The 48603-nt window shown below is 61.3% G+C and carries 44 protein-coding genes and 1 pseudogene; 26 read left to right on the forward strand and 19 right to left on the reverse strand.

Annotated elements, in window-relative coordinates; genetic code table 11:
* Window positions 1-124 precede the first annotated feature (124 nt).
* Complete coding sequence (locus N7568_RS21620) at window positions 125-847, reverse strand: NUDIX hydrolase (protein ID WP_439899001.1); 723 nt, start codon at window positions 845-847, stop codon at window positions 125-127.
* Between the two features lie 106 nt (window positions 848-953).
* On the opposite strand from N7568_RS21620, the gene N7568_RS21625 reads away from it, so the two are divergent.
* The 4 genes from N7568_RS21625 to N7568_RS21640 all read left to right on the forward strand — a co-directional run bounded on the left by N7568_RS21625 (window position 954) and on the right by N7568_RS21640 (window position 4779).
* Entirely contained in the window at window positions 954-1973 is a 1020-nt protein-coding gene (locus N7568_RS21625) for an SPFH domain-containing protein (protein ID WP_261611810.1), read from the forward strand.
* A gap of 9 nt (window positions 1974-1982) precedes the next feature.
* Window positions 1983-2885: a hypothetical protein gene (locus tag N7568_RS21630; RefSeq protein ID WP_261611811.1), complete on the forward strand. Its 903-nt coding sequence runs from the start codon at window positions 1983-1985 to the stop codon at window positions 2883-2885.
* A 125-nt stretch (window positions 2886-3010) separates the two neighbouring features.
* Window positions 3011-3973: a hypothetical protein gene (locus N7568_RS21635; RefSeq protein ID WP_261611812.1), complete on the forward strand. Its 963-nt coding sequence runs from the start codon at window positions 3011-3013 to the stop codon at window positions 3971-3973.
* A gap of 83 nt (window positions 3974-4056) precedes the next feature.
* On the forward strand, window positions 4057-4779 hold the full coding sequence (locus N7568_RS21640; protein WP_261611813.1) for a hypothetical protein: 723 nt from the start codon (window positions 4057-4059) through the stop codon (window positions 4777-4779).
* Window positions 4780-4849: 70 nt separating this feature from the next.
* On the opposite strand, the gene N7568_RS21645 is transcribed toward N7568_RS21640, so the two are convergent.
* On the reverse strand, window positions 4850-5167 hold the full coding sequence (locus N7568_RS21645) for a hypothetical protein (protein ID WP_261611814.1): 318 nt from the start codon (window positions 5165-5167) through the stop codon (window positions 4850-4852).
* 213 nt (window positions 5168-5380) lie between these two features.
* Window positions 5381-6142, reverse strand: a complete 762-nt coding sequence (locus N7568_RS21650) for a tyrosine-protein phosphatase (RefSeq protein ID WP_261611815.1) — start codon at window positions 6140-6142, stop codon at window positions 5381-5383.
* A 192-nt stretch (window positions 6143-6334) separates the two neighbouring features.
* On the opposite strand from N7568_RS21650, the gene ggt reads away from it, so the two are divergent.
* Entirely contained in the window at window positions 6335-8170 is a 1836-nt protein-coding gene (ggt, locus tag N7568_RS21655; RefSeq protein WP_261611816.1) for a gamma-glutamyltransferase, read from the forward strand.
* An 8-nt stretch (window positions 8171-8178) separates the two neighbouring features.
* On the opposite strand, the gene N7568_RS21660 is transcribed toward ggt, so the two are convergent.
* A complete protein-coding gene (locus N7568_RS21660) occupies window positions 8179-8781 on the reverse strand; it encodes an NUDIX hydrolase (protein WP_261611817.1) in 603 nt (200 codons plus the stop codon).
* A gap of 723 nt (window positions 8782-9504) precedes the next feature.
* On the opposite strand from N7568_RS21660, the gene N7568_RS21665 reads away from it, so the two are divergent.
* The 3 genes from N7568_RS21665 to N7568_RS21675 all read left to right on the forward strand — a co-directional run bounded on the left by N7568_RS21665 (window position 9505) and on the right by N7568_RS21675 (window position 12110).
* Window positions 9505-10422, forward strand: coding sequence for an ABC transporter ATP-binding protein (locus tag N7568_RS21665; protein ID WP_261611818.1), 918 nt, complete (start codon window positions 9505-9507; stop codon window positions 10420-10422).
* Window positions 10422-11621, forward strand: a complete 1200-nt coding sequence (locus N7568_RS21670; protein ID WP_261611819.1) for an ABC transporter permease — start codon at window positions 10422-10424, stop codon at window positions 11619-11621. The genes N7568_RS21665 and N7568_RS21670 overlap by 1 nt, the downstream gene beginning before the upstream one ends.
* 87 nt (window positions 11622-11708) lie before the next feature.
* A complete protein-coding gene (locus tag N7568_RS21675) occupies window positions 11709-12110 on the forward strand; it encodes a hypothetical protein (protein ID WP_261611820.1) in 402 nt (133 codons plus the stop codon).
* Between the two features lie 245 nt (window positions 12111-12355).
* On the opposite strand, the gene N7568_RS21680 is transcribed toward N7568_RS21675, so the two are convergent.
* Genes N7568_RS21680 through N7568_RS21690 form a run of 3 tightly spaced genes read right to left on the reverse strand, consistent with a single transcriptional unit; the run spans window position 12356 to window position 16049 of the window.
* On the reverse strand, window positions 12356-13678 hold the full coding sequence (locus N7568_RS21680) for an MFS transporter (protein WP_261611821.1): 1323 nt from the start codon (window positions 13676-13678) through the stop codon (window positions 12356-12358).
* The gene (locus N7568_RS21685; protein WP_261611822.1) at window positions 13675-15267 is read right to left on the reverse strand and encodes an acyl-CoA synthetase; all 1593 of its coding nucleotides are present in this window, start codon (window positions 15265-15267) and stop codon (window positions 13675-13677) included. The genes N7568_RS21680 and N7568_RS21685 overlap by 4 nt, the downstream gene beginning before the upstream one ends.
* A gap of 17 nt (window positions 15268-15284) precedes the next feature.
* Window positions 15285-16049 carry an enoyl-CoA hydratase/isomerase family protein gene (locus N7568_RS21690; protein ID WP_253464488.1) on the reverse strand — a complete coding sequence of 255 codons (765 nt, stop codon included), beginning with the start codon at window positions 16047-16049 and terminating at the stop codon, window positions 15285-15287.
* Window positions 16050-16165: 116 nt separating this feature from the next.
* Here N7568_RS21690 and N7568_RS21695 point away from each other — a divergent pair, with 116 nt between their 5' ends.
* From N7568_RS21695 to N7568_RS21705, 3 genes are all read left to right on the forward strand, one after another.
* Window positions 16166-17059: a LysR family transcriptional regulator gene (locus N7568_RS21695; protein WP_261611823.1), complete on the forward strand. Its 894-nt coding sequence runs from the start codon at window positions 16166-16168 to the stop codon at window positions 17057-17059.
* A gap of 94 nt (window positions 17060-17153) precedes the next feature.
* A complete protein-coding gene (locus tag N7568_RS21700) occupies window positions 17154-17537 on the forward strand; it encodes a DUF1304 domain-containing protein (protein WP_261611824.1) in 384 nt (127 codons plus the stop codon).
* 195 nt (window positions 17538-17732) lie between these two features.
* Complete coding sequence (locus N7568_RS21705) at window positions 17733-18425, forward strand: HAD family hydrolase (protein ID WP_261611825.1); 693 nt, start codon at window positions 17733-17735, stop codon at window positions 18423-18425.
* 727 nt (window positions 18426-19152) lie between these two features.
* On the opposite strand, the gene N7568_RS21710 is transcribed toward N7568_RS21705, so the two are convergent.
* From N7568_RS21710 to N7568_RS21760, 11 genes are all read right to left on the reverse strand, one after another.
* Window positions 19153-19569: a hypothetical protein gene (locus N7568_RS21710; RefSeq protein WP_261611826.1), complete on the reverse strand. Its 417-nt coding sequence runs from the start codon at window positions 19567-19569 to the stop codon at window positions 19153-19155.
* Between the two features lie 95 nt (window positions 19570-19664).
* Complete coding sequence (locus N7568_RS21715; protein ID WP_261611827.1) at window positions 19665-20078, reverse strand: hypothetical protein; 414 nt, start codon at window positions 20076-20078, stop codon at window positions 19665-19667.
* Between the two features lie 79 nt (window positions 20079-20157).
* Window positions 20158-21351 carry a Gfo/Idh/MocA family protein gene (locus N7568_RS21720; RefSeq protein WP_261611828.1) on the reverse strand — a complete coding sequence of 398 codons (1194 nt, stop codon included), beginning with the start codon at window positions 21349-21351 and terminating at the stop codon, window positions 20158-20160.
* A 4-nt stretch (window positions 21352-21355) separates the two neighbouring features.
* A complete protein-coding gene (locus N7568_RS21725; protein ID WP_261611829.1) occupies window positions 21356-22105 on the reverse strand; it encodes a ThuA domain-containing protein in 750 nt (249 codons plus the stop codon).
* Between the two features lies 1 nt (window position 22106).
* Window positions 22107-23210: a Gfo/Idh/MocA family protein gene (locus tag N7568_RS21730; RefSeq protein WP_261611830.1), complete on the reverse strand. Its 1104-nt coding sequence runs from the start codon at window positions 23208-23210 to the stop codon at window positions 22107-22109.
* A gap of 41 nt (window positions 23211-23251) precedes the next feature.
* Window positions 23252-24151, reverse strand: a complete 900-nt coding sequence (locus N7568_RS21735) for a carbohydrate ABC transporter permease (protein WP_261611831.1) — start codon at window positions 24149-24151, stop codon at window positions 23252-23254.
* Window positions 24148-25104, reverse strand: a complete 957-nt coding sequence (locus N7568_RS21740) for a carbohydrate ABC transporter permease (protein ID WP_261611832.1) — start codon at window positions 25102-25104, stop codon at window positions 24148-24150. Before N7568_RS21740 ends, N7568_RS21735 begins: the two co-directional genes overlap by 4 nt.
* A 2-nt stretch (window positions 25105-25106) precedes the next feature.
* The gene (locus N7568_RS21745) at window positions 25107-26426 is read right to left on the reverse strand and encodes an ABC transporter substrate-binding protein (RefSeq protein ID WP_261611833.1); all 1320 of its coding nucleotides are present in this window, start codon (window positions 26424-26426) and stop codon (window positions 25107-25109) included.
* A 199-nt stretch (window positions 26427-26625) separates the two neighbouring features.
* Window positions 26626-27621, reverse strand: a complete 996-nt coding sequence (locus N7568_RS21750; protein WP_261611834.1) for a LacI family DNA-binding transcriptional regulator — start codon at window positions 27619-27621, stop codon at window positions 26626-26628.
* A gap of 318 nt (window positions 27622-27939) precedes the next feature.
* Window positions 27940-28797: a hypothetical protein gene (locus tag N7568_RS21755; protein ID WP_261611835.1), complete on the reverse strand. Its 858-nt coding sequence runs from the start codon at window positions 28795-28797 to the stop codon at window positions 27940-27942.
* Window positions 28784-30175 (reverse strand): ATP-binding protein, encoded by a 1392-nt coding sequence (locus tag N7568_RS21760; RefSeq protein ID WP_261611836.1) that lies wholly within the window; start codon window positions 30173-30175, stop codon window positions 28784-28786. Before N7568_RS21760 ends, N7568_RS21755 begins: the two co-directional genes overlap by 14 nt.
* A 577-nt stretch (window positions 30176-30752) precedes the next feature.
* Here N7568_RS21760 and N7568_RS21765 point away from each other — a divergent pair.
* The gene (locus N7568_RS21765; protein WP_261611837.1) at window positions 30753-32195 is read left to right on the forward strand and encodes a DUF4263 domain-containing protein; all 1443 of its coding nucleotides are present in this window, start codon (window positions 30753-30755) and stop codon (window positions 32193-32195) included.
* Between the two features lie 179 nt (window positions 32196-32374).
* On the opposite strand, the gene N7568_RS21770 is transcribed toward N7568_RS21765, so the two are convergent.
* Window positions 32375-34456: a KAP family P-loop NTPase fold protein gene (locus tag N7568_RS21770; protein WP_261611838.1), complete on the reverse strand. Its 2082-nt coding sequence runs from the start codon at window positions 34454-34456 to the stop codon at window positions 32375-32377.
* 390 nt (window positions 34457-34846) lie between these two features.
* Here N7568_RS21770 and N7568_RS21775 point away from each other — a divergent pair, with 390 nt between their 5' ends.
* The 14 genes and pseudogenes from N7568_RS21775 to N7568_RS21840 all read left to right on the forward strand — a co-directional run bounded on the left by N7568_RS21775 (window position 34847) and on the right by N7568_RS21840 (window position 48532).
* On the forward strand, window positions 34847-35650 hold the full coding sequence (locus N7568_RS21775; RefSeq protein ID WP_105692055.1) for a hydroxypyruvate isomerase family protein: 804 nt from the start codon (window positions 34847-34849) through the stop codon (window positions 35648-35650).
* 29 nt (window positions 35651-35679) lie between these two features.
* Window positions 35680-36576, forward strand: a pseudogene (locus N7568_RS21780) (2-hydroxy-3-oxopropionate reductase); the annotation flags it as partial.
* A gap of 124 nt (window positions 36577-36700) precedes the next feature.
* On the forward strand, window positions 36701-38476 hold the full coding sequence (gene gcl, locus N7568_RS21785; protein ID WP_261611839.1) for a glyoxylate carboligase: 1776 nt from the start codon (window positions 36701-36703) through the stop codon (window positions 38474-38476).
* A gap of 28 nt (window positions 38477-38504) precedes the next feature.
* Window positions 38505-39674: a glycerate kinase gene (locus N7568_RS21790; protein WP_261611840.1), complete on the forward strand. Its 1170-nt coding sequence runs from the start codon at window positions 38505-38507 to the stop codon at window positions 39672-39674.
* Window positions 39667-41016, forward strand: a complete 1350-nt coding sequence (gene allB / locus N7568_RS21795) for an allantoinase AllB (RefSeq protein WP_261611841.1) — start codon at window positions 39667-39669, stop codon at window positions 41014-41016. The genes N7568_RS21790 and allB overlap by 8 nt, the downstream gene beginning before the upstream one ends.
* Before the next feature lie 10 nt (window positions 41017-41026).
* Window positions 41027-41797: a winged helix-turn-helix domain-containing protein gene (locus N7568_RS21800; protein ID WP_261611842.1), complete on the forward strand. Its 771-nt coding sequence runs from the start codon at window positions 41027-41029 to the stop codon at window positions 41795-41797.
* A 94-nt stretch (window positions 41798-41891) separates the two neighbouring features.
* Window positions 41892-42359 (forward strand): thioredoxin-dependent thiol peroxidase, encoded by a 468-nt coding sequence (bcp, locus tag N7568_RS21805; protein ID WP_261611843.1) that lies wholly within the window; start codon window positions 41892-41894, stop codon window positions 42357-42359.
* Between the two features lie 146 nt (window positions 42360-42505).
* Complete coding sequence (locus tag N7568_RS21810) at window positions 42506-43624, forward strand: PP2C family protein-serine/threonine phosphatase (RefSeq protein ID WP_261611844.1); 1119 nt, start codon at window positions 42506-42508, stop codon at window positions 43622-43624.
* An 18-nt stretch (window positions 43625-43642) separates the two neighbouring features.
* Window positions 43643-45634, forward strand: coding sequence for a glycosyltransferase family 2 protein (locus N7568_RS21815; RefSeq protein ID WP_261611845.1), 1992 nt, complete (start codon window positions 43643-43645; stop codon window positions 45632-45634).
* Window positions 45624-45956 carry an STAS domain-containing protein gene (locus N7568_RS21820; RefSeq protein ID WP_261611846.1) on the forward strand — a complete coding sequence of 111 codons (333 nt, stop codon included), beginning with the start codon at window positions 45624-45626 and terminating at the stop codon, window positions 45954-45956. Before N7568_RS21815 ends, N7568_RS21820 begins: the two co-directional genes overlap by 11 nt.
* Window positions 45949-46368 (forward strand): ATP-binding protein, encoded by a 420-nt coding sequence (locus N7568_RS21825; protein WP_261611847.1) that lies wholly within the window; start codon window positions 45949-45951, stop codon window positions 46366-46368. Before N7568_RS21820 ends, N7568_RS21825 begins: the two co-directional genes overlap by 8 nt.
* A 231-nt stretch (window positions 46369-46599) precedes the next feature.
* Entirely contained in the window at window positions 46600-47157 is a 558-nt protein-coding gene (locus N7568_RS21830; RefSeq protein WP_261611848.1) for a hypothetical protein, read from the forward strand.
* A complete protein-coding gene (locus N7568_RS21835; protein ID WP_261611849.1) occupies window positions 47157-48245 on the forward strand; it encodes a C2 family cysteine protease in 1089 nt (362 codons plus the stop codon). The genes N7568_RS21830 and N7568_RS21835 overlap by 1 nt, the downstream gene beginning before the upstream one ends.
* Window positions 48246-48253: 8 nt before the next feature.
* Window positions 48254-48532, forward strand: coding sequence for a hypothetical protein (locus N7568_RS21840; protein ID WP_261611850.1), 279 nt, complete (start codon window positions 48254-48256; stop codon window positions 48530-48532).
* The last annotated feature ends 71 nt before the right edge of the window (window positions 48533-48603 follow it).

Here is a 48603-nt window from a genome sequence, read left to right on the forward strand (position 1 = left end):
GTCGCATAGCCTATTGGGATTGTCCGTGGAAGTGTGCGTGAGGGTTCGTTCTTGCTGGCTCTTCAACATCCTGCACTCTGGGCGAATCCGCTACCGCGACTGCCCCAGTTCAGAGCCAGCCGCTCTATTCCCTCGGCCGCATCAGCGGTGGGTTCAGCACGGCACGGGTGGGGTGGCCCGCCGTCGGACGCGCCTCGGGAGCGAGCCTGAAAAGCGCAGCCGGCCGTCCGGCGTCGCCTGCTGTCATGCGTCCGACTTCCTCCAGGAAGCCGGGTGTCCCGGTCGCTTTTCGGTGGAAGTTCCGTGGATCCAGGCGGGTGCCCCATACGGCTTCGTAGACGGCGCGGAGTTGGGCAATGGTGAATTCGTCGCCGCAGAAGGCCGCACCGAGGGGCGAGTACTCAAGTTTCGACTTTGCCCGTTCCACGGCGTCATCAAGGATGCGTGCATGGTCGAAGGCCAGCTCTGGAACCTCGGCAACCGGATACCACGCCGCCTGCTCCGCATCGCTGCCGGCCGACAACACCGGGAAGTCCGGTGCCAGCAGCAGGTGCGCCACAGTCAGAACGTCGCCGCGGGGGTCGCGACCCTTTGGCCCGTAGCTCCCCAACTGCTCCAGGTGCCCGGGAAGATGTTCGACGCCGGTCTCCTCCGCGAGCTCCCGGACCGCCGCCTCGAGCAGGTCCTCGCCCGCGAGGACGAAACCGCCCGGGAGGGCGAGCTTGCCGCGAAAGGGCTCGATAAGGCGGGTGATGAGCAGGACGTTCAGCTCGCCGTCCCGCACGGTCAGGGCGACGACGTCGACAGTAACCGGGAAGCGTTCGGGCGCCGGATGGGATTCAGGCATGTATTCATCGTAGGCACTTATCGTCATGTTGACAATAATGCTGAGGTGGCTCTATTGTTTAGTTATCGTCAAGTTGACGACAACTAAACAAAGGAGACCGAACATCATGGCCAACATCAAGCGCTACCCCTGGATCAGCCACTTCCTTGGCAGCCCCACCGGCTACGTCGTGCACCTGCAGAAGGGCACGGTCCGGCACCAGGGAGTCGGTCAGGCATTCTGGTTCCGCCCCGCGAATTCCGTGCTGAGCGAGGTTCCCGTGGACGACCAGGAACTCCCCACCCTCTTCCACGCCATCACCCGCGACCACCAGGACGTAAGCGTTCAGGCCAACGTGACCTACCGCTTCATTGACCCCGTGGCCGTCTCCACCAGGCTCGACTTCGGTTTGCAGACTGCGGGCAAAGCTCCGGCAACTGGGCGCGAGCAGGTCTCCACCATCATCGGCCAGCTGTGCCAGAGCCACGCGATCGACCAGATCGCCACCACCACACTCGCCGAGGCGCTTGAACGCGGGGTCAGCCAACTCCGGCTGGTTCTCACCGATGCGCTCCGGGCCGACACCAGGCTTCAGTCCACGGGCATCGAGATCCTCGGCGTGCAGGTCCTTGCGATTCGGCCCGAATCCGACGTCGAACGTGCCCTGCAGACGCCGGTGCGCGAACAGCTCCAAGCCGAAGCGGACCGGGCTGTGTACGAGAGGCGGGCGGTCGCCGTCGAACGCGAGCGCACTATCTCCGAGAACGAGATGGCAAGCCAGATCGAGCTGGCCATGCGGCGCGAAAACCTGGTGGCACAGGAAGGCGCGAACGCCCGCCGTGCAGCCGAAGAGAAGGCCGCCGCAGGACTTATCGAGGCTCAGGGCTCGGCTGAACGAAAGGGAATCGGCGCAGCAGCCGAAGCGAACCAGATCCGCCTGGTAGGTGAAGCTGCCGCAGCCCGCGAAGCCGCCACCATGGAGGTCTACCGCGGCATGGAACAGGCCACCCTGCTGGCCCTCGCACTCAAGGACGCAGCCGGCAGCCTGCCGAACATCGGGAACCTGACCATCACCCCGGATCTGCTCAGCGGAGCACTCGCCGGGCTGTTCAAGGAACCGGCCGCCACTGCTGAACTCACCAAGTAAGGTCACGTCATGGCAACCCCACGCATCGTTCTCGTCCACCGGCGGACCGAACTCCAGGAGCTCCTGGACCGTCACGCTACCCGCGGCCAGGCAGAATTCTTCCTGAGCACCCGTGGGCGCAGCATCCAGGACGTGCAGGACCGGCATGATCGCCTCACCACCGCCCTCGCAACCATTCGGGCAGCAGTCCCCTCCGACTGGCGGCAAGCGGAAGTCGAACGCGCGGACCTGAGCCGGTTCCTGCTCACGGCCGAGGACATCATCGCCGTGGTGGGCCAGGACGGATTGGTGGCGAACGTGGCCAAGTACCTGAACGGGCAGCCGGTTATCGGCATCGACCCCGAGCCCGGGGCCAACCCCGGAGTCCTCGTCCGGCACACACCGGTAGCGGCGGCTGCCCTGCTCCGCGCCGGTGACGTCGGTCGGCTGCGCTGCCAGGACCTCACCACCGTCACGGCCACGCTCGACGACGGGCAGCAGCTTTCGGCGCTCAACGAAGTTTTCGTCGGGCACGCCTCGCACCAGTCGGCGAAGTACTCCATTTCGGTGCCGAGTTTCACGCAGGCCGGCGGGCAGACCGAGCGGCAGTCGTCGTCCGGACTGATCGTTTCCACGGGCACCGGCGCAACCGGGTGGTGCGCTTCGATTGCCTTGGAACGCGGCGGACGCGCACTCCCTGCACCCACAGATCCCCGGCTCGCGTGGTTCGTCCGGGAGGCCTGGCCGTCACCTGTGACCGGCGCGTCGCTGACGGAAGGGGTCCTGGAATCCGGGGAAGTGCTGCGGATTACCGTCGCATCTGACCAATTGGTGGTGTTCGGCGATGGCATGGAAGATGACCGGCTGACGGCCTCGTGGGGACAGGAGATCACGGTTCAGCTGGGGCAGCGGCCGCTGCGGCTGGTCGTTTGAGTGCCTCCCCTTTTAGAAGCGATGTAAACCAACCGAAGCGACTTAATCCATTCGGTGTACTATTGGAGACTGACCCGCTCCCTTCATGTGGGCTACTCATCTCCCGACTCACCCGAGGAGCTTCCGTGAGCCATCCTGAACAAGCTACGGAACAACATAATCCGGCTTATCGGCCCCAGCCGGCCCCAGGCCGCGGCGCCGCCCGGGCTTGGCTGATTGGCCTCCTGGCCGGAGCTCTTGGTTTGGCCCCTTGGTGGATCACCGGAGCCAGACTGCCCTTACAAAACCTGTGGGCAACGCAGGCCTGGCCGGATCAGATGCCCCTCGCCTTGCTGCCCCTGAGCCAATACGAACTGACAACCATCGTTGCTCTTCTGACGGTGGGAGGAGCTGCCGCCGGAATCGCCGTTCGCATCTGGTCCCCCGCCCGCCGTCGGCTCGTCAGCTGGTGCGCCGCCGCCGGCGTTTTCACTGTCCAACTCATCGCCGCCGTCCAATCGTTCTTTGTGCTCCAGGAGGGCCTCGCCCCTGGGAGCATGTCCGGACTCTACTTCGGCGGACTTCTGACCGGCGTCATCGGCTCCATGATCGCGGCGCTCGTCGCATTAGTGCTGACCGCTTCCCCTTCGACGCTCAAGACCACCATCGGATGTGGGCTTATGGCAGTTCCTCTCACTTCCTGGGCTGTCGAATGGGTGGTCGGCGTGATGGGTTACATCAATGTGCCCGCTGCTGTGCCGACCATCGCACGATGGGTTCCCGCGGTCCTCGTCGGTTGTGCGCTGGCTTGGTGTGGGCTCTGGCCCGCCCGACGAATTGTGGCTTGGATTCTCAACCTTGTGTTCTTGTGGGTGATTCCTGCCTTGTTTACATCGGTGCAGTACGTTCTGGGAACTCGAGCCCTGGCCGGAGACCTTCCGGAAATGCTGCTGATGAGCAGGCAAATCCTCACAGCAACGCTCGGCCCTGATGGAGGAGCTTTGCCAACTATCCTGCTTGCGCTTGCCATCGGGTTGGTGGGGGTCGGAGCGCGTGCCATCGTATCCCGCAGGCGCTCGGAGAGTAGTCAATGGTCAGCTGGAAACTAAATGGCGCCATCGTCAAAGACGGATAGTGTTATCTCGGTTGGGAACCGCCCGGCTGCAAAAGTAGACCCAATGGGGGAAATAGAGTGAAGAAGTTTGCGCTGCAGAGCGTCGGCATATCGGCGTTGGTAATGATGGCACTGACCGGCTGCGGCGGGTCAACCGGTTCCACTGATGCGGCTTCGCCGGAGGCTACGGCATCGCCTGCGCCCACTGCAGCCAAGCAGTACACCAACGACGAGCTCGTTGAACTGGTCAAGCAGATCAAGCCCAAATCCGGCAAGGAACTGACCGTTGCCTCCAGCGAGGAACTCGCCCAGGAGAATCCCATGAAAGCTCTCATGAGCATGTTCACCATCGAACCGGCTGAGTGCAAGGACCTTGCAACGCTGGGCGGCAGTGAGACCCTCGCCGGATCAACCACGGCTGCCGGCGCAGATCTGGACGCCGAATCGGGGGTCATGACCATGGTTACCCTGACGTCCGGGCTCGATAAGCAGAAGCTCCAGGACAGCATCGATAAGAGCGGCGTCCAGGCCGAGAAGTGCGCGAAGATGACGCTGTCCATGTCCGGGCAATCGATGAACGTCTCAACTGAAAAGTTCGACGGCATCAACACGGTCCCCGGAACTGTGGCCTACAAAACCGAAATGTCTACAGCCAGCGGCTCGGCACAAACCACCTACATGGCCTACGCCATCAAGGATGGGGTGCTGATTTCCGCTACGGCATCCGGCAAGGGCTCAGAAGCCAACGGCGTTGCCACTGCTGGAGACCTCATGGAGCAGGCCGCAGCCCTGATCAAATAGCAGTCCCCGCGCAGCAAAGGCCGCGACCCTTACCGGGGGTCGCGGCCTTTGCTGCGCAGGATCGGGAAATCTAGATGTCGAGTCCAGGCACTGATGCCTTTAAAAGAACGATCACTTCAGGTTCGATTTGAGGCTCCCCGACCAGGCTCACAATCGGCTCGTACCACCGCAATACACAATTCGAATTAAGCCTGCCGAATGCAATCAGATCTTCGTCCAACAGCTGATCCTCGCGGATCAGCTTGCGAAGGGAAGACAGTGACTTTGACGCAAGAATGATCAGCTCTGCGTCAACCGGAGCGATCGGTTCGCCGCTTGACCACGATCGGAGAGGCTCGCCCGGCCTGTAGTTGGACGATTCCCGGGGCAATTCTGGTGTGCTGCTCATCGCGTGCAGTCTACCGCCGGCCAGTCAGGCCAATTGAGCTACAGGCATATTGGCGGCCCCACGCCGATGAGTCATGCCCAACCCGAGAACGATGCCTCCCGTATTTCCATATCAGCCGACTCAAGGAGGCCTGTCCATTCTGCCCGCAAAAGGAGCGGCGGATCCTTGAACGGACATTGCGACTGGTTATTCCGTGTGCAGTAAATTCCAGCTTCAGATCTCGGATACTGCCCGACGGTAGTCGACGCTCCCGCGCCAGGAAGCAAGGGCGGCGCGGTCTTCGTCGTTGAGCCCTGCAGCCGCAATGAAATCGTCCAAGTCGAAGCCATCCAAAGCGGCACGAAACGCTCCCTCCGTGGTCGTTCCGTGGCGCATGCAGAGTTCATTGAGCTGGGGTTCAGCACTGTTCCGGTTGCTGCTGGCAGCTCGTAAGTCGCCAAGTCTCACTGTCTCCAGATAGTCATGGACAATGGCCTCCTGCTGGACGCCCGCCGCCGAGAGCAGGAGCATCGCAACAATCCCGGTTCTGTCCCTGCCGCCCATGCAATGGAAAAGGACGCCGCCCGATGGCGCGTTCAGGATTGAAGAAAGAGCGGCGCCTGCACGTTCAGGCATCGCCCTGAGATGCGGCAGGAAATAGAGGGCTGTGCCCACCAGGCCGCTGTCCCAGTAGCCTGCCCAGAACTCCGTGTTCTCCAAGCCGTCGAGATCGACGTGGACGGTTGTGAGCCACGGGGGCCGCTCTTGGATGTCCATCTCCCGCTCCCGTTGTTGACGCAGGTCAACGACTGTGCGGATCCCGGCGTCATAGAGGGATTGCCAGCCGCCCGCCGTCAGCAAGTCGACATTTTCACTGCGGAAGAAGACCCCACGGGGCGTGAATGTCTCATCGGCACGCTTGAGCCCTCCGAGATCGCGGCCATTGATGAGCCCCTCAGCGTGCAGAGTGCGGTCTTCGCCATCGCTTATTCCCATGCACCCAGTAAAGCAAGCCCGCCAACCCGCTCGGTGAAGGCCCTGAACGCTACGCCTAGGAACCGTTCCCAAGTCTTCCGCCTTACCCCCAAACCCACCCGATTTTCAACCGTTGTCCCCTTGCAGAGCCCCGGGGTAGGGTGACCGGACCGTCCACCCACATCAACGTCTGGAACAACTCTGGGAGACACCATGACACATGTGAGACGTCAACTGGCTGCTGTCACGGCAGCCTTGGCACTAACCGTGACAAGCGGAGCGATGGCGAGTCCCGCCGTCGCTGATCCCCGCGCAACTGACAAAAATCCCACGGCAACCGGCTACGGCGGTGCCGTGAGCACCGTGGATCCCGAGGCTTCGGCTGCCGCCATTGAAGTACTGAAGAGAGGCGGCAACGCAGCAGACGCCGCGGTCGCAGCGGCAGCCACCCTTGGTGTCACCGAACCCTACAGCGCCGGCATTGGAGGCGGCGGTTACTTCGTCTTCTACGACGCGAAAACCAAGCAAGTTGGCACCATTGATGGCCGAGAGACCGCTCCGGCAGATATGAAGCCCGACGCCTTCATCGACCCTGCCACCAAGCAGCCCTACAAGTTCACGCCGGATCTGGTTACCAGCGGCGTCTCCGTCGGAGTCCCCGGCACACCCGCAACGTGGGAGCGCGCGCTGGAGCGTTGGGGCACCCTGGAACTTGGCGAGGCACTGAAGCCCGCCATCAAGGTGGCAAACCGTGGATTCGTGGTGGACGAAACCTTCCGCCAGCAGACAAAGGACAACCTGGCACGGTTCAACAATTTCACCTCCACTCAGGAACTGTTCCTCCCGGGTGGCGACGCTCCCGCCGTCGGAAGTGTCTTCAAGAACCACGACCTCGCGGCGACGTACCGGCTGCTGGCAAAAGAGGGCACCGAGGCCTTTTACGGGGGCCCGCTCGCTGAGGACATCGCCAAGACGGTCCAAGCCCCACCCAAGGTGGCGAAGCCGACGCTTCCCATTCCGGTCGGCGTCATGACTGCCCAGGATTTGGCCAATTACAAGGTGCTGGACCAGGACGCCACCAAGGTGGAATACCGCGGCTATGACGTCTACGGCATGGCGCCTTCCAGCAGCGGCGGCACCACAGTGGGTGAGTCCCTGAACATCCTGGAGAACTATGACCTCAAGGACATGCAGCCAGTCGACGCCCTGCATCACTACTTCGAAGCCAGCTCCCTGGCCTTCGCCGATCGCGGCGCCTATGTGGGCGATCCCGCCTTTGTAAATGTGCCCACCAAGACGCTGCTGGATCCAGTCTTCGCGAAGGAACGCTCCTGCGAAATTGACCCGACGACGGCGGCCGCCAAGCCTGTCGCCCCCGGAAATATACAGACGTACGACGGCGCGTGCCCCGCTGCCGTGGCGCCCCTCGCCAATGAGACGGATACGGAGAACATCTCCACGACGAACCTGACGGTCGCCGACAAATGGGGCAACGTTGTGGAGTACACGCTCACAATCGAGCAGACCGGCGGTTCGGGAATTGTTGTTCCGGGCCGGGGCTTCCTGCTGAACAACGAACTGACTGACTTCAGCACGGTCTATGACCCGAAGGATCCCAACCGGATCGAGCCGAACAAGCGGCCGCGGTCCTCAATGTCGCCGACCATCATTTTGAAGGACCAGAAGCCGTTCCTGGCACTGGGTTCCCCCGGCGGATCGACCATCATCACAACCGTGCTGCAGACAATCCTGAACCGCGTCGATTTGGGCATGACCGTCTCCGAAGCGCTCGCTGCGCCACGTGCCGCACCGCGGAATGGCGCGACTGTCAGCTCGGAGCCTGCCTTCATCGATGCCTATGGTCCGGCGCTGGAGTCGTTGGGTCATGATCTGGTGCCGGCGGGTGATGCCTTCACATCGGCGGCGGAGATAGGTGCTGCGACGGCCATCGAATTCGATAAGGACGGAAAGATGACCGCGGCCGCCGAGCCGGTTCGTCGAGGTGGAGGGTCGGCGATAGTGGTGAAACCGGACAAATCTGGCCGATAGGGAGTACCTCAGTAACCCGGCAGAAGTCCACGGACAGTTGCTTGAAGCTTCTCCAGAGCCGCGTCGTCATGCTTGCTGATTGCGAACCGCATGAGTCCGCGGCATGCCAGTCCGGCGTCCGTTAGGTCACCGCTGAGCAGGAATTCAAGCAGCTCGTCACTCGGAAGCAGTCGAACGAAGCCCGCCCCGGAGCCGTCCCATGATGGGTCGCCTCCGGGGCGGGCTTCTGCTGCGATGGCCAGGTGCTTTCGCCGTGAAGAATTGGCAGACCACCATTCGGATCCGGCGTAGTACACGGAGGATGCGTGATACCCGGTTTCTTCCACCAACTCGCGGTGAGCTGCTTTTTCCGGGTCTTCGCCCTGGCCCACGTAGCCACCGGGAAGCTCCAGCAGGGTCCGTCCTGGACCTACACGAAACTGTTCAAACAACACCACGTCGGTGCCGCCCTCCGTGAAGGCAAGCATGGCGGCGGAATCCGCGCCGGCAATGACGTCCCATTCGGAGACAGAGCCGTCAGCTTCCAAATATGTGTCTCGATTTACGGTGACCGAGCCTTTGTAGGCCCTGGTACTCCAAAGCTTTCGCCACAGTTCCTCCGAATTGCTCAAGGTTGGCGGTTGTTCCTGAGCTCCCGACTGAATCTCCACATCATGCCCAACGACGCAGCCGCGATGATGATTCCGCAAAGAGTGGACCACCAATTTTGTGCTGCGGTTCATGGTGGGTCATGGCGTCGCCACCTAGACGACCACCAAAGGCACTCATTTTTTGCCCAGAGAGCACCTAGAACCCCTGAAACACCACTCATTTCACCGGTCCACAACACCTAGCACCCTTTTCACCTTGCAGGCTGAACACGACGTGGTTCTCGATCTAGCCCATGGGGGAATCCGTTACCAGGAAAAGCTATTTCCCACTCTCAAGGAGAAGAAATGAACTGGCAGCAAATAAGCTGTTTGGCTGGGTTTCTCGGGCACGTCGTCGCTACAGGATCACTGATTGCGGCGGCTTTTACAGGCGGAGCGACACTCGTCATTGGCGGAATCGCCTACTCGCTAAGTGCACTGGCAACCATGCTCGGCTGCGGTTAGGCAAGAAATGAAGTTATTGACGCTAACGGCAGCTTGCTTGTTCTTCATCACGGCTGTCATCGCGTTTTTTAGTAATCCCTGGATGGCAGCGCTCTCCCTCACGGCTTCCATCGCGATGGTTGCAACCTGGGTGGTCTACAAGAGGCAGAGCAAGTAGGCGTTCATCACCGGAGCCGTGCCCGACGCTGAGTCAGGCCGGGCACGGCATCCCCCACGCGAAGTGACCCCTATGGAGGACGCATGAATTTCATCAACGTTGAGAACCTCTCCAAGCACTTCGGGCAATTCCGGGCCTTGAATGACATCAACTTCTCGGTGGCTGCCGGGAGATCCATGGCCATCATAGGTCCCAACGGATCAGGAAAAACGACCCTTGTCCGCTGCCTTCTGGGCTTGCTGGCCCCGAGCGAAGGTACAGCAGACATCGCTGGGTTGCCCTACGACCCGCGCCATCCATCACGTGTTGGCTATCTGCCGGAGGAACGTGGAAACTTCCAACGTGATACGCCCCTGGACGTGATCCGTCTCTTTGGAAAACTCCGCGGCCTCAGCCATAGCGACGCTACTTCCCAAGCGTACGACTACCTCGATGAGGTTGCCCTGACCGCACAAGCACGCGTGCCAATACAGACGCTATCGAACGGGCAACAGCAGAAGATTCATCTGGGAGTCACCTTTATTGGTAACCCGGACCTCCTGGTTTTGGACGAACCTACGCGAGGATTCGATCCAATCAACCAAGCAATCTTCAAAACGTTCTTGCAAAGGCAACTGCGCGAAGGGACCACTCTCATTCTCGTGACAAACCAGATGCACGAAGTTGAAGAACTCACCGACCATGTCCTCTTCCTGCGTAACGGCGACCAATATTTTGTTGGGGAGGTGGAGGACGCGAGGCAAAAGCTTGGTGGGCGTCGCACGGTCCTGACCTACACCGGAGAACTACCGGCAAAGGCACAGCAGTGGGAGCTAAAGGCTTTGGAGAAGGGAACGGTACTCATGGACAGCCAACATGAGCTGCGCTCAGCCAACCAAATGCTGCAACAGCTGCTCAGCGCCGGCGTGAACGTGACGGACTTCAACACGCGGTTGTCGAGTCTCGATGAAATATTCGTCGGCGTCTATGGCGAAACCGGGCAGTTCGGAGATCTGAACTGATGGACATTCCGAATCGGACCCTGCTGGCTTTCGAACTCAAACGACATTTCAGGAGGAAGAGCTACTGGGGAGCGGCAGCCATCGTCCCCCTTGTGGTCATCGTATTGGTGATCCTGGCTCAGTTGGGCGCGGCAGCCACCAAGAGCAATGGGTCGAGCGACACGGTGGGCGTGATGACGTTCTACTACGCAGATCCCGGGAACTTCATTGACAGCAAGCTTGCCGATGAATCCGGGGGCACCCGTGTACTTGATGCTGCCGCAGCCATCGAAGACGTGGCCGCCGGCAGCAAGCAAACTCTGCTGGTGTACCCCACGGACCTCAGCAGTGGCCGGATAGACATCTATGAGAACAACACCGGCTTGGTAGGTGATCAACGGTCTACGGCGTTGGCCCGCCAACTATTGCAAGTCTCCCTGGTGCGAGGGCTTGAAACGCCCGAATTGACCAAACCTCTGACAGGGAGCATCGAAGTCAATCGTGTTGGCTACAGAAATGGCAGCACCGACCCCGGCTTGTGGTCCGTTGCGCCTCCATTGGTCTACTTGCTCCTGTTTTTCGCAGTGACAATTTTCCTGGGTCAGCAGATCATGTCCAGTTTCGCGGAGGAACGGGAACAGAAGATCCGCGAAATACTCTTTCTGGACGCGTCTCCGGCAAGCGTCTACGCAACCAAAATCTTGACCACTGCCACGCTGGGTCTGGTTCAGCTCCTGGTCATGTCGCTGCCGCTCGGGATCTTCTACCTGGCGGCTGGCAGGGACCTTGGCCTCCCCTTGCCTGCTATCGATCTCTGGGTGTTCGATGCTTCGAAGATGGCCGTGGGACTGGTGATTCTTGCCCTTGGCGTCAGCTTCATGGTGGCAATTCATGCAGCAATCGGTGCCCGGATCAGAAGTGCTCGTGAGGGTTCTGCGTTTGCCACGTTGTTCGTCCTCATGATGTTCGCCCCCGGATACACGTTGGGCCTGCTTTCGGAGGATCCGGGATCACCCATTGTTCAGGTCCTCACGTTCTTTCCTCCGACGGCACCCAGCACCCTGCTCTTCAGGAACGCTTTCGGAAACGTCTCGACGGCCGAGCTCATTGTCAGCTGCGTCATCCTCTTGGCAGCCACCATCCTCGCCTTCGTCATTGGGCGACGCGTCTACTCCGGCAAGGGAACAAGGCGAGGCGTCATCGGAAGCCTGGGGAAGTAGCCGTGGCCGGTGGCTGCAAGCCTTATGACTACGGGTGAGATTCATCATTGGCTATGCTGGGCACTCGATGATGGGGGGCGTCACAACATGAAGAAGATCCATGGCAAGAGTGCCAACGGTTATTGGTTGATGTTGGCGGGCTGGTACGGACTGACCATCGGTCTCGCGACGATGACCCCAATGCCCTGGCTCCTGGTGGTGGGCGGGATCTTCATCGTTTTTCCCTTGGTTGTGGGCTTGCTCTATGGGCAGATCGGCCGCAAAGTTCAGCACAAGCCAGGTCCGGACAGCCCGGCGATTGGCATCGTGGCTACCGTCTTCGCCGTGGTGGCCACACTTCTGCATGGCTCCTCAATCGTTGGATGGGCAGGGCCGGTCCTGGGCTTAGCCACGTTCATCGGCATGTACCTTTGCCTACGCCGGTACGGTCACTTCCGTACGAGCCTCCAGGAGGTTTCGCCCGACCAGCAAAGGGAGAACGCTCGCTGATCAGCGAGCGCTCACCGCTTGATGGCTTGGAGCGTAGCCGCGTCGCCGGTGGCGAATCCTGGATGAATCGCTTGCCAGGGGGGCTGGCTGAACTGCCTGGGAGGGAACGGAAACGCAAGGAGAATGAGATCTCCCGATGGCGCCAAATGTTCCAGGAAATGGAACACCAGCGACGCTCCAGCCTCCAAAAAGCCCCGGCCACCCAGTCAATCGACTGAGCGGCCGGGGCTCCTGCACCAACGAACCTACAGAACCGTGGTCCGAGTCAGCGACAGGTCCTTCGTCTCGCGGAAGAACAGGACCACAACCACAGCGGATACCAGCGCCATGCCCATCAGGTAGAAGGCGGGGGCCAGCGGAGTTCCGAAGCCAGCAACCAAGCCGGTGGCCACGAACGGAGCAGTTCCACCGAACAATACGTACGCCAGGGTGTAACCGATGGCGGAACCAGAAGAACGTACCGAAGGCGGGAACATCTCCACCAAAGCCGGCACGTTTGATGTTCCGATCACGGCTACCAAGGCACCCAGGACACTGGTGCCCACGATCGCGAACCCGAGCCCCAGCGGCATGATGGAGAACGCCGGAATGGTCATCACCACGAATCCAACACAGGCCACCAGCAGCATCCGTTTCCGCCCATACCGGTCGCTCGCTCGAGCAGCCAGGGGACAAACCGCCGTGTACACCAGCATGGTGATCACGCTGGTGATCATGGATTCCGCCGACGAGTAGCCGAGGCTCGACGTCATGTAGGCGATCATGTAGCTGCTCATCAGGTAGTACGCGATGGCATTGGTGATGCTGTAGCCGAAGAGCGTGAAGATCTGGCGCGAGCACATCCGGATGGCATCGCCCAGGGGCCGCTTGGCAACTTCGCCCGTCTTCTCCAGACCACGGAACACCGGGGTGTCGTCAACCCTTGACCGGATGTAGAGGCCAATGAGCCCAAGAGGCGCAGCCAGCAGGAACGGAATCCGCCAGCCCCAAGCCTGAAGGTCGGCAGGGCTCAGAGTCGCCGTGATGGCGGCACCCAGCAGTGCGCCTGCAACCGATGCCAGGCCAACGGTGGCCGGAATGATGCTGGCGTACGTCGCCCGCTTACCTTCGGGAGCGTACTCAACAATGAAGGCGGACGAACCCGTGTACTCGCCACCGGTGGTGAAGCCCTGGACCGCACGGAACACGAACAGCAGGATTGGCGCCCAGACACCGATCACCGCGAACGTGGGCAGGATACCGATGCAGAACGTCGCCGCGCTCATGATCAGCACACACAGGCCGAGCATCTTGTTGCGGCCAATCCGGTCACCGTAGCGTCCAAAGAAAGCCGCCCCGAGCGGCCTGGCGATGAAACCGCCGGCGAAGATCGCCCACACGGCCAGAAGTGACGCCGTCGTCGAATAGTCCGGGAAGAAGAGTTTCGCGATGGTGACGGACATGACCGCATAAGCCGCAGAGTCGAACCATTCGACAAAATTTCCGACGGCGGCTGCCGCGGCGACGCGCTTAAGGCTCCGGCGAGGGGAAGACTCGGTTTCAGCAACTTTCTCGGTCATCGTATTCATGATTGTTGTCCTTCGGGGCGGGGAGAGGCTACAACGTGTGGGAGTTCGCGGAGTTGGGCCCGCTGGACTTTTCCAGTGGCGGACTTCGGCAGCGCGGTGACGTATTCAATGAATCGTGGGTAGGCGAAGCGGGAGAAGTTCTCCTTCACGTGCGCAACGATGGTTTCGCTCAGGTCCGCTCCCCCAGCGTGACCGGGCATCAGTTCAATCCAAGCCTTGATGGACTGGCCTCGGAGCTCGTCGGGCACGCCGGTGACCGACACGTCCCTGACGGGATCGAGTTCGCGAATGACTGCCTCCAGCTCATAGGGCCCCACACGGTATCCGGACGTTTTGATGACGTCGTCGGTCCTCCCCAGGAACCAGAAGTAGCCGTCCTCGTCCGTATATGCCTGGTCTTTGGTGTGGTACCAACCGCCTCCGAACGCGGTGGCGGACGCCTCCGGCATGTTCCAGTATCCCAAGGGAAATTGCGGGTTGGATCGCGCGCGGAGGCAGATCTCGCCGGTCTCGCCCGTGGCTACTTCCTGCTCGTTGTTGTCCAGCAGGCGGACCTCCCATCCAGGAAGTGGACGCCCCATGGACCCGGGTTTCACGGGAACATCCGGATAGTTGCCCAGCAGCGGGTAGGACTCGGTGGAACCGTAGTAGTCCAGTAGGGTCACGCCGTATTGAGCTTCGAACCAAGAGATCAGGTCCGGCGTCAGCGGCTCATTGGAGGAGCAAACTGTCCGCAGGTGCAGCGGGTAGCGGGTACCGGCGTCGGGCACGTCTTCGCGCATCTTGCGCAGGAATGTCGGGTTCACCAGCGCGCTGGTGACGCGGTGGCGGCTCATGCTGTCCAGCAGGGCTGCGGGATCAAAGCCGCCATTGGGCCGGAAGACCAGGTGTGTGGCGCCGAGCCGGAGCGGGCCCATGAGCTTTGCCAGCGACCATGCCCAGTCCCCCGCGCCGTAGAACACATCGCCGTCGCCGATCTGGTGGCAGTACTCGAATTCGTTGTGGCCAAGGAGAGTCCGATGCGCGTGGACGATTCCTTTCGCACGGCCGGTGGTGCCCGAGGTGTAGAAGATGAGGGCAGGGTCTTCAGCTTTGGTTTCGACGTCCTGGAATTCGGTGGGCGCTTGAGTGATGGCCGGGCTGTCGATGTCGATGAACGTACCCTCGTAGTCCTTGAACAAGTGCTTCGCTGACTCCTCGGCGATGATCACCGACGCGCCACTGTCCTCCAACCGGAACCGGATCGGTTCCGCTGCCCAGAGCAGGGACATCGTGACCAGGATGGCGCCGGTCCGGAGCACGCCCAAGTAGGCGGCCGGGGTGTCGGAACGCTGCGGCAGCAGGACGGCGACGCGGTCGCCCTTCTTGATGCCCGCCTTTTGGAGGGTGGCGGCGATCTGGCGGGAACGGTCCTGGATCTCGCCCCAGCTCACCTCGCGTTGACCTTCGACGGCGGACTCCAGGATGAGCGCCCGCTTGTCCCTTGGGTGCCGGTCGGCGACGTCGACGGCCATGTTGTAGAGCTCTGGAACCTCCCAGCGGTGGCTGTTCCGCAGTTCGGTGTAGCGGTCTTGGGTTGCTGTTTTCACGGTGTTCTCCCGTCCGATCAGCGGCGGCCGGCGAGGAAGCGGGCCATTTCGCGCTGCGGTTCGCCGGTGCCGTACGCCTCGCGGTGCACGCGCTTGGCTTCTGCCATGGCGTCGCTGAGGTCGTCGTCTTCCAGGCTGCGCAGGCGGTTCTTGGTCAGGCGGACTGCGCCCGGGGGAAGGAGGCTCAAGCGGGCGGCGAGGTCCTTGGCGTATGCCAGCACGCCGCCGTCGTCCGCCAAGTAGTTAAGGAGGCCGAGACGCTGAGCTTCGGCAGCGTCCACCAGTTCGCCGGTGAGGACGAACTGGGAGGTCTTGGACTTGCCCAGGATGCTCCACATGGCCCAGATGCCGGTGATGCTGGGGATGCCGGAGAGGACTTCGGGCTGGCCCATGCGGACTTTGGAGTCGCCGACGCGGAGGTCCGCGAGCAGTGAGTACTGGAAACCGGAGCCGGCGGCGACGCCGTTGACGGCCGCGATGGTGATCTGGTCGAGGTTGCGGACGGCGCGGTAGAGGCGGTCGAAACCGTCGATCCAAGCTTCCGCGGACTCGTGATCCTCAGGATTCATGGACGCGGTCTCTGCCAGGTCCTGCCCGGCGCAGAACGCCCGGCCGCTGCCGGTGAGGATGACGGTGCGGATCTCGTCGTTGCCTTTGAGGCCTTCGAGGTAGTCGATGAGTTCGCTGCGCATGGCTTCGGTCCAGGCGTTGAGCTTGTCGGGGCGGTTGAGGGTGATGATGGCAGTGGGGCCGGTCTGTTCGAAGAGGACGTCCTGGGACATTGGGGAGTTTCCTTTGGGTCGTTGGGGCTTCTTGACTCCCATCTGACCATCGGGGAATGTGACGCGTCTAACATCAATATCTACTCGCCTTGATACCAAACTGATATGGTGCGCCGATGGACCTTCACCATCTCAAGTACTTCGTGGTGCTCTCCGAGGAGCTTCATTTCGGCCGTGCGGCGCAGCGTTTGCACATGGCCCAGCCGCCGCTTTCGCAGCGGATCAAGGACTTGGAGAAAGAGCTTGGGGTGCTGCTTTTTCATCGGCGGCGCACTGGTGTGGAACTGTCCGAAGCAGGGGCTCTGCTGCTGGAGCACGCGCGTGGGGTGCTGGATCACGTGGCCATGGCGCAAGAGTCGATGCGGCGGATCCGGCCGGGTGCGTCGGGCATCCTACAGGTGGCGGTGCCGCCGGACACGAACCCTGTTGCGCTGTCCACCATGGTTTCTTCTTTTGCTGCGTCTGCGCCTGACGTTCTGCTGAATTTGCACGAGCTCACCACCGTTGAGCAGGTGGAGCGACTGCGCGACGGCGAACTCGACGTTGCGGTGGTCCGTCACCCTTTGAGCAGCGTGGGTTTCGAGTCGGGGGCTTTGTACTCGCGGGCTCTTGGGGTGGTTCTGAACGCTGCGCATCCGTTGGCTTTATTGGAGGCTGTGCCGCTGGGTGATCTGGCCGGGAATCCGTTGATCATCTTCCCGCGCCACATGGCCCCAACTTTGTACGACTCGTTCCTCCACACGTGCCGGGATGCCGGTTATCTTCCGGCGGCCATTGTTCACGCGAGGAACCAGCATTTCACGCACGGGCTGATCATGGCTGGCCGTGGCGTGCACTTCAATGAGGAGCCGTGGACGCCGCTGCCTCCGGGGATGGTGTGGCGGCCGTTGGTTGGTGATCCGTTGGCGTGGCGGACGTCGGCGCTGTGGTTGAAGAGCCGACGGTCAGCCGAGACGGACGCTTTTGTGGCCGCTGTGGGCGTGGGGCTGGAAGCGGGTGGGCACGGTTGATTGAGAGCGTTTGCAGAACCCCTTGAAGGTCTTGGCGCCTGAAGCGTAACCTGCACGCAAAGAGGCGGCGATTGCAGGACTATAGGAGCGCGGCATGAATTTGCTGAGCCAGATACTCGCCGGATCCACCGGTCTGGCGCTGATCACCGTTGGCATACTGGAGATCTTCTTCCATGGCGATCAACGGTTTTACCGAATCTTCCTCATTAGGCCGGAAGACGTGCGCGCAGTGCGGATGTGGGCGATGAATGTTGGCGCCTACAACATCACCTTCGGCCTGGGCATCGCAGTGGGCCTGTGGCTGGTGAACTTCTCAAGCAGTCCCGCCAGCGGGTCGGCGATAATCATCTTCTGCTGCGCGTGCCACGTCTTCCTTGGTTTCTGGCTCTGGGTCACAGAGAAGCGCCTTCTGGTCAGCGCCATCGGTCAGTCGTTCTTTCCCGCGCTGGTGATCGTTTTCTACGTTCTTCTTCACTAGTGGGGCAGCAGTGAATGACCGACAGGACTTCGATTGAGTTGCTCGACTACGCCGCGGCGATCTGGTCGGCAACACCGTATCCGGCTGCCACCGCCGCTCCGGCTGGACGTTCTGACTGGAGGCCCATGGTGCCGACCATCCCGCGGCAGAACAGGTCCGTCGGCAATATGAGGAACAGCGGGCTACGCTTGGCGGGTGCAAATTCGAGCCGTCCTGTTCGATCTAGACAACACTCTGTTCGATCATCCGTCATCCGCCCGTGCCGGCGTGGATGCTTTTCTTCAACATCTTGGAACGGAGGGTTCCAACGAACTTACACGTTGCTGGTTTCAAATCGAGGAAGTCAATTACAACCGGTTCCTCGCGAACGAACTCACATTCCAGGAACAGCGCCGTGAGCGACTCCGCCAGTTCCTCCCGTTAGCCGGGCTCTCAGTTCCCCAAACGAGCGCCCGAATCGATGAGCTATTCAACAAATACCTCGAGAACTACGAGGACGCCTGGATGGCCTTTCCAGACGCGGCGCCGGCATTGAAGAACCTCCGGGCCATCGGCATGCCGGTGGGCATCATCACCAACGGGAACCACGACCAGCAAACGTCCAAGGTCAACAGAATCGGGCTCGAACCCCTCCTCGACCGGGTATTCAGCTCCGAACATATAAACCACGCCAAACCGGCACAAGAGGCGTTCTTACAGCCCTGCAGAAGCATGAATGTGTCGCCGGCGACGACCCTTTATATCGGAGACAACTACCGAGTCGATGTCGAAGGAGCCCGGAACGCGGGGCTACAAGCCTTACATCTCAACCGCGAAGGCTCGATGCGGGAGGGAACCATCCAAATCCTTGCGGAATTGCCTCTTCGCCTCGTCGAAGGATCCCTTTAGGTTCGTCGGTTGTACGCGAAAAACCCCACGGAGCACTATTTTGGACTCTCCTTTGCCTACCGAACGTCTCCCCTCGGAACGCGCCCGTTAACCGATCCCTACCGGGTACTCGGCCGAGCATACGAAATGCTCAAGCGTCGCTCGCTTCGACGAGTAACGGGACATCCCGGGCTGCGCTGGGACGAGGATTCTAGGAGTCGAGTCCAGGCACCGACGCCTTCAAAAGTGTGATCACTTCAGGATCGATTTGGGGCTCCCGGAAGAGACTCACAATCGGTTCGTACCACCGCAATACACAATTGGAATCAAGCCTCCCGAATGCAATCAGGTCTTCGTCCGAAAGGTGATCCCCGTCGATGAACCAGCGAAGGGAAACAAGTGACTCTGACGCAAGAATGATCAATTCTGCGTCAACCGGAGCGATCGGTTCGCCGCTAGTCCACGATTGGAGAGGCTCGCCGGGCCTGTGGTTGGAAGATTCCCGGGCACTTCTGGTGTGCTACTCATTGTGTGCAGCCTACCGGCAGTCGTGCAGGGCAGAACTGAGCTGGAGGCCTATACGCTATCCGCAGCCAGGGACCAAGCGTGAGCACCGCCCGCAAGCCGGTCCCCACCGCTCGCTATGAGAGATGTAGCTGCACGCCCTAACAAGCCCGCCGTTCCAGCCACTGGCAATTCCCGTCAGACCCGCCCGCAAGACTGCGCGGTGTAGGCGCCCTATACCGCTTCACGGTTTTCGCTCCTCTTCCCTGGAATCACGACCTTTTGATTCGCTGTCCACTTCGTACGGGACGACGACGACTTGAACGTCGTCTTCATAAATGACGGTGCCGGGATCGGTTGAGTAGAAGACGCGGCAGGGGACGTCATGCCGGCGCAGAAGATCGATGTAGAAATCCGTTTTCTCCAACAAGTGAGTGGCCGACACTTTGAACCAAGCCTGTGCGCCCGGGGCTGCGTAGGTCGACGCCTCAGGCGTTACGTAAGCCGCGTCGTAAAATTCGTTGGTACTGCGCCAACGGCCCCAATCTTCGGTGCTGAGGCTGCCCTCCTTCGCCAATCGGTTCGCCAGGGCGAAGATCCCAAGGTGTCGCCCTTTTGCATCAGGTGTACTCGATTGGTAGCGCACAAAGCGTTGTTCCATAACGCCTAGCCAACCAGCTGGGATATCGGATCACAGGGATTGACGACGCGGCGTCCGTATCAGCCCTTCGTGCTGACGGAAGGGTCGAGTCTCGACTAGCCGCCAGCCAGCCGCCCCTCCGAACGTCGTCGCAGTGACATTAAAGCAAGCGTGTACAACAGGCCGCGGGCCACGCCGAACAACCAAGGGAAAGGCAGGTCGAAGCCTATCCAGAACACTGCTTCCACAGGCAGGAGGGCTAGCCCAAGAACCAGCCCGGACTTGCGCCCCCTCCACGCCAGCCAAGCCGCCCACGACGCAACCAGCACTACACCAAGGAAAGCAATGAGCAGCGCCACGAAGGTCCAGCTTTGCAGGCCGTCCCATGGACCCGCGTACATCGGGAACAGGTCCATGAACATCGGCAGGTACCCGTTCTTTAGGAGGTAGATGCTGACTGGGATGGCTGGAATCCCGAACGCCGCAGCGTAGATCCAGGTCAGCACGGCCGCCACTCGCGCTTTCTGCATAGCCTTCCTCATTCCGCCCGCCCACGGCATTTCCGCTTGCCAATGGAACAGATAGAACCAGTGTGGAGCAGGGCGTTCATCAGCGGAAGTGGCTCACAGCCTCTCCCATTTCCCTGACGAAAGACGGAACCTCCGTCACTACGCTCCTGTTTCGGGCCGACTCTTCGACGGCGGCCAGCACCCGCTGAATCTGCAACCCATCAGCGAACGACGGCGACGGCTGGCTTCCGTCGCGAATGGCAAGCAGGAAGTCGCGGACCTGGTGCGTGAACGTGTGCTCCCAGCCGATGATGTGTCCCTGCGGCCACCACGCCGCAGCGTACGGATGCTCGGGTTCGTTCACGAGTATCCGCCGGAATCCCTGCTCCCGCACGGGAAGCGTAGCGTCCAGGAAGCCGAGTTCGTTGAGGTTCTCCAGGTCGAACGTCAACGAACCCAAAGACCCGTAGATCTCAATCTTCAACGAGTTCTTCTGACCGGTAGCCACTCGTGACGCTTCTACCGACGCGCTGAGGCCGCCGGTCAGGCCCAGGGTGGCCCACGCGGCGTCGTCGACTGTCACCTTCTCCAGCCCAGCGGCACCGGGGCGTTCGGCCACAAAAGTCCGCAGCGTTCCCGTCACTTCAGTGACCGTCTGGCCGGTGAGGTGCTGCACCTGGTCGATGGCGTGGGAAGCGATATCCCCCAAAGCCCCAGAGCCCGCGGTTTCCTTCCGGAGCCGCCAACTCATGGGTGTTTCGACGTCGGAAAGCCAGTCCTGCAGGTACGCGGCACGGACGTGCCGCACAGTTCCGAGACGTCCCTCCGCAACCACCTCCCGAGCCAACGCCAGCGCCGGGACTCGCCGGTAGTTGAAGCCGATCATCGACTGCACGCCCTGCACCCGAGCCGAAGCAGCCGCTTCCGCCATCAACTCAGCCTCACCCAAGGTGTTGGCGAGCGGCTTCTCCACGAGCACGTGCTTCCCGGCAGCCAGAGCTTCCAGAGCGATCTCCGCATGCATCCAGCCCGGCGCGCAGATATCCACGATGTCGATGTCATCCCGCAAAATCACGGAACGCCAGTCGGTAGCCGATTCGGCCCACCCATACTTGGCTGCAGCTTCGGCCACAGCGCTGGCGTCCCGACCAACGAGCACTTTCTGTTCGAAGGCCGGAACGTCGAAGAAGCTGGCCACATTCCGCCACGCATTCGAGTGGGCCTTCCCCATAAAGGCGTAGCCGATGGCGGCCACACCTAAAGGACGGCCAGAGGGAAGAAAGGAACTGGTCATGGTCCTAGGCTTCCTCGAACCAGCCCCGCGCAGGGTTCGACACCTCGGGAGCCTCCCGGAAGACACCGGGCTGCGCAACCCAGCCAACACCGTTGGCAATGACCTTTTGGATCTGCGGTTGGTGGTACACCGGGTATTCCTGGTCGCCGGGGCTGAAGTAGAAGATCCGGCCCTTGCCCCGGGAGAACGTCACGCCTGAGCGGAACACCTCTCCCCCGGTGAATGAGCTGATGAAGATCAGGTCATCGGGTTCCGGGATGTCGAACAGTTCGCCGTACATTTCCTGCTGGGGAATGATGATCGGGCTTTCAACGCCAGCCGCGATCGGGTGCGAAGGCTTGACCGTCCACACGAGTTCGCGCTCCCCCTCGTTGCGCCACTTCAGCGAGCAGGTGGTCCCCAACAATCGGGTGAAGATCTTGGCGAAATGCCCCGAGTGCAGGACCACCAGGCCCATGCCGCCAAGAACGTGTCGCTGCACGCGCTCCACCACTTCATCAGCCACTTCCGCATGCGCAATGTGCCCCCACCACAGCAGAACGTCGGTCTGCTCCAGGACTTCATCGGAGAGGCCATGCTCGGGATCGGCCAGGGTTGCTGTGGAGATTTCGGAGTCCGGGTAGAAACCGCGGAGCCCGGCGGCGATAGCACCGTGGATCCCTTCGGGGTACATGTCGCCGATGGTTGCAGGCTCGTTGCGAGCCTCGTGCACGGCCTCGTTCCAGACGACAATCTTCAATTTCGAATCAGACATTTCAGAGCACCACTTCACGTTGTTCGAGGGCGGATTTGTAGCAGGCATCGAGCACCAGGGCTCGGCTGAGGGCAAGGGACCCATCGTGGCTTCCCCACACGGTCTCGCCACCGCGCACGGCGGCAATGAAATCGTCGACGACGGCCTGGTGGGCTCGCCCGGGTTCGGCCACCACCTCGAAGTCGGCGTTCTCGCCGTCCTTCTCGGTGAAGACGTGGACGTCCGCTACCGGGTTCTCGGAGGCGCCGACCGAGCGCAAGTCCGCTCCGCCGTCGGTCCCGTAAACGGTGAAGTCCATCAGGTCCTTCTCGTCGCGGTAGGTGGCCCATCCCGCTTCCAGGATCAGGGTCCCGCCACCTTCCAGCCGGATGAACGCGGAGGCGAAGTCTTCCACTTCAAACTTGTGGCTGGAGTTCGACGCCGTGTAGCGGTCGTTGCCGCCGAGGCCGCGCGGGCCGAGTTCGGAGTGAGTCGACGCCGAGACGGACAGTACCTTGGGCTCACCCAGCAGGTGCAGCGAGTAGTCCAGCACGTGCACGCCGATGTCAGCCAACGGACCGCCGCCGGCGAGTTCCGGGTTGGTGAACCAGCTGCCGAGCATCGGAATGCCCTGGCGCCGGAGCCATGACGCCTTGGCGTAGTATGGGCGACCCAGCGTGCCGGCGTCGATCACTTCCTTCAGCGCCTGGATGTCGCCGCGGCGGCGGTGGTTGAACGCGACGTCCAGGACGCGGCCAGCCTTACGGGCGGCGTCCACCATCTGTTGACCTTCGACGGCGTTGCGCGCCAACGGCTTTTCGCTCAGCACATGCAGTCCGCGCTCGAGCGACGCAATGGCGATCGGTGCGTGCAGGAACGTCGGCACGGCGACGCTGACGGCGTCGAGACCTTCCAGCTCGATCATGTCTTCCCAACGGGCGAAGGCGTGGGGAATGCTGTATTCCTCCTTCAGCTGGTCGAGAAGGTCGGCTTCCATACCGGCGACGGCGACAATCTCGACGCCGGGAATGGTGCTGTACGCCTTGAGGTGCTGCTGGCCGGCCCAACCGATGCCCACAACTCCCACCTTGAGGGTTGTGGACGGGGCCTGCTGCTGAATGCTCACGTTGTTCCTGTTCTTTCTGGGTTTCTAGTTGTGGTTTGGGGTTAGCCCTTGACGGCGCCGGCCGTCATGCCGGACACGATGCGCTTCTGGCACAGCAACACGAGGATGACCAACGGAATGGTGATGATCACCGATGCGGCGCTGATGGTGCCCAATGGTTGCTCGAACTCGCTGGTTCCGCTGAAGAACGCAATCGCCACCGGGACAGGGCGGGCTTCGGGCGAGGTTGTCAGGGTGACGGCCAGGAGGAATTCGTTCCAGACCGAGATGAATACCAGAATCGCCGTCGTCGCCAGACCGGGAACAGCCAGCGGCAGGATCACCTTGCGGAAGGCCACAAACGGTGTGGCGCCGTCCATGTACGCGGATTCCTCCAGCTCACGCGGGATCTCCTTGAAGAACGACGTCAGCGTGTAGATCGCCAGCGGCAACGCGAACGTCAGCTTCGGAATGATGAGGCCGAGCAGTGTGTCGTACAGGCCGATTTCGCGCCAGATGGAGAACATAGGGGCCGCGATGGCGATGGCCGGGAACGTGGTGACCGAGAGGATCAACGTCAGGATCATCGCCTTACGGCGCATCTTCAACCGGGCCAGCGCATACGCGGCGAAGGACGCGAACACCAGCGCCACTGTTGTAGTCACGACGGCGATAATCACCGAATTGCGCAAGGCCAGGAGGAACTCGGGGTTCTGGAAGACCACCAGATAGTTCTCGAGTGTCGGCTGGCTGGGGAAGAGCTCGCCTTGGGACAGACTCGCACCCTTCTTAAGGGAGGTGTTGACCAGCCAGTAGAACGGGATGAGCGAGAAGCCCATCACGGCAATGACGAACACCCACACCATGGGATGCAGTTTCGATTCCCCACGCAAGCGACGCTTCGGCGCCTTGGGGCGCGAGGCGACTTCCGCCGTCGGGCGTTCTGCAGTCAGCGTGCTCATTGTTCCTCCTTCGCGACGTCGCGGATGTTGCCGCCGGCGAAGCGGACGTAGATGACCGAGACCACCATGACGGTGAGGAAGGTCAGGATGGACAGCGCCGAGCCTTCGCCCACCAACCGGTTTTCGCGTAGTTGCGTGTAGGCGAGCATGGACATGGATTCGGTGCCGTTGGCGCCGCGGGTGAGGACGAACGGCAGGTCGAAGACGCGGAGGGCATCCATGGTGCGGAAGATCGCGGCGAGGACGATTGCCGGACGCAGGAGCGGCAGGGTGATGTTCACGAAGGTCTGCCACTTGCTGGCGCCGTCGAGTTCCGCGGCCTCGTACGTTTCGGCGGAGATGACCTGCAGGCCGGCCAGGATGATGAGCGCCGCGAACGGGGTGGTCTTCCAGACGTCGGCCATGACGATCACGGCCATCGCGTAGCCGTGCTCACCGAGCCAGACGACGTCGCCGCCGGGCAGCCCCAGCGTGGACAGGACGTTGGTGACCAGGCCCATGTTGGGCTGGAACATCGTTTGCCAGGTGATGGCGCTGACCACGGTGATGATCGCGTACGGCAGCAGAACCACGGTGCGCAGGACGGCGCGGCCCTTGAACGCGAGGTTGAGCAGGAGCGCCATGGCCGTGCCGAGGATGAGTTCCAAGCTGACGGAGAGGCCAGCGAAAAGGAACGTCTGGCCGAACGCCGCCCACCATTCGTTGCTGGTGAGCGCGGCGACGTAATTGTCCAGCCCGACGAAGCGTGAGAGCCCGGCGGTGCGGACGCTGTACTGGTTCAGCGAGAGCCAGATCGCGTAGCCGATGGGGACCGCCGCAACCAGCGCCATGATGACCAGCGACGGGGCGGTCATGCGGAAGGCGAGCTTGCGTTCGGCTCGGTCGCGGCCGCTTACGGGGCGGGCCGGTGCGACGCTTGGGCTGCGGCCCGGTAGGAGTGTCTTGAGCGCCATGATCAGAAGCTCGCCTTGGCGGCGGTGATTTCTTCGGCCATCCTCTGCACGGCTTCCTCGGTGGAGGCGGTGCCGGACAGGACGGCGTAGACGTTCTTGTAGATCGCCTGCGAGATCTGCGGGTAGACCGGGGAGATCGGGCGCGGCTTGGCACCCTTCACGGACGCGAGGAGTTCAGTGGCGAACGGCATCTTCTCGAGGACCGCTGCGTCAGAGTAGGCCGCTTCATTCACAGGTGCCTGCGAGTAGTCCATGGCCACGTGCTTCTGCCAGTCCGGGGTGGTGGCGAAGTCGATGAACGCGACAGCCCCGGCCTGGTTGGTGGAGTGCGCCGAGATTGCCAGGTTCCAGCCGCCCAGCACGCCGGAGGCCTTGCCGCCTTCCCATGCCGGCAGCGGAGCGACGCCGAAGCTGGACGCGAGCGGTGTCGCATTGAGCAGGCGGTACACGTGCGGCCAGTTGCGCTGGTATCCGAAGTCGCCGGACTCGTAGGCGAGGCGGGCCGGGTCTTCGTTGTAGGTGAGGACGGCGCGGTCAGCTGAGCCGTTCTTGAGGCCGTCGCTCATGAAGTTGAGGACGTCGCGGGTTTCCTGGGAGTCCACCGTGACGTCGCCCTGCTCGTTGAGGACTTCGCCGCCTGCGCTGTAGAGCATTTCGAGGAAGTTAACCGTGAGGCCCTCGTACTGCTTGCCCTGATAGACGTAGCCGTTGCCGGGAGCCTTGGCGGCTTCCGCGTAGAGCTGCTGCCAGGACTCGGGCTTGGCCACCTTGTCCTTCTGGTAGTAGATCAAGCCGGCGTTGGTGAAGAACGGCGAGCCCCAATACTTGTCCTGGTACTTGGTGGTTTCCACAGTGGAGGGAATGAGCCGGTCCTTGTTGGCTTCCACCAACTTGGTCTGGTCCAGCAGCCAGCCCTGCGAGGCGAATTCGGAGGTCCAGATGACGTCCGTGACGAAGAGGTCGCACTCGGTGGACTTGCCCTCAAGCCGCTGCACGATCTGCGTACGTGCCTCATCCGTGGTGGCGCCGATCTCGGTGTACTTGGCCGTGACCTTGCCGTTCGCCTTGGTGAACGCCTCCGCCGTGCCCTTGTAGATGCCGCTCGCGTCCTTGACGCCGCAGATGTTGACCGCACCGCTGGCATTAGCGCCCGACGCCGGATCGGCAGCTGCCGCTTGCTCGGCACCTTGGGGTGCGGCTCCCCCGCCGCACGCGCTGAGGACGAGGGCTGCGGCTGCGATTGCGGCTGAGGCCAGGGCTTTGCGGTTTCGCGGTGGTGCGGCGCGGGTCTGGAGCGGGAGAGCAGGTCGGTTCAAGTCCACAAGTGGCTCCTTTGGGGTCTGTGGGCGGTGGCGGTCAGTACGCGTTTTGGCTGTCCCGCGTGCTGAGGGTGGCTTCTTTGCCGGTGGTGCATGTGATCCGTGGAATCGATTCCAAATGTGTTCAAAAGAATCGGCCTCTCGGCCGTGGAATCGATTCCAAAGTAGTGTGACAGGGACCACTGAGGGCTGTCAACCCTCTTTATTTGGTGGAGTCCCGGATGACAAGCTCATGCGGGAGGAAGGTTCTTCCCTTGCGATGCGAGTCCTCGACGGTCATCCGCTCAAGGAGTTCAGCGAAGGCTACGCGGCCCATTTCGTAGGCCGGCTGCCTTACTGTGGTCAGCTCCGGGACGCACATTTCCGCTTGGGCCGAGTCATCGAAACCGGCCACGGCGATGTCTTGTGGAACTCGGAGTCCGGCATCCGTGAGTTCCCGAACGCACCCGGCGGCGACGACATCGGTCCCGCAGAAAACGGCGTCTGGGCGGTCTTTTGCTTTGAGAAGCTTCTTGGCGAGCGTACGGCCGGCGTGGAAGCCGAAGTTGCCTTCGCCGAACAGGATCTGGTCTTGTTCCAAGCCTGCTTCCTTGAGTGCCTGGCGGAAGCCTTCCTCACGCAGCCGGCCCGAGCGGGCACCCCTGTGGGCGAGCATGGCCAGCTTCTTGGCGCCGGTGTCGATCAGGTGATTGGTGATGTCGTAGGCGGCCTGGCGGTCATCAATAGACACCCCGAACGCTGCCTCGGCGTCGACGATTTCACACACCTGGACAACGCTCATTTGCTCGGCGACTGTGTTGACGTCGTCGTCCGGCATTGTTGGCGAGAAGATCACCAGGCCGTCCACTGAGCCGTTGCGCAGCATGTCCACGAGCTGCTGCTCACGATCCAAGTCCCCGTCGGTGGCAGCGATGAGGCTGACGTAGCCGGAGTTCGCGGCAGCGTCGCCGACACCCCGGAAGACTTCGCTGATCACGAGCGAATCCAAGTTCTTGGCGAGTGCCAAGACGCGCATCGTTCGGTCTCTTCGGAGATCCCTTGCCGAAGCCAATGGACGATAGCTGAGCTCCCGGATGGCACTGTTGACCTTTTCCTTGGCGGCCTCGCTGACAGCAGGGCTTCCATTCAGAACGCGCGACACCGTCCCCACGGACACACCCGCCGTCCTGGCGACGTCCTGAACTGTCGGCCGAGCCATTCGTTGTCCTTCCGCGAGCAGTCTTGGTGCTCTTTGCCCCCACGTCACTGCTGTGCCCACCGGCGCTCCTCAGCTTAGTGCCCATTCGATGGCTAAGCCGAGACGTGATGCTGCAAGGTACACCGCAGCAAGGGGCATTCAAGTTATTGCAGTTTATAGATCGAATGTAGTCATCGGGGGCACAAACTCGGACCACGCCCAGGCTCTGGTGGACCAGGTCGTAGCGTCTAAGAGCGACATTGGAAAATGCCCCTCCGTCCAATTAGGTTCAAGGTAGCAAGTCCGTCACAGCAAGAAGCCGACACTGACTAAGGCAATTCAGCCGCCCATCCAATCAGCCAGACCACTAAAAAGTGGCATTCTAGCAAAAGAACCCTCAACTAGAATTGCCATCCTTAGGCCGTTTTCTAGTGCTTCTTCATCACGTAGACCACACTGATTTTTGATGAGGTTTCCGAAAACTGCCATGAGCAAAGCGGCGAGGTCATGCCCATAGACCACCTCCCTGACATCTGAATACTCAGGTGATTCATACTCACCAACCTTGACTGCCACGTTCGGCGGAACAGTCTTCCGAACATCAAAACCCGCATAGTCGCCGCCCCTTTTAATGACCCCTTTAGACACCAAAGGCCGTGCTAGCGAAGGGTTTTGATGCCTAACTACATATAAGTCGCGAAGAGCTTCCCTAAGGAGGGAGATCAAAATTTCACCTTCTGGCAATCGCTCAGAAAGCATGTTCCGATTCAGCGTATCAAGAACTTGAGGATTGAATGCATAACTCTCCAAGGCAGGGAAGTCGGTCCACATCAGCACGGGAGACGAGAAATCGTCCCGATGTTCGCCGCAATCAACGTCGACAACGCAACGCAGTTTATTCGCGAAGTCATTGAGTTCGTTCGATAGGCAGAGGATCCGGCTGCGATTACCTAATGTCACCCCCTCCTGAATCAGCACCCCATCCGGTACATCAATGTCACCTATGCAGATAATGTGGGGCTCGCTATATGAAGGCATCCAACGCACGCCAATAGTACGAACCCATTCAGTGAAAAACCGTCTATCAACATTACCTTCGACAATCAGGTATTTGCTGCGAGTCAAGGATACCTCACGACGAATATCATCCACATTTAGACGTGGCTTTCCTTCAACGGTGTCATCAGTTAACTTCACGAGGACTTACAACTTCGCTAATGTCAGTCATTATTTGGACTGAGTGAGATGCTATTAGAAATTGCACTGAACTGCCAGCGGTGCAACGTAGGAGCTCACTAATTAGCTTCCTCTGCCACTCAATACCCAGAGAAAGCTCAGGTTCATCAATTATAAAGAGACAGCCGACGCGGCTAGCAATTACTGCATTGCTTAGGAGTAACAGAAGATGCTTCTCACCACTCGACAGCTTTTCCGGATCAAGCATTTCATGGTTCCTGTTGAGAAGAGTGATGCCCGATAGTGTCTGAAATGAAAGTGACTTCCGCTCAAGGAACCCATTCACCGAAGTCACAAAGGCATCTATAACATCTTTAGTTTTCTCAAGAGCGTCCATTTGCTCTAGGAGATTGGATAGATACGGATCCAATACGCCATGCAGACTCTTGAGTTTGGTGTTATTTGAGCGCGTCTCAACTATCTCAGTACGTATTCTCTTAACCTGCTTGAGGTTAATCAGTCCATATCTTTCAAAGCTGATGCCGCGTAATAGGATTTGGCTTATCTTCGCAAGGAGGCTACTTCGCGCCTCAGCAGCAAGCAACTCTTGCTTCTTTCCATTTAATACGTGTCGTGTAATTTCAGCATAAGCACCGCCGCCCTGGCCGCTCTCCATCGAGATATCAGCGAAGGCCATTCTGCTAAAAATCTCCTCAATTCGCTTGAGGGATTCCTGCACCTCCTGAGTTCGGGCACTCGCTATTACCGCTGAACGCGGTGCAATACGATCGTATTCACGGAATGATTTAACAAAAGACTCCTGCTGCTTAAAAATTGGAACAGCAGATTGAACCGAGCGGTCATCACCTACAAATATTGTGTGACCCTGTAGTCGATGCAGTCCAACAAGGTAGGAGTCGTAGTCCGCTCGAGCCAGGAGTACACGCCTGTAGACTCTGGAACCGAAATCACTTGGCTCTACAACCAACTTGTTCGGCAAATCTTTGTCTGACTCTCCCTGAGGTTGTGAAATCTCAACAGAGTATGGGCCGTCTAGTGATCCCGCTCGCGAAAGAGTAATGGTCGCACCCGATCGAAACAAGACTCGTAGCTTACTGATAGGAATATCAATGAGTGCCTGGAGGCTGTCAATGTCCGGAGTCAGTAAATGGTAAACGGCGCGGAGAAGGTTCGTCTTACCGCTGCCGTTGCGCGCGTATATGACACGCACACGATCCGAGTGTGGGTCCCGATTGGTTTCCCTAAAATCGAACGAGTAGTCGTAGTCACCCAAGACGCCGGATGCTTCAACCCGCTCGATCTGTGGAAACCTGGGCGAAGCCATGTCCGGATGGGGTTTTTCGTCAATCAAGGTCACGCCATCGGCAAGGTCGCTCATGTTGCACGAGCCTACCAGCCAAGCCCAGCCAGCTCTCCTCGGATAACCCGGTTCTGTTGTCGTAAGAACATCAATTCCATTGGCCAGACGCAGCGGACGCCGCCTTGGTCACCCTGTGTCCACGTATCAGCGCCTGCCGACAAACTATTTCGCGGATCGATGTCGAGCGGGAAAGCCATGTCCGTTCGTCGGTCTGGAACAGGCAAGAGGGTGCACTTACACTCCCCCGTCCGGCGATTCTCGTCCGCTGAGGCCGGGTTGCATTTCACACTGTCCAAACCGGCGCAACGAGCTGGTGGTAATCAAATAGAGCGAGTTCTCCTTCAAACCAAGGGCGCTCCAGTAAGACAGAGTCGTTGACTCGATCATCTTCGATACGAAGGCTGTAAACCTCTTAACGTACGTCGGCCCCGTGACGTCTTCATCCGAAGGCTGCGGGAGTCCGGACACAATAGAGGCCTCCTGCCTGATGTCGTCCACAGCCTTACTCCTTAGGTCCTAACCCAAATGTTCAGCTTAGGAACTTTTGGGTGCGTACACTGTACCCGCCACAACGAACACCAACAGGGGGACCGCAATGCTCAAGAATCCATTTGACGAAAGCCTCGTAGAACCGGATCAGGAAGTTGACGCCATCGAGGATACCGGAGTCGAAGGCATCGAAGTTGAAGGTACCGATGTTTCAGGGCGACTTGAGCGCACCAGCGACGAAGATGAGTTCGTGCTGACCTACATCGGAAATGACAGTGATGCTGTCCCGTACGAGGCCTTGCGGTACAGTCCGGGTGAGGAGTTGCTGCGGATCTTTCCGAGTGCCGATTCTGGCCAGATCAAAGAATTTCAGATCGAACTTCCTAGATGGTCAATCAGCACTCATAGCTACGAGAATGACCGCTTTTTCCGCCTTCAAGTGGCAGACCTACCAAAGGGGTTCAACTCCATCTACGCTTTCGGCCTCGGTATCAATAAAAGTTACAGGGGATTCATAAAGGAAATCGAAAACCAAACCGAGTGCACCATCATCCGCTTTCTGCAGACGGGAGGCGAAGGTGGCAGTCCCGACGGATCCACCTACCGTGTTACGCTCGAACGCTTTGATCGATACCGCGTGGCTGTAGAGCGCAACCGGAAGCGTGGGCAGTCCGCAGTTCAGCGGGTCAACGACGCCGAAGCTCACAACGCTCTCACGGACTTGCTCCATTCGAATGACGTCGGCCCGAAGTACACCAAGCACCCGGTAATCCGCGCTATTACAGAAGAGGTGGCTACAGGGCACGTCACCACGGCCGAGGACCGGGTCACCCTCGCCAACGCGGTAACGGACGCCGCCCCCAAGATCGCTCAAGAGGATCCACAGCGCCTGGTCAAGTTGCGTGACGACATCGAGCTGGTGTCATTGGACGCCCTCATCGCCGAGTTTGAATCAAACCTTGAGGGCTCAAAAGCGAACAGTGAACCACACTGGCAGAGGTTCTTCGGGAACAACCATTTTGCACTTCAGCTCATCCTCTCAACGCCTCTGGTTGTCGAAAAGGAACAGGTCACGGTAAAGAGCCAAGGTTTCGACGGAAGCGGATCTAGGATCACCGACTTCCTGTGCGCGAACCCCGTCACCCGTTCTGTGGTTCTGGTGGAGATTAAGACCCCCGGGGCAACTCTAATGAGACCCAGCTCCTACCGAGGAAAGGACTCCAGCGCAGTCTACAGTCCACATGATCATCTGAGTGGACCCGTCGCGCAGGTTCAATCGCAAATGGCGTCAGCCGCTGAGTACGCCATGGTCTTGTTCCAGGGATCTGGTTTCGACACGGTGAACGAGCCGCGCGGCGCCGTTGTCACTGGACGACTCTCGGCACTCAACGCGGAACAACGGGAATCGTTTGGCCGCTACCGTGGAGGTTTGAGTAACGTGACGGTACTGACCTTTGATGAAGTCCTGGAGCGTTTGAAGCACTTGCGCCAGGCTCTCAATACTCCCAGCCAGAACTCTGGCACCCCTGCTTCCCCCAAAAAGCAATGACGCTTCTTGCGTCGAGGACTAGCTCGCGGGCGCATTTGCCGCCCCAAACGGCTAAACTTCGGAGCCAGCGTCCAGCCTTGGCCGGAGCTCTGGGCGCTATCGGCATTACGCCCGATACGGCGATTTCCAGGGTATAGCACCCCGGGGAACCTGATTCCTAGTACAAGCAACGCCCCTGTCTACATTCGCTCCTCAGGCCGCCACCCTGATAGGTATTTGTTAGCGAGCTGAAGGATGGGTTCGTCACCCAGCGTCTTTCGTATGTTCTCAACAGTCTTTTTGACCACAGCCTCCGTGCCAAATACCTCAACGAGCAGATCCCACCCGAGGCGATCCTCGCGTTTGACCTGTCGTGATCCTACGGATTGGGAACGTGCCGTCGACTTGACTGACCTAATCACGGATAGCGCGAGAAGGGGGTCCGTTTCATCTGAGAGGGGCGGGTTTCCAGTCGACAATCTGACGGCGTTGTATATCCGCCACGCGTCCCACTCGCGCGACGGGGCGGCTGGAGGCGTCCTTTGAAGACGCCCGACGAAATCAGCTTCGATTTTCTGGGCAAATGTTTCGCTGACCAATTTGTGGCCCACCCCTTCTCGGTAACCCACGCTGTTGATGAGGTCGAGTTGAGAGGAATACGTCTCGGTCCCGGTGAGGATATCGGTGACGAGCTTCTCGCGTTCAGCCTGGTCATCGATACTGCGAAGCAGACGGAGAACGACTCGGCCGACCGTCACCTCGGGGCGACCGATATCGAAAAATCCCCGGTTCTCCTTTTGCGGAATCGCGTCAATAAGGTTCAGGAGTGTGATCGATCCGGGGACAACCATGTCAATACTGAACTTCGCTTCATATGACGTGAGCCCTTCGAGCACAGTCTCAAGCTGGTTAGGATCCACCCCTGCGAGGTACGTCTTGAGCGAGAAATCGTCGTTCAGCAGGGCGAATGCCCGCTCTGAGGCCCTGAACGCGACTAGTTCGTCAGGAGCCACACGGTCGAAGTAGAGGTTCAGGAAATCGATATGCGCCATGCGATGGGCGGTTCGCCATGTACCGAGCCAATCGGATCCGTAGTGATTGTTCTCCACGTACTGCAGCGCGACAGGAAAGACGCGGTTGAAGAGCCCCCTGATCAGATCTGAGTCGTCTGCAAACCTTTCTAGGAGCGAGTCGACGGCCTTCTGCGCCCGGTCGTCTTTGCGTCCCACTATGTCGCGCGTTCTCGTAAGCTCGCTACGCAACCCGGACAAATGCTGCATCAATTCGGGACGAAACACTCGTAGGGCTTCCATCGCCAGCAGATCAACAAGGTCAATCTCTTTGCCTAGACTTTTGATCGTTGATCTTGAGGAGATTGCGTATCGCGTAACGTCTCGCATGTTCGAGAACAACGGATCGATAACTTCCCAGTAGACGTCGCTCCAGCGGCCATCATCGAGCGTTGCGTTCGTCACAGGATCCAGGACACGATTTAGTTCATCAAACACCTGAGATCTAAGCAGCGTGGCAGGCGCCTGCGGAACGTCAAAGCTCAGCTGCACAATCTTCTCCAGATAAGCGCGCCCCGGGACGCCGTCTTCGGTGAGAGCCTGCTCTACGCGTTCTCGATCGAATGCGAGCACATAAACGATGTTCGGGAAGCTGGCTGTTAAACGCACGAGCTTGAAAATTTCGCGTATCTCGGCAGTGGTAAGGCGGTCTATGTCATCGATGACGACCACGACAGGCTGCTCAAGTTTTCGTAGCTCAGCGGTAATCTCTTCTCGAAGCTTCTTGGCGCTGCGGTTTGCGTTGGTAGTCCCGGCTATGCCAGTGAGTGCCGCCGCGGCTGCCTCGCCGGCAGCCGCGGCTCCGGGCACCGGAACGAACTGCGAGACCGGCTTCAGGATCCCAGCGTATTGGGCGAGCCAGTCGGCGGTCCTACCGAAGCGACTCTTATTGCTGATACTGAGTTCAGCGCCAATCTCGGTGAGGAAGAAACTGACGAGCTGATCTGAGCCCGAAAACATCCACGGGTTGAAGTCGACAACCGTGAGCGCCGGTGCTGCTGCAAACTGCTCGCGCATAAGGTTAATGAACGAGCTTTTGCCATGACCCCACGGGCCGAGAACGCCGACAACGAGCCCTTCACTCGCATCGAGCTCGCGGATGGAAGCCGCAAAATCATGCGCTACGGGTGCACGCCCGAGGCCGTCGTCGACAGACGAGGTGATCGGGGCATCAGTCGGAGGCTTTTCTTGACGATGTTCGCCGTTGCTCATCTATACCTACCTGTGCCTGATCGAGTTCTAGTTTGCATTCCCAGTCCGTGCCACTAGTACTCATTATGACCATGAAGCGCGGGAAGTTAGTGCTTGACCGGAAACTACCCAGTCGCCCCAGTCGAGCCCCCGACTGAGGAGCATTCATGCGAAGCACACCCACGATCAAGTCAAGCCATCGCGCCATCCCGGCAATCGCGGCCTCAAACGGGCTGCACTGGTATCCCAAACCCCCACCTCCCCCACCCGCCCCCTTGACTCCCACCCCCACCTTCCCTAAACTTTTCATAAAGCAGAATCTAAATTCCACAAAGCGGAAACTGAAGCCACCAAGGCCGAGGCGAAGCACAGAGGAAGATAGAGCCAAGCCCCTCCTCGGAAGGACCTACGATGACGTACACAGTGAACTGCTCCATCCTCCTGACGGAGCTGCCCTTGCTCGAGCGCCCCGCCGCCGCGAAGGCAGCCGGTTTTGACGCCGTCGAGTTCTGGTGGCCCTTCGCCACTTCGGTTCCCACCGATAAAGAGACAACAGAGTTTGAAACCGCCATCAAGGACGCCGGCGTTCAGCTCACGGGCTTGAACTTCAACGCGGGCAACATGCCCGGCGGCGACCGCGGCCTGGTTTCCTGGAAGGGACGTTGCTCCGAGTTCAAGGACAACATCGACGTCGTAGCCGGCATCGGTGAGCGCCTGGGCTGCAAGGCCTTCAACGCCCTCTACGGCAACCGCCAGGACGAGTTCACCCCTGAAGAGCAGGACGAACTCGCCGCCAAGAACCTCGCCGCAGCAGCAGAAGGCGTCGCCCGCATCGGCGGCACCGTCCTCCTCGAACCGGTCAGCGGCGCACCCAAGTACCCGCTCCTCACCGCCGAAGACGCACTCAAGGTCATCGCCCGCGTCAAGGCAGAATCCGGCGCACAGAACATCAAGCTCCTCGCCGACTTCTACCACCTGGCAGTCAACGGCGACGACGTCGAGTCCGTCATCGAGAACCACGCCAAGGACTTCGGCCACATCCAGATCGCCGACAACCCCGGCCGCGGCGCTCCCGGAACCGGCACGCTCCCCCTCGGCGAATGGATCGCCCGCAGCCGCGAACTCGGCTACGACGGCTACATCGGCCTCGAGTACAAGGAACCGCAGGAATCGGCTTTCAGCTGGGCCATCCGCCAGCGCGCCAACGCCAACTAAGCACCCAGCACACCTGAGCTAAAAAGACTTTCAGAAAGAGAACCACAATGAGCAACGTTGCAGTCATCGGACTCGGAATCATGGGCCTCCCCATGGCCATCAACCTCGTCAAGGCCGGCCACACGGTCACCGGTTTCAACCGCAGCCAGGACAAGATCGACAAGCTCGTCTCCGAGGGCGGCCAGGGTGCTACGAGCATCGCTGACGCTGTCAAGGACGCCGACGTCGTCATCACCATGGTCCCGGACTCCCCTGATGTTGAGGGTGTAGTCAGCGGCAAGGACGGCGTCTTCGCCAACGCGAAGAAGGGCACCCTCTGGATCGACGCATCCAGCATCCGCCCGGACGTCGCCAAGCGCCTCTCCGACGACGCTGTAGCAGCAGGCATCCGCCCGCTCGACGCTCCCGTATCCGGTGGCGAACAGGGCGCAATCGACGCCGTTCTGTCCATCATGGTCGGCGGCGAAGCTGCAGACTTCGAGGCAGCACAGGATGTCCTCAACGCAGTGGGCAAGACCATCGTCCACGTCGGCCCGTCCGGCTCCGGCCAGACCGTCAAGGCAGCAAACCAGCTGATCGTAGCCGTCAACATCCAGGTCCTCGGCGAGGCCATCGCCTTCCTTGAGGCCTACGGCGTGGACACCGACGCAGCACTGAAGGTCCTGGGCGGCGGCTTGGCCGGCTCCAAGGTCCTCGACCAGAAGGGTCAGAAGATGCTCGACCGCAACTTCGACCCCGGCTTCCGCCTGGCCCTCCACCACAAGGACCTCGGCATCGTCACCTCCGCAGCCCGCGAAGCCAACGTCGCTGTCCCGCTCGGCGCAGTCGTCGCCCAGCTCGTCGCCGCAACCGTCAACCAGGGCGACGGCGGCCTCGACCACTCGGGCCTCTTCAAGCAGGTCCTCCAGCTCAGCGGCCGGAAGTAAGCCCAGCAGCTCTCCAACTCGAGAGTTTGTGTACAGAAAACGCCCGGAAAACACCTTCTAAAGGGCGTTATCTGTACACAAACTCGCTTCAGCACACCCAAAAACAGACTTCAAGGAGTACACCATGGCAAAGATGCGCACCGTTGATGCGGCCGTAGCCATCCTGGAAAAGGAAGGCGCAACCGAAGCTTTCGGTCTGCCCGGCGCAGCGATCAACCCCTTCTACTCAGCAATGCGTGCCCACGGCGGCATCCGCCACACGCTGGCCCGCCACGTTGAAGGCGCCAGCCACATGGCTGACGGCTACAGCCGTGCAGCTGATGGCAACATCGGCATCTGCATCGGCACGTCGGGCCCCGCAGGCACGGACATGATCACTGGCCTGTACGCAGCCCAGGCCGATTCCATCCCCATGCTCTGCATCACCGGCCAGGCACCCGTTGCCAAGCTGCACAAGGAAGACTTCCAGGCCGTGGACATCGAGTCCATCGCCAAGCCGTTGACCAAGTTCGCCATGACCATCCTGGAGCCGGGCCAGGTTCCCGGCGCGTTCCAGAAGGCCTTCCAGCTGATGCGTTCGGGTCGTCCGGGCCCGGTTCTGCTGGACCTGCCCATCGATGTTCAGATGGCCGAGATCGAGTTCGACATCGACGCCTACGAGCCCCTGCCGGTGGAGAAGCCCAAGGCTTCCCGCAAGCAGCTGGAAAAGGCTTTGGACCTGCTGACCGCAGCCAAGCACCCGCTGATCGTTGCCGGTGGCGGCATCATCAACGCCGGCGCTTCGGCCCAGCTGGTTGAGCTGGCCGAGATCCTGAACGTTCCCGTCATCCCCACGCTGATGGGCTGGGGCGCCATCCCCGACGACCACCAGCTGATGGCCGGCATGGTTGGCCTGCAGACCTCGCACCGCTACGGCAACGAGACCTTCCTGCAGAGCGACTTCGTGATCGGCATCGGCAACCGTTGGGCCAACCGCCACACCGGCGGCCTGGACACCTACACGGCCGGCCGTAAGTTCGTGCACATCGACATCGAGCCGACCCAGATCGGTCGCGTTTTCTCCCCGGACTTGGGCATTGCGTCCGACGCCGGTGCGGCGCTGGACGGTCTGCTGGAACTGGCCCGCGAACGCCAGGCAGCTAAGACCCTGCCGGACTACTCGGGCTGGGTTGCCGAGTGCCAGGAGCGCAAGGGCTCCCTGCACCGCAAGACCAACTTCGACAACGTGCCGATCAAGCCGCAGCGCGTGTACCAGGAGATGAACAAGGCCTTCGGCCGCGACACCACCTACGTGTCCACCATTGGCCTGTCGCAGATCGCCGGCGCACAGATGCTGCACGTGTTCGGTGCCCGCAAGTGGATCAACGCAGGCCAGGCCGGCCCGCTGGGTTGGACCGGTCCCGCCGCCTTGGGCGTGGTTCGTGGAACTCCGGATGCCACCGTTGTTGCCCTGTCCGGTGACTACGACTTCCAGTTCATGATCGAGGAACTGGCCGTGGGCGCACAGTTCAACCTGCCGTACATCCATGTTGTGGTGAACAACAGCTACCTGGGCCTGATCCGTCAGAGCCAGCGCGGCTTCAACATGGAACAGAACGTTTCCCTGGCCTTCGAGAACATCAACAGCCCGGAGACCAACGGCTACGGCGTTGACCACATCAAGGTTGCTGAAGGACTGGGCGTCAAGGCCATCCGCGTTGAGGACCCCAACGATCTGCCTGCCGCTTTCGACAAGGCCAAGGCACTGATGGGCGAGTTCAAGGTTCCCGTGGTTGTGGAAGTGATCCTGGAAAAGATCACCAACATCTCCATGGGCGTTGAGATCAGCGGCGTGAACGAGTTCGAAGAGTTGGCAGAGTCCGCGGCGGACGCACCCACCGCGATCCTGACCAAAGCGTAAGTAACAGTAAAAGAAGGGAGGCACCGGAATGCGTGTTGTCATCGCCCCGGACAAATTCAAGGGCTCGCTGTCCGCACCCGACGTCGCCGAGCACCTGGCAACAGGACTGCTCGCCGGCTTCGGCTCGAAAGGCTTTGAGGCAACACGCATTCCGGTGGCCGACGGCGGCGAAGGAACCATCGACGCTGCCATCGGCTCCGGCTTCACCCGCCGGACCACCACCGTCACCGGCCCGCTCGGCGAGCCAGTGAAGGCCGACTTCGCAGTGCGGGACCAGGAAGCTGTCATCGAAATGGCGGCAGCTTCCGGTCTCGCCCTCCTGCCGGACGGCCCCACGAGCGAAACCGCGAAAACCGCAACCAGCATCGGCACGGGCGAACTCATCCGCGCCGCGCTGGACCTCGGCTGCCGCAAGATCATCCTGGGTGTGGGCGGCAGCGCCAACACCGACGCCGGCGCGGGAGTCCTGCAGGGCCTCGGCGCAGTCTTCCTGGACAAGAACGGCAACGAACTCCCCGGCGGCGGTGCCGCACTCGCGGAAATCGACAGCATCGACTTCTCCAACTTCGACGTCCGCGTTGAGGCAACGGAATTCGTGTTGGCGTCCGACGTCGACAATCCCCTTTTGGGGGCCAGCGGAGCCCCAGCCATCTTCGGTCCGCAGAAGGGCGCGACGCCGGACGACGTCACCGAGCTGAATGCCGCAGCAAGCCACTTCGTCGACGTCCTCGCGGCAACAACCGGGCAGCATGCCAAGTACGCTGCCAAGGCAGAAGGCGCCGGAGCGGCAGGCGGCGTTGGCTACATTGCCATCGCAGCGCTGAAGGCAGAGCGGCGGCCAGGTATCGACGTCGTGCTTGAATTCACTGAACTCGAGCGCAGGCTCAAGGGCGCCGATCTGGTGATTACCGGAGAAGGCAGCCTGGACGAGCAAAGCCTGCTCGGCAAGACCCCCATGGGCGTCTCCCGCGCGGCACAAAGGAACGGGGTTCCCGTGATCGCAGTGTGCGGCCGGAGTACCCTGAGCCGTGAACAACTCACGGACGCCGGCTTCCACACGGTCCATGCCCTGACCGATCTGGAAAAAGATGTCCAAAAATGTATCGCTGAAGCAGGTCCGTTGCTTGAACAATTAGGTAAGCACATAGGCGTGTACCTGGCGGAACGGACCGACAACAAGGAGTACCTCAATGTCTGAAGCAATCGGCGCCTATGACCTCGTTATCCGGGGCCAGCGCATCCTGACCACCGCCGGCCTCGCAGCCCGCGAAGTTGGCATCCGCGACGGCGTCATCGTCGCCATCGAACCCCTGGGCAACGGCCTGACGGGTGACGAGGTCATCGAACTCGCAGACGACGAAACCCTCATCCCCGGCCTGGTGGACACCCACGTCCACGTCAATGAGCCCGGCCGCACCGAGTGGGAAGGCTTCGCCTCCGCCACGCGCGCCGCTGCAGCCGGTGGCGTGACCACCATCATCGACATGCCGCTGAACAGCATCCCGCCCACCACCAGCGTGGACGGCCTGGAGCAGAAGCGCGTCGTCGCCAAGGACCAGGCGTTCGTAGATGTCGGATTCTGGGGCGGTGCCATCCCCGGCAACAAGAGCGACCTCCGCCCGCTGCACGACGAAGGCGTGTTCGGCTTCAAGTGCTTCCTCCTGCACTCCGGCGTGGACGAGTTCCCGCACCTCGATGCAGACGAGATGGAAGAGGACATGAAGGAACTCAAGTCCTTCGACTCCCTCATGATCGTGCACGCCGAGGACTCCCACGCCATCGACCGTGCCCCGCACCCGGGCGGCGACCACTACGAGACCTTCCTGGCTTCCCGCCCGCGCGGTGCTGAGAACAAGGCCATCGCCGAGGTCATCGAGCGTGCCCGCTGGACCGGCGCCCGCGCCCACATCCTGCACCTCTCCTCCTCCGACGCGCTTCCCATGATCGCTTCGGCAAAGCGCGACGGCGTCAACCTCACCGTTGAGACCTGCCCGCACTACCTGACGCTCATGGCCGAAGAAATCCCCGACGGCGCCACGGCCTACAAGTGCTGCCCGCCCATCCGCGAGGCTTCCAACCGCGAGCTCCTCTGGAAGGGCCTGCAGGACGGCACCATCGACTGCATCGTCTCGGACCACTCCCCCTCCACACTGGATCTTAAGGACCTGGAAAACGGCGACTTCGCCGTGGCCTGGGGCGGCGTTTCCTCGCTCCAGCTGGGCCTCTCCCTGATCTGGACCGAAGCCCGCCACCGCGGCATCCCGCTGGAACAGGTCGTCTCCTGGATGGCCGAGAAGCCTGCCGCCTTGGCCCGCCTGCACAACAAGGGCCAGCTCGCCCTGGGCTACGACGCCGACTTCTCCATCTTCGCCCCGGACGAAGCCTTCGTTGTGGACGTCACCAAGCTCAAGCACAAGAACCCGATCACGCCGTACGACGGCCGCCCCTTGGCCGGCGTCGTCCGCAAGACGTACCTGCGCGGCACCGCGATCGACGGCCAGAACCCCGGCGGCAAGCTGCTCCGCCGCGGCAACGTTTAGGTCAACCGCCATGGCAGTCAATGCCTACGGGCCGCCGCCGTCGCGAGGACCCGCAGCACGCGGAGCTTCCTCGGGACGACGGAACGGCCTGACCACACCTGGCCTGACCGCGCACGGGCTGGCTCTCTGGGTCAACCCGGCCGACGGTGACGAGATCGATCCTGAGGTCTGGGAACGGGCAGCACGCCTTGTGCTGGCCCGTGCCATGAAACTTGCCCCGGAGGCGGACGTCCGCATCTGGCCCGCCATCGGGGCAGAACACTCCGGCGTCGGCGACACTTCCTGGGGCGGCACTCCGCAGGAAGCCGCCGACGCCGGTACCAACGGTTCGCAGACAGCGACAGTAACGCTGGCCGATGCCCTCGCGGAGGCGCGTTCGAAGTCCGCTTCCGACGGCGATAGCGTCGCCGCCGGCGGCGACAGCACCGCCGTCGAGCCCGTAACGTTGGCAAGCCGCCGCAGCCAACTTGCGGTGGACCTCGCTGCTGAAGTAGTCCTGCTGGACGGCGAGCCGGTTGCCTTTACTGGCATGGAATACAAGCTGCTCCGCTACCTCGTGGTCAACTGCTCACGGGCCATCAGTCGTGAAGAATTGCAACGTTTTTTGGAGTCATTTGACCTCCCCGGCGCGGCATTTCGCTCGATCGACGTTTATGTTGGAAGGGTGCGGCGGAAGCTAGGCTCCGCCCGACACACCGTCGCCACCGTCCGTGGTGGCGGCTACCAGTTCGTGCCAGGCCCTTATGCCACGGTGCGCGGACCTGCGGAATACAGCATCTGATTTCGCTGTTCTACTTCATTGACTTCGCTCTTTGAATGATCGCTGTTGTTTGAAATGACCGCCGGTGCACACCGGTTGAATGTAAAGGATCGCCATGACCCAGAAACTCCTCGTCGGAACGCAAGCACCTGACTTCGCGCTTCTCGACGCCGACGGCACCAAGGTCTCGCTGTCCGATTACCGCGGACGCAACGTCATTGTGTACTTCTACCCGAAGGCAGCCACCCCCGGCTGCACCACCGAGGCTTGCGACTTCCGCGACAACCTCGCCAGCCTGCAGGGCAAGGGTTACGACGTCATCGGGATCTCCCCGGACGCCCCGGAAGCCCTCTCCAAGTTCACGGGCGAATTCGCCCTGACTTTCCCGCTCCTCTCCGACGAAGACCACGCTGTGGCCCTCTCCTACGGCGCTTGGGGCGAGAAGCTGGTTGACGGCGAAATCGTCGAAGGCCTGGTCCGCTCCACCGTAGTGCTCGACGGCGAAGGCACCGTCAAGCTCACCCAGTACCAGGTCAGCGCGCAGGGCCACGTCCAGGCACTCAAGGAAGAGCTGGGCGTCTAACCCTCTCTCACCTCCAGCGTGTTTGAGCGGATCGCTCTCTCACCTAACTGCACAATTCTTGTAACGCCCGCTCACTCTTGTGAGCGGGCGTTTCATATGCCTTGACTAAACGTGACAAATCTTCAGCAGCAGTAGTTAATGGAGCCATGGTCTCTTCCACCCCCGTACGCCACGCTGTCGTCGTCGAAGATGACGCCGACATTCGCGGACTCCTCGTCCTCGTCCTCGAGCAGCTCGACTTTGTGGTGACCGAAGCACCTGACGGCCTGTCCGGCGTCGAAGCAGTCCGCAGTACGAACGCAGAACTCGTGACGTTGGACATCAACCTCCCGGACATCGACGGCATGGAAGTCTGCCGCCGCCTCCGCGAATTTTCGGACGCCTACATCCTCATGCTGACGGCGCGGGCCGACGAGATCGACCGGCTCACCGGCCTGGACACCGGCGCGGACGACTACATCAACAAGCCCTTCAGCCCCAAAGAACTCCAAGCCCGCATCCGTGCCCTGTTCCGCCGGGCACGGACGCCTGCAGCACCCGCCGAGGACACCGGCCAAACGGACGAACTGGCCCGCGCGGCCGTCGTGCAGAAGAGCCTCCTCCCGCGGGAAACAGTCAGACTGGACGGATACGACGTCGCCGGCGCCTTCCGCCCGACCCGCAGCGTGGGTGGGGACTTCTACGACTGGTATCAGACCCGGGACGGCATGCACCTGACGTTCGCGGACGCCATGGGCAAGGGAATGGGCGCGGCCTTGATCGCCGCCACCGTCCAAGCCGTGATGCGTTCAGTAGCGGACACCCCTGCCATGGATCAGGCTTTTGACTCCGCCAGCACCACCATTACGTCGGACCTGGACCAGTCCGGTTCTTTCGTGACCATGTTCCACGCACGGTTGGATGCCCCCTCCGGCAAGCTCAGCTATATCGACGCCGGTCACGGGCTCGCCCTGCACATCCCGGCTGAGGGTCCGGTTCAGCGGCTGACCTCCGCCGGCCCGCCCGTCGGCATCCTGGACGGACAGCACTGGGTTTCCGCTGACCTTCAACTGGACCCCGGCGATTCGCTCGTGATCGTCAGCGACGGCGTGCTTGACGCCCACGCTTCGCTTGAAGACTTTGTCCGGAACGTGGAGAAGGCCGCGCGGAGCGAAGGAACGTCGGACGAGATCTGCGCCGCCCTCCTGGAGTTGGCTCCGGCGGCGACAGCGGAAGACGACGTGACCGCCGTCGTCGTTCGCCGTAAACCGGACGTCATCCGATAACTACACAAAAGGGGGATTGTGACACGTTTTTGGACTCGACTGCTGGTTGTCCTGACCGTCATTTTGGGCGTCAACTATGTGGCGTGGCGTTGGATGGCGTCGCTGAACTGGGACGCGTGGTGGATCGCGGTTCCGTTGGTGATCGCTGAAACGTACAGCCTCATCGACGTGATGCTGTTCGGCTTGACGGTGTGGAACCTCAAAATCCGGAAGCCGCCGCCCGCGCCACCGGAGACGGCCACGGTTGACGTCTTCATCACTACGTACAACGAGCCGCTGGACCTGGTGATGACCACGGCCCTGGCCGCCAAGGACATCCGCTGGCCGCACAGCACCTGGATACTCGACGACGGCGACCGCCCCGAGATGCGCCAACTCGCCGAGTCGAACGGGGTTGGCTACGTGACGCGCGGCGCGGATTGGACACCGGACATGCCGCGGCACGCCAAGGCGGGCAACCTGAACAACGCGCTCATGGTCACGTCGGGCGAGTACCTGTTGATTCTCGACGCCGACCAGATCCCCGAGCCGGACATCCTGGACAAGACGCTGGGCTACTTCAACGACGACCGCGTTGCCCTGGTCCAGACCCCGCAGTACTTCATCAACGTCCCGGCCGACGATCCCCTGGGCAGTCAGGCCCCGCTGTTCTACGGGCCCATCCAACAGGGGAAGGACGGCTGGAACGCAGCGTTCTTCTGCGGCTCGAATGCAATCCTCCGCCGGGAAGCCCTCATGCAGCTCGGCCTGGTGGGCTACGTCAAAGCTACGGAGAAGAGTGTCCGCCGGGCCCTCGCTGCGTCCCGTTCCGCGATCAAGAAGGCACGCCGCTCTGAAGAGGCCCGGAACCCGCTGGTGGAGCAGATGCTGAACCAGGTTGAAGCGGCCACGGAGACCGCCCAGACTGAACTGGAAGCCGGCGCATCCCTCAGCGAGATCACGTACCGTGTGCGCCGCAAAGTGGACGAAGCCGTGCGGACCCTCGTGGCCGCCGACTTCTCCGCCCTGCAGGCCGACCTCGAAGAGATCGCCGCCATGGAACTCGCCCACGTCGGTGAGTCCGGCGTGACCACTGTGGCAAGTGACGCCGTCGACCGTATGTCCGGACGCGACTGGTCCCCCCTTGGTGCGCTCGAGTCGGTCCACGCCGTCCTGGACGCCATCTCCGTGGAACGCACCGACGAAGCCCAGCCGATCATGCCCCTGGCCACCATCTCGGTCACCGAGGACATGGCCACGGCCATGCGTATCCACTCCCTCGGCTGGAAGAGCGTCTACCACCACGAAATCCTCGCCAACGGCCTGGCACCCGAAGACCTCAAAACCATGCTCACCCAGCGCCTCCGCTGGGCCCAAGGCACCATGCAGGTCCTCCTTCGCGAAAACCCCCTGGTCCAACCCCGGCTTTCCTGGGGTCAGCGGCTCATGTACTTCTCCACCATGTGGAGCTACCTGAGCGGCTTCGCGGCCGTGGTGTACTTCGCGGCCCCCATCATTTACCTGACGCTCGGCATCCTCCCTGTGAGCAGCCTCAGCTGGGACTTCTTCATCCGGTTCATCCCGTTCATGGTGGTGAACCAGTTGCTGTTTGTGGTGGCCGGGCACGGTATCCCCACCTGGCGCGGACAGCAGTACAGCCTCGCGCTGTTCCCCACCTGGATCAAGGCCTGCACGACGGCGGCGCGGAACGTCTGGTTCGGACGTCCCCTCGGGTTTGCCGTCACCCCCAAGGCGCGGCAGAGCGGCGGCCCAAGCTGGAGCCTGATCCGGCCGCAGATCATCGTGGCAGTGTTGTTGGCCGTGGCGCTTGTTGTCGGAGTTGCGCGTCTGCTCACCGGGCTGTCGGAGCCTTTGGGCACGCTGGTGAACGTGGCATGGGTGGCCTTCGACCTGGTGGTCCTGAGCGTGCTGGTCAAGGCAGTTTTGTACAAGGGATTCGTACCTGAAGGTGCTGGCCCTGAGGATGTTGGGCCGGAACGCCCCGAAGAGAGGAATGCAGATGCAGTTTAGCTATGAGGTCAAAGACTCCTACGCGGAGGTGAAGAGCGTGGGGCGTTTGAACATGGTGGCAGCCCCCAAGCTCCGCGAGGTAGTGAATGAGGTCGTGGCCGGTGGATCCAGCCGGGTTGTGGTCAATCTTGCCGAGACCGACTTCATGGACTCTTCCGGCCTCGGGGCCCTCATCGGATGCCTCAAAGCAGCCCGGCAGGCAGGCGGCGACCTCCGCATCTCCGGTGTCCAACCGCAGGTAAAAATGGTCCTGGAGCTGACCAACATGGACCGGGTGCTCACTTCCTACACCTCAGCCGAGGAGGCGTTCGGAGATGACTGAGGTCATTGCCCGCCGCGGTTTCCACGGGCCATCCAATGAGGAAGCGATCGAATCCATCCACAACGAGCTGGACGCCCTGTGGGACGACGCTGCCTTTGTGCCGGACATGGACCGGATGACCTTTGCCACCGCAGTCATCGAGGCAGCGGCGAACATCGTGCAGCATGCGCTCCCTGTGGCAGAGAAGCCCGTGGAGATCGACGTGGACATCAGCGTCCGGCCCGCCCGGCTGGTCGCGAGGGTCAGCGCGTACAACGCCCGGGAGCCCTTCGCGAGCGACATGCAGGCTTCCATGCCGGATTCGGAAGCGGAGTCCGGCCGCGGGCTGGCACTCATCGAGGCCCTGGTGACCACGGTGACGTTCGAACGCCAGGACGGCACCAACACCTGGATCCTCACCCGCGACACCTGACCCTCTCTCACCCCTGACGCCCTTCCGACCGACCCTCTCACCCCTGACGCCCTCCCAACCGACCCTCTCTCACCCCTGACGCCCTCCCAACCGACCCTCTCTCACCCCTGACACCCTTCCGACTGACCCTCTCTCACCTTCACGGGTTGTTCTGCCCATCGCTAAGCGCAAGGCAACGTGAAAGCATTCGGTGAGATCCGCCGTCGAACATTAACTGAACCTGGGGACGACATGAACCGCCGCATGCACCGAAACGCGTGGCCGCTGGCTGCTGCCCTGACGGTGGTGACTCTTGCTGCGGGATGCAGCGGTACCCCCGACGGACCAACCCGCGAACCCAGCAGCGCGCCGGCAGTAACGGCCAGCCCGGCCACCTTGGCCGAGAGCACCGCCAAGTACGACACCCTGCGCGCCGAGCTGATTGCGGCGTTGGAGAAGCAGATGCCGGACATTACGTGGGCCGTGGACGATCCCGCCTCGGTGACCCAAAGCAAAGATGGCAAGTGCGTCTTCCATCCACAAACCATGAAAAGCAGTGCGGACATCGTTCAGCCGTCCAGGAACTTTGAAGAGGTCTTCGCTGCCGCCGACCCAATCCTCAAAAAGCACGGGTTCCCCGCATTCGACGGCACTGACCCGGTCCCGGGCGGTTGGGTGGTAACCCGCAGCAGCGATGGGGTGGGCGCCACGGTCACTATCGAATCCAAGAGCCCGGCCTACCTGCGCATGACCGTTCCGGTGGATTCCGAAAGTTGCGACAACAACGCAACACGTGAGGAGGGCAAGTAATGCCGGGATTTTACGGTGCTGACATTGAACAACTGCGGGCACTCGCGAAGACCATGTCCAGGCACTCGGAACGGATGACCTCCCTGTCCACGGAGCTGGGTCACCTCATCAGCAATGCACGGTGGGATGGCCGGGACGCTGCGATGTTCCGGGCCTCGTGGGACTCCGAACACCGCCCCATGCTGAAGAAAATCTCCAGTGAACTGCAGACGCAGGCTAAGGAGCTGATCCGCAACGCGGATGAGCAGGACAAGTCCAGCTCGGGAGCGTCAGGGTCCTCGGGCTCTGATCATTCCGGGCGGGGCGATTCGAATCCGCCCGGCGACCCCGGTCCGCTGGACCCGGACACGCCCGACGTCGATGTGCCCGGCGACGTCCGCAACGACCCCGACGCCGGCGACCCCAGCGACATCAACCAAGGACAGATCGGTGACTGCTGGCTGTTGGCCGGCATTGGCTCCGTGGCCCAGGTGTTGGAGCGCGAAGGCAAGCTGGACGAGTTCCTTGAGGAGCACATGCGTCCCGTCGGTGATCCCCCGACGCACTGGGTGGTCACCCTTTACGAAGACGGCGAGCCGGTGGAAGTCACTGTGGAGGCCAAGTCCACCGAAGGCGGCGTCCGGGGCGCCGATGGCGAACCCAACTGGCTTTCCATCTACGAGCGCGCGGCAGCTGAGCACCGCGGCGGATCCTACGACGACATCGACGGCGGGTTCAGCAACGAAGCCATGGAACTGATGACCGGCCAGTCCGCCGACAAGGACGGCGAGCTGGACCTGGACGAGATCGAGGACAAGCTCTCGGACGGCCAGGCGGTCTCGGTGGGTACCGAGGACACCCAGGATGACGATTTCGACTGGGTGTGGGAGTCCGACGAAGTGAACCGCACCGACGTCGTGCCCAACCACGCGTACATAGTGGTTGACGTGAAGACCAACGACGACGGCGAGCGCGTTGTGGTGCTGGCCAACCCGTGGGGCCCTTCCGGGGGCACGCTGGATGGCGAGGACAAAGCGGGGACCTTGGAACTGACCGAGGACGAGTACAAGGAAAACTTCGACTCCGTGTACTCAGTGGACGTGAAGTAAGGATGGCCGTGGAACAGCTGGTAACAGTCAAGCAAGGCATGCAGCCCACCTTCGACGGCGTCAAAGTGGGCGTGGTCAAAATCGGTATGGCCGACGGCGCCCCCGCTATCCAGTTCTGGATCCGGACCGCCGAACAACAGCGAAAGCAAGCCTTCCGCGAAGGCCAGTCGGTCACGCTGCCGGGCGCCGGTTTACTGACGATCACGTCCATTCAGCCCGCCGACGGCAGTACCGCTGCCTCCGCGACTTTAACGTACGACGCCGGTCACGTCACCGACGGGAAGTGAGAGAGCGTCGCCCAAAACCCGACGTTAAGTGAGAGAGCGTCGCCCAAAACCCGACGTTAAGTGAGAGAGCG

Source organism: Paenarthrobacter aurescens, from assembly GCF_025421775.1.
Taxonomy (GTDB): Bacteria; Actinomycetota; Actinomycetes; order Actinomycetales; family Micrococcaceae; genus Arthrobacter; species Arthrobacter aurescens_B.

What these genes read in the sequence shown, in the direction of transcription:
- N7568_RS21695 (WP_261611823.1), top strand. Translation starts at nt 16,166, where the DNA reads ATGGACCTTCACCATCTCAAGTACTTCGTGGTGCTCTCCGAGGAGCTT.
- N7568_RS21825 (WP_261611847.1), top strand. Translation starts at nt 45,949, where the DNA reads ATGACTGAGGTCATTGCCCGCCGCGGTTTCCACGGGCCATCCAATGAG.
- allB (WP_261611841.1), top strand. Translation starts at nt 39,667, where the DNA reads ATGTCTGAAGCAATCGGCGCCTATGACCTCGTTATCCGGGGCCAGCGC.
- N7568_RS21665 (WP_261611818.1), top strand. Translation starts at nt 9,505, where the DNA reads ATGAATTTCATCAACGTTGAGAACCTCTCCAAGCACTTCGGGCAATTC.
- N7568_RS21675 (WP_261611820.1), top strand. Translation starts at nt 11,709, where the DNA reads ATGAAGAAGATCCATGGCAAGAGTGCCAACGGTTATTGGTTGATGTTG.
- N7568_RS21680 (WP_261611821.1), bottom strand. Translation starts at nt 13,678, where the DNA reads ATGAATACGATGACCGAGAAAGTTGCTGAAACCGAGTCTTCCCCTCGC.
- N7568_RS21720 (WP_261611828.1), bottom strand. Translation starts at nt 21,351, where the DNA reads ATGACCAGTTCCTTTCTTCCCTCTGGCCGTCCTTTAGGTGTGGCCGCC.
- N7568_RS21790 (WP_261611840.1), top strand. Translation starts at nt 38,505, where the DNA reads ATGCGTGTTGTCATCGCCCCGGACAAATTCAAGGGCTCGCTGTCCGCA.
- N7568_RS21625 (WP_261611810.1), top strand. Translation starts at nt 954, where the DNA reads ATGGCCAACATCAAGCGCTACCCCTGGATCAGCCACTTCCTTGGCAGC.
- N7568_RS21670 (WP_261611819.1), top strand. Translation starts at nt 10,422, where the DNA reads ATGGACATTCCGAATCGGACCCTGCTGGCTTTCGAACTCAAACGACAT.
- N7568_RS21650 (WP_261611815.1), bottom strand. Translation starts at nt 6,142, where the DNA reads ATGGGAATAAGCGATGGCGAAGACCGCACTCTGCACGCTGAGGGGCTC.
- N7568_RS21715 (WP_261611827.1), bottom strand. Translation starts at nt 20,078, where the DNA reads ATGCAGAAAGCGCGAGTGGCGGCCGTGCTGACCTGGATCTACGCTGCG.
- N7568_RS21690 (WP_253464488.1), bottom strand. Translation starts at nt 16,049, where the DNA reads ATGTCCCAGGACGTCCTCTTCGAACAGACCGGCCCCACTGCCATCATC.
- N7568_RS21645 (WP_261611814.1), bottom strand. Translation starts at nt 5,167, where the DNA reads ATGAGCAGCACACCAGAATTGCCCCGGGAATCGTCCAACTACAGGCCG.
- N7568_RS21830 (WP_261611848.1), top strand. Translation starts at nt 46,600, where the DNA reads ATGAACCGCCGCATGCACCGAAACGCGTGGCCGCTGGCTGCTGCCCTG.
- N7568_RS21810 (WP_261611844.1), top strand. Translation starts at nt 42,506, where the DNA reads ATGGTCTCTTCCACCCCCGTACGCCACGCTGTCGTCGTCGAAGATGAC.
- N7568_RS21725 (WP_261611829.1), bottom strand. Translation starts at nt 22,105, where the DNA reads ATGTCTGATTCGAAATTGAAGATTGTCGTCTGGAACGAGGCCGTGCAC.
- gcl (WP_261611839.1), top strand. Translation starts at nt 36,701, where the DNA reads ATGGCAAAGATGCGCACCGTTGATGCGGCCGTAGCCATCCTGGAAAAG.
- N7568_RS21760 (WP_261611836.1), bottom strand. Translation starts at nt 30,175, where the DNA reads ATGAGCGACCTTGCCGATGGCGTGACCTTGATTGACGAAAAACCCCAT.
- N7568_RS21820 (WP_261611846.1), top strand. Translation starts at nt 45,624, where the DNA reads ATGCAGTTTAGCTATGAGGTCAAAGACTCCTACGCGGAGGTGAAGAGC.
- N7568_RS21835 (WP_261611849.1), top strand. Translation starts at nt 47,157, where the DNA reads ATGCCGGGATTTTACGGTGCTGACATTGAACAACTGCGGGCACTCGCG.
- N7568_RS21710 (WP_261611826.1), bottom strand. Translation starts at nt 19,569, where the DNA reads ATGGAACAACGCTTTGTGCGCTACCAATCGAGTACACCTGATGCAAAA.
- bcp (WP_261611843.1), top strand. Translation starts at nt 41,892, where the DNA reads ATGACCCAGAAACTCCTCGTCGGAACGCAAGCACCTGACTTCGCGCTT.
- N7568_RS21765 (WP_261611837.1), top strand. Translation starts at nt 30,753, where the DNA reads ATGCTCAAGAATCCATTTGACGAAAGCCTCGTAGAACCGGATCAGGAA.
- ggt (WP_261611816.1), top strand. Translation starts at nt 6,335, where the DNA reads ATGACACATGTGAGACGTCAACTGGCTGCTGTCACGGCAGCCTTGGCA.
- N7568_RS21700 (WP_261611824.1), top strand. Translation starts at nt 17,154, where the DNA reads ATGAATTTGCTGAGCCAGATACTCGCCGGATCCACCGGTCTGGCGCTG.
- N7568_RS21620 (WP_439899001.1), bottom strand. Translation starts at nt 847, where the DNA reads ATGCCTGAATCCCATCCGGCGCCCGAACGCTTCCCGGTTACTGTCGAC.
- N7568_RS21630 (WP_261611811.1), top strand. Translation starts at nt 1,983, where the DNA reads ATGGCAACCCCACGCATCGTTCTCGTCCACCGGCGGACCGAACTCCAG.
- N7568_RS21750 (WP_261611834.1), bottom strand. Translation starts at nt 27,621, where the DNA reads ATGGCTCGGCCGACAGTTCAGGACGTCGCCAGGACGGCGGGTGTGTCC.
- N7568_RS21775 (WP_105692055.1), top strand. Translation starts at nt 34,847, where the DNA reads ATGACGTACACAGTGAACTGCTCCATCCTCCTGACGGAGCTGCCCTTG.
- N7568_RS21800 (WP_261611842.1), top strand. Translation starts at nt 41,027, where the DNA reads ATGGCAGTCAATGCCTACGGGCCGCCGCCGTCGCGAGGACCCGCAGCA.
- N7568_RS21735 (WP_261611831.1), bottom strand. Translation starts at nt 24,151, where the DNA reads ATGAGCACGCTGACTGCAGAACGCCCGACGGCGGAAGTCGCCTCGCGC.
- N7568_RS21770 (WP_261611838.1), bottom strand. Translation starts at nt 34,456, where the DNA reads ATGAGCAACGGCGAACATCGTCAAGAAAAGCCTCCGACTGATGCCCCG.
- N7568_RS21740 (WP_261611832.1), bottom strand. Translation starts at nt 25,104, where the DNA reads ATGGCGCTCAAGACACTCCTACCGGGCCGCAGCCCAAGCGTCGCACCG.